At 62.6% G+C, this 56665-nt stretch carries 52 protein-coding genes and 4 tRNA genes (2 of these 56 only partly in view); 20 read left to right on the forward strand and 36 right to left on the reverse strand.

From position 1 onward, the window contains the following. Window positions 1–522 carry the 3' end of an excinuclease ABC subunit UvrA gene (uvrA, locus tag Q8L25_RS00220; RefSeq protein WP_308923013.1) on the forward strand. 2328 nt of this gene lie to the left of the window's left edge, so 522 of the gene's 2850 nt are visible here — the last part of the coding sequence; its start codon lies beyond the left edge, outside the window; it ends in the stop codon at window positions 520–522. A gap of 139 nt (window positions 523–661) precedes the next feature. Here uvrA and Q8L25_RS00225 read toward each other — a convergent pair whose 3' ends face one another. Continuing rightward, window positions 662–2533, reverse strand: a complete 1872-nt coding sequence (locus Q8L25_RS00225) for a phosphoenolpyruvate carboxykinase (GTP) (protein ID WP_308923014.1) — start codon at window positions 2531–2533, stop codon at window positions 662–664. 305 nt (window positions 2534–2838) lie between these two features. On the opposite strand from Q8L25_RS00225, the gene Q8L25_RS00230 reads away from it, so the two are divergent. Further along, on the forward strand, window positions 2839–3864 hold the full coding sequence (locus Q8L25_RS00230; protein WP_308923015.1) for a D-2-hydroxyacid dehydrogenase family protein: 1026 nt from the start codon (window positions 2839–2841) through the stop codon (window positions 3862–3864). Here the strand turns inward: Q8L25_RS00230 and Q8L25_RS00235 are convergent. Next, the gene (locus tag Q8L25_RS00235) at window positions 3842–4615 is read right to left on the reverse strand and encodes an L-asparaginase (RefSeq protein ID WP_308923016.1); all 774 of its coding nucleotides are present in this window, start codon (window positions 4613–4615) and stop codon (window positions 3842–3844) included. The two genes, Q8L25_RS00230 and Q8L25_RS00235, sit on opposite strands and share 23 nt — an antisense overlap. Window positions 4616–4765: 150 nt before the next feature. On the opposite strand from Q8L25_RS00235, the gene Q8L25_RS00240 reads away from it, so the two are divergent. Next, a complete protein-coding gene (locus Q8L25_RS00240) occupies window positions 4766–5251 on the forward strand; it encodes an asparaginase domain-containing protein (protein WP_308923017.1) in 486 nt (161 codons plus the stop codon). A gap of 69 nt (window positions 5252–5320) precedes the next feature. Here Q8L25_RS00240 and Q8L25_RS00245 read toward each other — a convergent pair whose 3' ends face one another. Together Q8L25_RS00245 and dinB are read right to left on the reverse strand one after the other, a co-directional pair. Next, entirely contained in the window at window positions 5321–6217 is an 897-nt protein-coding gene (locus Q8L25_RS00245; RefSeq protein WP_308923018.1) for a recombination-associated protein RdgC, read from the reverse strand. A 117-nt stretch (window positions 6218–6334) separates the two neighbouring features. Continuing rightward, window positions 6335–7453 (reverse strand): DNA polymerase IV, encoded by a 1119-nt coding sequence (gene dinB, locus Q8L25_RS00250; RefSeq protein ID WP_374694220.1) that lies wholly within the window; start codon window positions 7451–7453, stop codon window positions 6335–6337. A gap of 241 nt (window positions 7454–7694) precedes the next feature. On the opposite strand from dinB, the gene Q8L25_RS00255 reads away from it, so the two are divergent. From Q8L25_RS00255 to Q8L25_RS00290, 8 genes are all read left to right on the forward strand, one after another. Then, window positions 7695–9851, forward strand: coding sequence for a S9 family peptidase (locus Q8L25_RS00255; RefSeq protein ID WP_308923019.1), 2157 nt, complete (start codon window positions 7695–7697; stop codon window positions 9849–9851). 103 nt (window positions 9852–9954) lie between these two features. Continuing rightward, a tRNA-Val gene (locus Q8L25_RS00260) sits at window positions 9955–10030 on the forward strand. Between the two features lie 54 nt (window positions 10031–10084). Next, window positions 10085–10161: transfer RNA gene (locus tag Q8L25_RS00265), tRNA-Asp, on the forward strand. A gap of 184 nt (window positions 10162–10345) precedes the next feature. Beyond that, window positions 10346–10421: transfer RNA gene (locus Q8L25_RS00270), tRNA-Val, on the forward strand. 55 nt (window positions 10422–10476) lie between these two features. Then, window positions 10477–10553: transfer RNA gene (locus Q8L25_RS00275), tRNA-Asp, on the forward strand. 165 nt (window positions 10554–10718) lie between these two features. Further along, the gene (locus tag Q8L25_RS00280) at window positions 10719–11759 is read left to right on the forward strand and encodes a hypothetical protein (protein WP_308923020.1); all 1041 of its coding nucleotides are present in this window, start codon (window positions 10719–10721) and stop codon (window positions 11757–11759) included. After that, entirely contained in the window at window positions 11750–12376 is a 627-nt protein-coding gene (locus Q8L25_RS00285; protein ID WP_308923021.1) for an ATP-binding cassette domain-containing protein, read from the forward strand. Before Q8L25_RS00280 ends, Q8L25_RS00285 begins: the two co-directional genes overlap by 10 nt. A gap of 120 nt (window positions 12377–12496) precedes the next feature. Continuing rightward, on the forward strand, window positions 12497–12814 hold the full coding sequence (locus tag Q8L25_RS00290; RefSeq protein ID WP_308923022.1) for a CzcE family metal-binding protein: 318 nt from the start codon (window positions 12497–12499) through the stop codon (window positions 12812–12814). A gap of 73 nt (window positions 12815–12887) precedes the next feature. Here the strand turns inward: Q8L25_RS00290 and ahpF are convergent, their stop codons facing one another. From ahpF to Q8L25_RS00375, 17 genes are all read right to left on the reverse strand, one after another. Further along, window positions 12888–14483: an alkyl hydroperoxide reductase subunit F gene (gene ahpF / locus Q8L25_RS00295; protein WP_308923023.1), complete on the reverse strand. Its 1596-nt coding sequence runs from the start codon at window positions 14481–14483 to the stop codon at window positions 12888–12890. Between the two features lie 98 nt (window positions 14484–14581). After that, on the reverse strand, window positions 14582–15145 hold the full coding sequence (gene ahpC, locus Q8L25_RS00300) for an alkyl hydroperoxide reductase subunit C (RefSeq protein ID WP_308923024.1): 564 nt from the start codon (window positions 15143–15145) through the stop codon (window positions 14582–14584). A 156-nt stretch (window positions 15146–15301) separates the two neighbouring features. Beyond that, window positions 15302–15712, reverse strand: coding sequence for a DUF3597 domain-containing protein (locus Q8L25_RS00305; RefSeq protein ID WP_308923025.1), 411 nt, complete (start codon window positions 15710–15712; stop codon window positions 15302–15304). A gap of 196 nt (window positions 15713–15908) precedes the next feature. Further along, entirely contained in the window at window positions 15909–16301 is a 393-nt protein-coding gene (gene rbsD, locus Q8L25_RS00310) for a D-ribose pyranase (protein ID WP_308923026.1), read from the reverse strand. Window positions 16302–16305: 4 nt separating this feature from the next. Continuing rightward, window positions 16306–17217, reverse strand: a complete 912-nt coding sequence (rbsK, locus tag Q8L25_RS00315) for a ribokinase (protein ID WP_308923027.1) — start codon at window positions 17215–17217, stop codon at window positions 16306–16308. Then, window positions 17214–18254 carry a LacI family DNA-binding transcriptional regulator gene (locus Q8L25_RS00320; protein WP_308923028.1) on the reverse strand — a complete coding sequence of 347 codons (1041 nt, stop codon included), beginning with the start codon at window positions 18252–18254 and terminating at the stop codon, window positions 17214–17216. The genes rbsK and Q8L25_RS00320 overlap by 4 nt, the downstream gene beginning before the upstream one ends. Before the next feature lie 9 nt (window positions 18255–18263). Further along, complete coding sequence (locus tag Q8L25_RS00325; protein WP_308923029.1) at window positions 18264–19235, reverse strand: ABC transporter permease; 972 nt, start codon at window positions 19233–19235, stop codon at window positions 18264–18266. Window positions 19236–19254: 19 nt separating this feature from the next. After that, window positions 19255–20808, reverse strand: coding sequence for a sugar ABC transporter ATP-binding protein (locus Q8L25_RS00330; RefSeq protein WP_308923030.1), 1554 nt, complete (start codon window positions 20806–20808; stop codon window positions 19255–19257). Window positions 20809–20882: 74 nt separating this feature from the next. Further along, window positions 20883–21842 (reverse strand): sugar ABC transporter substrate-binding protein, encoded by a 960-nt coding sequence (locus Q8L25_RS00335; RefSeq protein WP_308923031.1) that lies wholly within the window; start codon window positions 21840–21842, stop codon window positions 20883–20885. A 147-nt stretch (window positions 21843–21989) separates the two neighbouring features. Continuing rightward, a complete protein-coding gene (locus Q8L25_RS00340; protein WP_308923032.1) occupies window positions 21990–22298 on the reverse strand; it encodes a type II toxin-antitoxin system RelE/ParE family toxin in 309 nt (102 codons plus the stop codon). Window positions 22299–22302: 4 nt separating this feature from the next. After that, complete coding sequence (locus Q8L25_RS00345) at window positions 22303–22497, reverse strand: hypothetical protein (RefSeq protein WP_308923033.1); 195 nt, start codon at window positions 22495–22497, stop codon at window positions 22303–22305. Between the two features lie 74 nt (window positions 22498–22571). Continuing rightward, window positions 22572–24827, reverse strand: a complete 2256-nt coding sequence (locus Q8L25_RS00350) for a YgiQ family radical SAM protein (RefSeq protein ID WP_308923034.1) — start codon at window positions 24825–24827, stop codon at window positions 22572–22574. Between the two features lie 224 nt (window positions 24828–25051). Then, complete coding sequence (locus Q8L25_RS00355; protein WP_308923035.1) at window positions 25052–25336, reverse strand: DUF4404 family protein; 285 nt, start codon at window positions 25334–25336, stop codon at window positions 25052–25054. 11 nt (window positions 25337–25347) lie between these two features. Beyond that, window positions 25348–25560 carry a VF530 family protein gene (locus tag Q8L25_RS00360; protein WP_308923036.1) on the reverse strand — a complete coding sequence of 71 codons (213 nt, stop codon included), beginning with the start codon at window positions 25558–25560 and terminating at the stop codon, window positions 25348–25350. A gap of 113 nt (window positions 25561–25673) precedes the next feature. Beyond that, a complete protein-coding gene (locus Q8L25_RS00365; RefSeq protein WP_308923037.1) occupies window positions 25674–27827 on the reverse strand; it encodes a M3 family metallopeptidase in 2154 nt (717 codons plus the stop codon). 181 nt (window positions 27828–28008) lie between these two features. Further along, window positions 28009–30159 carry a M3 family metallopeptidase gene (locus Q8L25_RS00370; RefSeq protein WP_308923038.1) on the reverse strand — a complete coding sequence of 717 codons (2151 nt, stop codon included), beginning with the start codon at window positions 30157–30159 and terminating at the stop codon, window positions 28009–28011. A 130-nt stretch (window positions 30160–30289) separates the two neighbouring features. After that, window positions 30290–30505 carry a SlyX family protein gene (locus tag Q8L25_RS00375; protein ID WP_308925831.1) on the reverse strand — a complete coding sequence of 72 codons (216 nt, stop codon included), beginning with the start codon at window positions 30503–30505 and terminating at the stop codon, window positions 30290–30292. Window positions 30506–30661: 156 nt separating this feature from the next. Here Q8L25_RS00375 and Q8L25_RS00380 point away from each other — a divergent pair, with 156 nt between their 5' ends. Both Q8L25_RS00380 and Q8L25_RS00385 read left to right on the forward strand, forming a co-directional pair. After that, window positions 30662–31054 (forward strand): type II toxin-antitoxin system RelE/ParE family toxin, encoded by a 393-nt coding sequence (locus tag Q8L25_RS00380; RefSeq protein ID WP_308923039.1) that lies wholly within the window; start codon window positions 30662–30664, stop codon window positions 31052–31054. Continuing rightward, window positions 31051–31389: an addiction module antidote protein gene (locus Q8L25_RS00385; RefSeq protein WP_308923040.1), complete on the forward strand. Its 339-nt coding sequence runs from the start codon at window positions 31051–31053 to the stop codon at window positions 31387–31389. The genes Q8L25_RS00380 and Q8L25_RS00385 overlap by 4 nt, the downstream gene beginning before the upstream one ends. Before the next feature lie 2 nt (window positions 31390–31391). Here Q8L25_RS00385 and Q8L25_RS00390 read toward each other — a convergent pair whose 3' ends face one another. Continuing rightward, complete coding sequence (locus Q8L25_RS00390) at window positions 31392–33452, reverse strand: UvrD-helicase domain-containing protein (protein WP_308923041.1); 2061 nt, start codon at window positions 33450–33452, stop codon at window positions 31392–31394. A gap of 203 nt (window positions 33453–33655) precedes the next feature. On the opposite strand from Q8L25_RS00390, the gene Q8L25_RS00395 reads away from it, so the two are divergent. Then, window positions 33656–34141: an SRPBCC family protein gene (locus Q8L25_RS00395; protein ID WP_308923042.1), complete on the forward strand. Its 486-nt coding sequence runs from the start codon at window positions 33656–33658 to the stop codon at window positions 34139–34141. 3 nt (window positions 34142–34144) lie between these two features. On the opposite strand, the gene Q8L25_RS00400 is transcribed toward Q8L25_RS00395, so the two are convergent. After that, window positions 34145–35605 carry a dihydrolipoyl dehydrogenase gene (locus Q8L25_RS00400; RefSeq protein WP_308923043.1) on the reverse strand — a complete coding sequence of 487 codons (1461 nt, stop codon included), beginning with the start codon at window positions 35603–35605 and terminating at the stop codon, window positions 34145–34147. Window positions 35606–35730: 125 nt separating this feature from the next. Between Q8L25_RS00400 and Q8L25_RS00405 the strand changes: the two genes are divergently transcribed. After that, complete coding sequence (locus Q8L25_RS00405; RefSeq protein ID WP_308923044.1) at window positions 35731–36612, forward strand: ArgP/LysG family DNA-binding transcriptional regulator; 882 nt, start codon at window positions 35731–35733, stop codon at window positions 36610–36612. On the opposite strand, the gene Q8L25_RS00410 is transcribed toward Q8L25_RS00405, so the two are convergent. Further along, window positions 36613–38634, reverse strand: a complete 2022-nt coding sequence (locus tag Q8L25_RS00410) for a primosomal protein N' (RefSeq protein ID WP_308923045.1) — start codon at window positions 38632–38634, stop codon at window positions 36613–36615. An 830-nt stretch (window positions 38635–39464) separates the two neighbouring features. Then, a complete protein-coding gene (gene hemE, locus Q8L25_RS00415; RefSeq protein WP_308923046.1) occupies window positions 39465–40550 on the reverse strand; it encodes a uroporphyrinogen decarboxylase in 1086 nt (361 codons plus the stop codon). Window positions 40551–40710: 160 nt separating this feature from the next. Between hemE and Q8L25_RS00420 the strand changes: the two genes are divergently transcribed. The 5 genes from Q8L25_RS00420 to Q8L25_RS00440 all read left to right on the forward strand — a co-directional run bounded on the left by Q8L25_RS00420 (window position 40711) and on the right by Q8L25_RS00440 (window position 49955). Further along, window positions 40711–42660, forward strand: a complete 1950-nt coding sequence (locus tag Q8L25_RS00420; protein ID WP_308923047.1) for a S9 family peptidase — start codon at window positions 40711–40713, stop codon at window positions 42658–42660. Between the two features lie 30 nt (window positions 42661–42690). Continuing rightward, window positions 42691–46869, forward strand: a complete 4179-nt coding sequence (locus tag Q8L25_RS00425; RefSeq protein ID WP_308923048.1) for a DEAD/DEAH box helicase — start codon at window positions 42691–42693, stop codon at window positions 46867–46869. Between the two features lie 67 nt (window positions 46870–46936). Continuing rightward, window positions 46937–47431 carry a hypothetical protein gene (locus tag Q8L25_RS00430; protein ID WP_308923049.1) on the forward strand — a complete coding sequence of 165 codons (495 nt, stop codon included), beginning with the start codon at window positions 46937–46939 and terminating at the stop codon, window positions 47429–47431. 158 nt (window positions 47432–47589) lie between these two features. Continuing rightward, window positions 47590–49449: a DUF885 domain-containing protein gene (locus Q8L25_RS00435; RefSeq protein WP_308925832.1), complete on the forward strand. Its 1860-nt coding sequence runs from the start codon at window positions 47590–47592 to the stop codon at window positions 49447–49449. Window positions 49450–49610: 161 nt separating this feature from the next. Further along, window positions 49611–49955 carry a hypothetical protein gene (locus Q8L25_RS00440; protein WP_308923050.1) on the forward strand — a complete coding sequence of 115 codons (345 nt, stop codon included), beginning with the start codon at window positions 49611–49613 and terminating at the stop codon, window positions 49953–49955. Window positions 49956–50033: 78 nt separating this feature from the next. On the opposite strand, the gene tatC is transcribed toward Q8L25_RS00440, so the two are convergent. The 11 genes from tatC to hisC form a co-directional block, all read right to left on the reverse strand. Then, window positions 50034–50789 carry a twin-arginine translocase subunit TatC gene (tatC, locus tag Q8L25_RS00445; RefSeq protein ID WP_308923051.1) on the reverse strand — a complete coding sequence of 252 codons (756 nt, stop codon included), beginning with the start codon at window positions 50787–50789 and terminating at the stop codon, window positions 50034–50036. Then, a complete protein-coding gene (tatB, locus tag Q8L25_RS00450; protein WP_308923052.1) occupies window positions 50786–51337 on the reverse strand; it encodes a Sec-independent protein translocase protein TatB in 552 nt (183 codons plus the stop codon). Before tatB ends, tatC begins: the two co-directional genes overlap by 4 nt. Before the next feature lie 48 nt (window positions 51338–51385). Next, a complete protein-coding gene (tatA, locus tag Q8L25_RS00455) occupies window positions 51386–51622 on the reverse strand; it encodes a Sec-independent protein translocase subunit TatA (protein WP_308923053.1) in 237 nt (78 codons plus the stop codon). A 93-nt stretch (window positions 51623–51715) separates the two neighbouring features. Next, window positions 51716–52087 (reverse strand): histidine triad nucleotide-binding protein, encoded by a 372-nt coding sequence (locus Q8L25_RS00460; RefSeq protein WP_308923054.1) that lies wholly within the window; start codon window positions 52085–52087, stop codon window positions 51716–51718. A gap of 17 nt (window positions 52088–52104) precedes the next feature. After that, on the reverse strand, window positions 52105–52476 hold the full coding sequence (locus Q8L25_RS00465; protein WP_308923055.1) for a phosphoribosyl-ATP diphosphatase: 372 nt from the start codon (window positions 52474–52476) through the stop codon (window positions 52105–52107). Further along, entirely contained in the window at window positions 52473–52895 is a 423-nt protein-coding gene (gene hisI / locus Q8L25_RS00470; protein ID WP_308925833.1) for a phosphoribosyl-AMP cyclohydrolase, read from the reverse strand. Before hisI ends, Q8L25_RS00465 begins: the two co-directional genes overlap by 4 nt. Before the next feature lie 30 nt (window positions 52896–52925). Continuing rightward, window positions 52926–53687: an imidazole glycerol phosphate synthase subunit HisF gene (gene hisF / locus Q8L25_RS00475; protein WP_308923056.1), complete on the reverse strand. Its 762-nt coding sequence runs from the start codon at window positions 53685–53687 to the stop codon at window positions 52926–52928. A gap of 59 nt (window positions 53688–53746) precedes the next feature. Next, window positions 53747–54541, reverse strand: a complete 795-nt coding sequence (gene hisA, locus Q8L25_RS00480) for a 1-(5-phosphoribosyl)-5-[(5-phosphoribosylamino)methylideneamino]imidazole-4-carboxamide isomerase (protein WP_308923057.1) — start codon at window positions 54539–54541, stop codon at window positions 53747–53749. A 60-nt stretch (window positions 54542–54601) separates the two neighbouring features. Continuing rightward, entirely contained in the window at window positions 54602–55240 is a 639-nt protein-coding gene (hisH, locus tag Q8L25_RS00485; protein ID WP_308923058.1) for an imidazole glycerol phosphate synthase subunit HisH, read from the reverse strand. Window positions 55241–55282: 42 nt separating this feature from the next. Further along, window positions 55283–55873 carry an imidazoleglycerol-phosphate dehydratase HisB gene (hisB, locus tag Q8L25_RS00490; protein WP_308923059.1) on the reverse strand — a complete coding sequence of 197 codons (591 nt, stop codon included), beginning with the start codon at window positions 55871–55873 and terminating at the stop codon, window positions 55283–55285. Between the two features lie 20 nt (window positions 55874–55893). Beyond that, window positions 55894–56665: the 3' portion of a histidinol-phosphate transaminase gene (gene hisC, locus Q8L25_RS00495; protein WP_308923060.1), read on the reverse strand. It continues 323 nt past the right edge of the window; 772 of the gene's 1095 nt are visible here — the last part of the coding sequence; its start codon lies off the right edge, out of view; it ends in the stop codon at window positions 55894–55896.

Here is a 56665-nt window from a genome sequence, read left to right on the forward strand (position 1 = left end):
CGCTACAACCGCGAAACGCTGGAAGTGCAATACAAGGGCAAGAACATCACCGAGGTGCTGGGCATGACGGTGGAGGAAGCGCATGAATTCTTCAAGCCGGTGCCGCTGATCGCGCGCAAGCTGCAGACCTTGCTCGACGTGGGCCTCGGCTACATCAAGCTGGGGCAGAGCGCTACCACCCTCTCGGGCGGCGAGGCGCAGCGCGTGAAACTGTCGCTGGAACTGTCGAAGCGCGACACCGGTCGCACCCTGTATATCCTGGACGAGCCGACCACCGGCCTGCACTTCCACGATATCGACCTGCTGATGAAAGTGATCCACCGCCTGCGCGACCAGGGCAACACCCTGGTGATCATCGAGCACAACCTGGACGTGATCAAGACGGCCGACTGGATCGTCGACTTGGGTCCCGAAGGCGGCGCCGGCGGCGGGCAGATCATCGCCACCGGCACGCCGGAAGAAGTGGCCCTCAATCCGGCCAGCGTGACGGGCAAATACCTGGGACCGCTGCTGAAGCAATAAACAGTCGGCTCCATAAAAAACGGCGCGTATTGCTCATGCAATCCGCGCCGTTTCCCTTTTCAGCACGCCAGTCATTGCCGGCGTGTCTTTGTATCACACACCGGTCTTTGCCAGCGTGCGTCTCCCCCTGCTAAAACTCTTACCCTGCCAGGCGCTGCTCGAGCGCCGCCTTGTTGTCGGCCAAGGCCTGCGGCAGATGATACGCCAGCTTTTCAAACAATTCCGTATGCAATTTCAATTCTTCCACCCACGCCGCCTTGTCGATCGAGGTGATGGTGTCGAATTGTTCTTGCGTGAACGGCAGGCCGTCCCAGTTCAGGTCGCCGTATTCGGGCGTGGTGCCGAACAGGTTTTCCACGCCGCCCGTCTTGCCGTCGATGCGTTCCAGCATCCATTTCAGCACGCGCATATTGTCGCCAAAACCGGGCCAGACGAATTTGCCTGCTTCGTCGGTACGGAACCAGTTGACGCAATAGATCTTCGGCAGCGCGGCCGGGTTGACCTTGCCCACTTTCACGCCCATGTCCAGCCAGTGCTGGAAATAGTCGCTCATGTTATAGCCGATAAATGGCAACATGGCAAATGGATCGCGTCGCACCACGCCCATCTGGCCCACGGCGGCGGCCGTGGTTTCGGAACCCATGGTGGCGGCCATGTAGACGCCTTCGACCCAGTTGCGCGCTTCGGTCACTAAAGGCACGGTGGTCGAGCGGCGCCCGCCAAAGATGAAGGCCGAGATCGGCACGCCGGCCGGGTCGTCCCAGGCGGCGTCGATCACCGGGTTTTGCGTCGCGGCAACGGTGAAGCGGGCGTTCGGATGGGCGGCCTTGGTACCGGATTGCGGCGTCCAGTCCTTGCCCTGCCAGTCGATCAGATGGCTCGGCGCTTCTTTCGTCAAGCCTTCCCACCAGACGTCGCCGTCGTCGGTCAGCGCGACGTTGGTGAAGATGGTGTTTTCACGCATCGAGGCCATGCAGTTGAAATTGGTTTTTTCATTGGTGCCGGGCGCCACGCCAAAATAGCCCGCTTCCGGGTTGATGGCGTACAGGCGGCCATCGGCGCCGGGCTTGATCCAGGCGATATCGTCGCCGATGGTGGTCACTTTCCAGCCCTGGAAGCTGGCCGGTGGAATCAGCATGGCGAAGTTGGTCTTGCCGCAGGCCGATGGGAAGGCCGCCGCCACATAGTGCTTCTTGCCTTCCGGTGACTCGACACCGAGGATCAGCATGTGTTCGGCCAGCCAGCCTGGTGCGTCTGCGGATGCTTGCGCTTCCTGGTAGCCCATGTTCGAGGCGATGCGCAGGGCGAAGCACTTCTTGCCCAGCAAGGCATTGCCGCCGTAGCCGGAACCGTAGGACCAGATTTCGCGCGTTTCCGGGAAATGCACGATGTATTTGGTGCTGTTGCATGGCCATTTCACATCGGCCTGGCCGGCGGCCAGGGGCGCGCCCACGCTGTGCACGCATGGCACGAACTCGCCATCGGTGCCCAGCACGTCGTAGACGGCACGACCCATGCGGGTCATGATTTTCATGTTGACGGCAACATACGGTGAATCGGACAGTTCCACGCCGATATGGGCGATCGGCGAACCGAGCGGGCCCATCGAAAACGGCACCACATACATGGTGCGGCCCTGCATGCAACCGTCGAACAGGCCGCTCAGGGTGTGGCGCATCTCGCCCGGTTCGGTCCAGTTATTGGTCGGACCGGCCGCTTCTTTCGTTGCCGAGCAGATATAGGTACGGTCTTCGACACGGGCCACGTCGCTCGGGTCGGAACAGGCCAGGTAGGAATTCGGGCGCTTGTCGGCGTTCAGTTTTTTCATGGTGCCGCTGGCCACCATCTCGGCACACAGGCGCTCGTACTCTTCCTGCGAGCCGTCGCACCAGTAGATACGATCGGGTTTGGTCAGCGCGGCAATCTCCGCCACCCAGTTGATCAGTTTCTGTTGTTTAATATAAGCTGGAACGTTGAGTGTGGCAACGCCACCCATGACGGGCTGATTCATATTACCTCCAATACCAATTAAGAAATTCTGGTGGTTCCGGCAGACAGCCCTGCCGCGGCGCGCTCACGCTGGCAGTCTGGCTGGTCGTGCCGGCCGCGGCGCATGGCGCCGGCGGCGGTGTTTGCGCCTGGTGGACGCGCGGTGCATGCACCAGGATGTAGCAAAGTGTCGGCGATTGTACACCCGTCAAACCGCTATTCTCGCAAAAATGTAGGAGAATAGTCCGACTAATGTAGTAGGCTATTCGGCATTACCCGTATCCTGTTATTTCCCTACCAAATTCACATTAAAATCGGTCAACCTCCATGAAAATTGCCATACTCGATGATTATCAGGATGCCGTGCGCGGCCTCGATTGTTTCAAATTAACGGCAGGACACGACGTCAAAGTGTTCAGCAACACGGCGCGCGGCCTGGGCCAGCTGGCGATCCGCCTGGCGCCGTTCGACGCCCTGGTATTGATACGCGAGCGCAGCAGTTTCAACCGCGCCCTGCTGGCCAAGCTGCCCAATTTGAAACTGTTGTCGCAAACGGGCAAGGTCAGCGGCCATGTGGATGTGGCCGCCGCTACCGAGCTGGGCATCGCGATTGCCGAAGGCGTCGGCTCACCCACGGCGCCGGCCGAACTGACCTGGGCCTTGATCATGGCGGCCCAGCGCAAGATCGTGCCGTACGCGCAGAACCTGAAAGAGGGCTTGTGGCAGATGGCCTCGCTGGAACCGGCGCAGAACACCCTGGGCACGGCGCTCAAGGGCCGCACCCTCGGTATCTGGGGCTACGGCAAGATCGGCCAGCTGGTGGCCGGCTATGGCCGCGCGTTCGGCATGCGGGTGCTGATATGGGGCAGCGAAGCGAGCCGCACGGCGGCGGTGGCAGCCGGCGACACGGCGGCCGAGTCGCGCGAGGACTTTTTTGCGCAGGCCGATGTGCTCAGCCTGCACCTGCGCCTGTCCGACAAGACGCGTGGCATCGTCACGGCGCAGGACCTGGCGCGCATGAAGCCGACGGCCCTGTTCGTCAATACCAGCCGCGCCGAACTGGTGGCCGATGGTGCCCTGGAAGCGGCCCTGCCGCAAGGGCGCCCGGGCGCGGCCGCGCTCGACGTGTTTACGGACGAACCGTTGCCGCCCACATCACCGCTGTTGCAGCTGCCCAATGTGCTGGCCACGCCGCACCTGGGCTACGTGGAGCGTGACGGCTATGAGCTGTATTTCAGCTATGCCCTGCAAAACATCGTCGACTTCGAACGCGGGCAATGCACGCGCCTGCTCAATCCCGAGGTGCTGGCGCATGCGCGCCAGCTGGCGTTCAGGAGCGCTGGAAACCCTTGAGCAGGTCCGGCTCGCCCGTGATGCTGACGGGCGGCAACGGCAGCACATGCGGGCGCGACCACAGGCCGGTCCAGCCCGGTGGCCAGGCCAGCACGGGACCGGCGTAAGCCGGCAAGCCGGCGCGCACGGCAATCACCGGCACCGGCGGCATCTCGGGCAGGGGGGCGCCCGGTTCGCGCGGCATGTCCAGGCTGTACATATAGTTGGGCAGCAAGGCGTCGCAGACCTGCGCGAACCAGGCCGCATGGTCTTCATCGCGGCCCAGCGCCTGGGCCAGGCCTTGCGGATCGAAGCGCGCCAGCGCGTCGACCAGCTCGGCGGTGGTGGCGCCCGGGGTATCGCCCCAGCCCATCACGGGATTGACGTTGTAGTCGGCACCCGAGCCATACCAGCCTTCGCGCCAGGGCCGCTGCATCCAGTCGCGCGGCCCGGTAAACAAATGCCAGCGCCAGTGCAGGCCCGACGGTTTCGGCCAGGAATACAGATACAGCTTTTGATATCCGGCGCGGTGCAATTCGCGCACCATGGCCATCAGGCGCGCATGCGGCATGCGGTCCGGCGGCGCGCGGCGAAAGCGGATCGCTTCGCCATCGGCAAATTCGACGTCATCGGTGGACAGGTTCAGGTCCAGGGTGCGCGCTTCGCTGCCGAAACGCGCGGCGATCCAGCCGGTCAGCAAGTTGACGGACGTGATCACGCCATAACCGCGATGGCGGTGAAAAATGACGGTGCCGGGAGCAAGCGCTTTCATGGGGAATCATCAAGCCGGAGCGGGAGCAAAGAAGCAAGTGTACCCACAGATGGCCGAATTTTCCAGATGCGGGTCAACAAGCTTACTCGCCCAGGCATCGCCATTCACGCTATCATGCGCGTCATTCTCCACTGACATCGTGACCACATCATGACCTTGCGCATCCTCGCCACCGGCGGCACTTTCGACAAGCATTACAATGAATTGAACGGCACCCTGGGTTTTTCCGACAGTCATTTGCCGGCCGCCATCGCGCGCGCGCGCATGACGGCGCCGGTGGCGCTGGAGCAACTGCCGCTGCTCGACTCGCTCGACATGCAGGATGCCGACCGCCAGCGCGTGCTGGCCTCGTGCCGCGCGGCGCATGAAAAAGCCATCGTCATCATCCACGGCACCGACACCATGCGCGAAACGGCACAGGTGCTGGGCGCGGCGCAGTTGCAGCAGACCATTATCCTGACGGGCGCCATGATTCCGTATGAAATCGCCAACTCCGACGCCCTGTTCAACCTGGGCTTTGCCTGCGGCGTGGCGCAGGCTCTGCCGGCCGGCGTCTACGTGGCGATGAACGGACAGATCTTTGCCTGGGACAATGTGCAGAAGAACCGCGCCGCCGGCGTGTTCCAGCCCTTGTAAGCGCTGTCTCATCCAGCACAAAAAAAGGAGCCGCGGCTCCTTTTTTTACGCTAACGGTAACGGCAACGCTTACGCCGTCGCTTCGCCGCCCAGTGCTTCGACCACGTCGGCCATCAGTTTGCTCAGCTCGCCCGTCATCAGCATCATGTCGCCGTCGAAACGTTCTTCGTCGTTCTTGGTGCTCGATTCGGTTTCCTTGATCACGTCGAGCGGCTTGATGCTTTTGATCGCCAGCGATTCCGTCAGCACGAACGAGATCTTGTCGTTCCACGTCATGGCCAGGCGCGTGCACTGCTTGCCGGCCGCGATATGGCGGCGCACGTCGTCCGCTTCCAGGGTGTGGCGCACATAGCGCACGGTGGCCTTGCTCTCGCCGGTGGCGCGCAATTCCGTATCCATGTCGACCGTAAAGCCGGCCGGCGCATCGTCGGCCTGCAGCCATTCCGTCATCACCGCCACCGGCGAACGCTGCACGCGCAGGCTTTCCAGCGGCAATTTGTCGACGGCCTTGAGCAGCAATTTGATCACTTCGTCGGCTTTCGCCGGGCTGGCCGCATCGACCACCAGCCAGCCATTGACCGGGTCGATCCAGGTCCACACATTGCTGCGGATGCTGAAGGCGCGCGGCAGCAGTTCGTCGGCCACGCGCTCTTTCAGTTCCTTCATGGCTTTCTTGCCCGGGGCAAAGCCTTGCGCTTCTTCCATTTCAGCGGCGCGGGCCTTGGCGACCTGGTTGATGACGGTGGCCGGCAGCAGTTTCTTTTCCGTGCCCAGCAGGATCAGCATCTGTTTGTTGACCACGTGGACCAGGCCGCCGTTCGGGCGTGGCGTATCCCAGCCCTGGCGCATCAGGTCCATGCTGGTGGCCGGCGTAAATTTGTTCGAGGACAGTGCCTCTTCCAGCTGTTCTGGCGTGTAAGCCCACGGTGCGGGCAGGCGGTAAATCTGAAGATTCTTGAACCACATAGTTTTTGTCTTCCGGTTGTTTCGTTGGAGCTAATAGGATGCCATTCTACACTTTCGACCCGGCGCTGCGGTCAAACGAGAGTCCGGTGTTTTGCTGGTAATACAGGGGTGCCGGCGCTACAGGGCGGGGAACAGCTCGGCCTGGGCCGGCGTCTGCCGGGCTGCCTGGGACGGGTCGCACAGGGTGGAAATGCGCACCCCCAGCAGGCGGATTTTCTTTTCGAACGGCACCCGCCGCAGGCAGTCGCGGGTGGCGCGCAGGATCGCCGCCGCGTCCGCCGTGGCGCTGGGCAAGGTGATATCGCGCGTGACCGTACTGAAATCTTCGAAGCGCAATTTGATGCCCACCGTGCGCCCGACCAGCGCCTGCTTGTCGAGGTCGCCCGCCACCCGCGTGCACAGGCTTTCCAGTTTCTCCGACAGCACGGCGCGGTCGCGCACCACCTGCAGGTCGCGCTCGAACGTGGTTTCGCGGCTGACCGACTTGGTTTCGCGGCTGGTCTGCACCGGGCGGTCATCGATGCCCAGCGCCGCCTGGTGCAGCCAGCCCGTATACACATCGCCAAACTGGGTGCGCAGCGTGGCCAGATCAGCCTGCGCCAGTTCGCCGATGGTGACTATCCCCATCGCCTCGAGCTTGGCGGTGGCTTTCGGGCCGATGCCGTTGATCTTTTTGGCCGGCAAGGGCCACACGCGGCTTTCCAGATCCTGCGGATGCAAGATCGTCAGCCCGTCCGGCTTTTCCAGGTCGGAACAGATTTTTGCCAGCAATTTGTTCGGCGCGAGACCAATCGAGCACGACAGGCCGGTGGCCTCGGACACGGCCGCTTTCAGCCTGGCCGCAAACGCCGGCGCGTCTTCGCCATGTTCGGTCAGGTCGATATAGATTTCATCGATGCCGACGTTCTGGATCACCGGCGCCAGGTTCGCCACCGCCTGCTTGAAGCGGGCCGAATACTCGCGGTAGGCCTCGAAGTCGGCCGGCAGCAAGATGCTGTCGGGCGCCAGCTTGGCCGCCTTCATGATGCCCATCGCCGAAAACACGCCAAACGCGCGCGCCGCATAGGTCGAGGTGGTGACCACGCCGCGCCCCACGTAATCGCGCATGCGGGCGTACTGGCGCGTGCCGTCCGCCTGCAAGACCGGCTGCTGCAGGCGCCCGCCGCCGATGACGACGGCTTCGCCGCGCAGTTCCGGATATTTCAGCAGTTCCACGGAGGCGAAAAAGGCGTCCATATCCAGGTGCGCGATCCAGCGGCGCGCGGAGGATGTTTCAGAGAGTGGCGGAGCAGATGCGGTCAAGGACACCTCGCGGCGGTTGGGCCTGCCGCGGCACGATGGCGGCAAGATACTGTTCATGCATACAGTATTACCCGAAACGGCAATTCTGGCAAGTTGAAACGGGCCGGCAAGATCAGCGGTTGCATTTCTGAGTAGCAAGAATAGAATCTTGCCACAACACTACAAAGGAGTTGCCTTGTCTCGCCTATCACGCTATTCACACACCGTCCGCCTGGCCATGAGCCTGCCGGCCCTGCTGCTGTCCACCCTGGCGCCACTGGCGACGGCGGCCGACGCTGCTGCACCCGTTGCCCCCATCGCCGCCAAGTCTGCCTGGCAGGAAACCCGCCACGGCACTGTCGTGACCGACGACTACCGCTGGCTGCAAAAAAAGACCGATCCCGCCGTGATCGATTACCTGAATGCGGAAAACGCCTACACGGCCGCCGTGACGGCCCCGATACAGCCGTTGGCCGACAAGCTGTTCGGCGAGATCAAGGGCCGCATGCAGGAAGTGGATCTGTCCGTGCCTGTACGCATGGGCAATTTTTACTATTACACGCGCACCGAAGCGGGCAAGCAATATCCGATCAACTGCCGCCGCCCGCTTGGCACCAACGGCGCGTATGACGCGCAAGCGGCAGAGGAAATCCTGCTGGACCAGAACCAGCTGGCCGAAGGCCACACCTTCTTTTCGGTGCGCGCATTCGCCGTCAGCCCGAATGAACAGTTGCTGGCCTACACCACCGATACCACCGGCTTTCGCCAGTACGAGCTGCACATCAAGGATCTGAACACCGGCAAGCTGCTCAGTGACACCATGCCGCGCGTCACCTCGCTGGCCTGGGCGGCCAACAACGCCACGCTGATGCTGGTACAGGAAGACGCCACCACCAAGCGTTCGGACCGGCTGTTCCGCCTGGACCTGGGCGGCGCGCCGCAGCAGGTGTACCACGAGGCGATCGAGCAATTTTCCATCAGCATCAACCGCACGCAGGACAAGCAGTTTTTTGTTTTGCGCGCCGGCAGCACCGATACCAGCGACGTGCGCCTGCTGTCCACGGCCACGCCCGACGGCCAATTCCAGCTGGTATTGCCACGCGAAAAAGGCCACCGCTACAGCGTCGAGCACCGCGACGGCCAGTTGTATATTCTGACCAACAAGGACGCGAAAAACTTCCGCATCGTCAGCGCGCCGCTGAGCACCCCGCAGCCGAAGCACTGGCGTCCGCTGGTGCCGCACGACAAGGACGCCGTCATCAAGTCGCTCGATGTGTTCCAGGATTACCTAGTGGTGATGGAAAAGGCGCGCGCCCTGAACCGCGCCCGTATTTATGACTTCAAGAGCAAGCAGTGGAAGACCGTCAAATTCGACGACCCGGTCTACCTGGCCAACGCGGCCGGCACGCCGGAATTCAATGCGACCCACTATCGCATGTCGTACCAGTCGCCGATCACGCCGCCGACCGTCATCGACGTCAACATGAAGGACGGCCAGCGCACGGTGCTGAAACAGCAGGAAATCGTCGGCGGCTATGACGCCAGCCACTATGCCACCGAGCGTTTGTGGGTCAAGGCGCGCGACGGCGTGCAGGTGCCGCTGTGGATCGTCTACAAGAAGGGCGTCAAACGCGACGGCTCGGCGCCGCTGCTGCTGTATTCGTATGGTTCCTACGGCATCTCGACGGAAGCGAGCTTTGCCATCAGCCGCATCAGCCTGCTGGAGCGGGGCGTGATCTATGCCCAGGCGCATATCCGTGGCGGCACCGACATGGGCGAAGCCTGGCATGAAGACGGCATGCTGATGAAGAAGAAAAACACCTTCAATGACTTCATCGACAGCGCCGACTACCTGGTGCGCGAAAAATGGACCAGCCCGAACCGGCTGATCATCCAGGGCGGCAGCGCCGGCGGCCTGCTGATGGGCGCGGTCGTCAACCTGCGCCCCGAACTGTTCCACGCGGTGTACGCGGCGGTGCCGTTTGTCGACGTGATGAACACCATGATGGACGCCAGCCTGCCGCTCACCACCGGCGAATACCTGGAATGGGGCGACCCGAACCAGAAGGCGGCCTACGACTACATGCTCAGCTATTCGCCGTATGACAATATCGCCCGCAAGGCTTATCCGGCGATGCTGGTGACCACCGGCCTCAACGACAGCCAGGTGATGTACTGGGAGCCGGCCAAGTATGTGGCCAAGCTGCGCGCCTATAAAACGGACAGCAACCCGCTGCTGCTGAAAACCAATATGGGCGCCGGCCATGGCGGCGCCTCGGGCCGCTATGACGCCATCAAGGAAAACGCCTTCAACATGGCCTGGATGCTGTCGCAATGGGAGATCAAGGAATAATTTGAAAAAAGCGCTTGCAACAGGATTTTTGCCATCCTATAATAGCGCCTCTTCCAGACGTGGTGACAAACGTCGGGATGGTTTTCTGAGACAAGCAAGCTTTGGGTGCTTAGCTCAGTTGGTAGAGCGGCGCCCTTACAAGGCGTAGGTCGGGAGTTCGAGCCTCTCAGCACCCACCAAATCAGAAAACTGTCCAGTGCTTCATGGATCAGCAACACAGATCATACGAGCTTGGAGTGGTAGTTCAGTTGGTTAGAATACCGGCCTGTCACGTCGGGGGTCGCGGGTTCGAGTCCCGTCCGCTCCGCCAATAAAAGAAAAGCCCTTTGGTTCTCTGAACCGAAGGGCTTTTCCCATTTCCGCGCCAGAAAATCATCCCCATTTATTGCCTGAAAAAATTTTGCATTTTTAGTTGCACAAGCGGGAATCTGCCCTCTATAATAGTGCCTCTTCCAGACGTGGTGACAAACGTCGGGATAGTTTTCTGGGTATGCGGGTGCTTAGCTCAGTTGGTAGAGCGGCGCCCTTACAAGGCGTAGGTCGGGAGTTCGAGCCTCTCAGCACCCACCAAAATCAGAAAACTGTCCAGTGCTTCATGGATCAGCAACACAGATCATACGAGCTTGGAGTGGTAGTTCAGTTGGTTAGAATACCGGCCTGTCACGTCGGGGGTCGCGGGTTCGAGTCCCGTCCGCTCCGCCAATAAAAGAAAAGCCCTTTGGTTCTCTGAACCGAAGGGCTTTTCCCATTTCAGCTCAGCAAATGCACTAGAATCAGCGCTGTCCCTCACTCCCCTCTGCCCGCATGCGCTTGCCCAGCAGCACACATCCCTATATTGCCCTGCGGCTGCGGCTGGCTCATCATGCTTTGCTGCAATTTGCCGCCAGCCTGGCCAGCTCCATGGAAATCGTCGTGTTCCTGGCCGGGCCCGTCTTGCTGGCGCTGCTGAGCGTCATCGCCCTGCCCGGCTTTCTTGCCTTGACCCTGCCCTGGCCCGCCGCGCTGGGCCTGCTGTGCGCGCAAAGCCTGCTCACTTGCCTGCCCGCCTGGCTGCTGCGCAAGCGGCTGCTACCCTCGCCTGTCGCCGCATGGCTGCGCCAGCTGCCCTTGCCGCGCCGCTTGCGCCGGCAAGCCGATATCGCCGTGGCCGGCCTGCTGATGCTGCCACTGGGCATCGCCTACGCCGTTTCGGCCGGCATCTGGCTGCTGCAGTCGCCGCCCTGGCTGCGCCCGATTGCCGCGTCCGGTATCGCCGCCACCATTTGCGCGTGGCTGCTGGCCTGGCTATTGTCGAGCTGCATCATGGCGCTGCGCCTGCGCGCGCCACGCCCGGCGCAAAAGGCGCACACGCCAACCATGACAGCCTATGTATATCGCCGCCCCCGCTGGCCGACCCTGTTCCTGTGGCGCCAGCTGTTCTGGCTGCCGTTCTGGCGCAACGAGAATGTGATTGGCGTCCAGCAAAGCGTGCTGCTGGCCGGCGCGCTCGCCAGCATGCTGGCCTGGCTGCTGCGCGTGCCGCTGGTGCCGGCGCCGCTACTCGGTTTGCTGGCCAGCGCCAGCCTGATCATTGTGACGGACCGTGGCGACAAGGCCGTGCGCGAGCAGATCGCCGTGCTGCGTCCATCACTGGACGCCTGGCCCGTGGCCAGCGGCGCCGTGCTCCGCCTGGCCTGCGCCGCCAGCCTGCTGCCCGCCCTTGCCGTGCTGCTGGGCGCCGCCATGTTGCTGTACTGCCTGGACCCCGCCACCCTGCTGCGCCGCGTCACCAGCGTGTATGCCATCACCGCCAGCCTGGCCCTGCTGGCCATCGTCGGCCTGACCCGCCTGACGGCGCGCGGGCGCGTCGTGCTGGTCGCCCTGTCCATCCTTGCCTTGAGCGCCATCGGAAGCGAATTATGGAATTGAAGCTGTCTTCTCCCGTGCTGCAGGTCGAGCAGCTCGATTTTCATTTCGCCACGCGCAGCGTGTTCCAGCACCGCGATCTGCAGTTCGGCCCCGGCATCACCTGGCTGCGCGGCGCCAACGGGGCCGGCAAAACCACTTTGTTAAAACTGGCGGGCGGCGCCCTGCTGCCCGCGCGGGGCCTCATTCGCCTGGACGAACTCGACAGCGCCAGCATGCCGCTGGCCTACCGCGCCCAGGCGTTCTATTGCGGTGGCGACGCGCCCGCCCTGCCCTGGCTGCAAGTACACGAATGGCTCGACCTGCACCTGGCCCTGTATCCGGGCAGCGACCAGGCCCTGCTGAACGCCGAACTGGAGGCCTTTGCCATGAGCCCGACCTTGCGGCAAAGCGTCACCGCGCTGTCGCTGGGCCAGCATAAAAAGCTGCAACTGGCGCTGGCACTGGCCTTGCCGGTGAAGCTGCTGCTGGTCGATGAACCGTTCAATGGCCTCGATGCCGATGCCATGGCGCATCTGCGCCAGCGCCTGGCCGAACCGGGCCGCCTGGCGCGCCAGTGCATCGTGCTGACCAGCCATCTGGCACCGCAATTGCCGCTGGCGGCGACCGTGCAATTGTGAAATACCGCTTTGCAGTTCAAGCCCAGCCGGCTTAGCATGCCGGCTGCGCCAGCCGGCGATCCCGGCGCGCTCCATCACAACACACGGCCCTTACCCGGGCCGGCACTTTCGGAGACCTGCATGTTTCACACCTCACGCGCCGCCCTTGCGCTCGCCTGCGCCCTCGCTTTTACCGCCGCCCAGGCGTCCAGCCCCAACGGCAGTCCGGCAGCCGAGTCCGACGCCGGCCGCACCATCGTCCTGCAGCCCGATACCCGCCACATCAATGTCACGCGCGGCGAAACCGTCACCATCGTCCGTGCCGGCCAGCGCTTCAGCTGGCATCTCGACACCGACAGCCACCTCACCGTGTTCGCGCTGGCCACCATCGCGCCGAAGGACATGCCGGTCGACGGCATCAAGGTGTATGTGGCTAGCAATCCCTTGCATGCAGGTTGACGCCTGAGTCAAATAGCCATGAAAAAACCGGAACGGCCTGGCGGCGGTTCCGGTTTTTTTTAAGCAAGACAGCTTACGCCGTCATGGCTTCCTGCGAGGCCGACTCTTCCACCACCTCGTCGTCACCCGAGCGGATCAGGTGGTCAAAGGCGGACAGGGCTGCCTTCGCGCCTTCGCCGGTGGCGATGATGATCTGCTTGTACGGCACCGTGGTGACGTCGCCGGCCGCAAACACGCCGGGGATCGAGGTCTGGCCACGGGCGTCCACTTCGATCTCGCCGTGGCGCGACAAGGCCAGCGTACCCTTCAGCCATTCGGTGTTCGGCACCAGGCCGATCTGCACGAACACGCCTTCCAGCTCGACCTTGTTCGACGCGCCGCTGCTGCGGTCCGTATAGCTGAGGCCATTGACGATCTTGCCGTCGCCGTGGATCTCGGTGGTTTGCGCCGAGGTGATCACGGTGACATTGGCCATGCTGTGCAGCTTGCGTTGCAGTACCGCATCGGCGCGCAGTTCCGCGCCGAACTCGATCAGGGTCACGTGTTTCACCAGGCCGGCCAGGTCGATCGCCGCTTCCACGCCCGAGTTGCCGCCGCCGATCACGGCCACGCGCTTGCCCTTGAACAGCGGGCCATCGCAGTGCGGGCAGTAGGCGACACCCTTGTTGCGGTATTCCTTCTCGCCCGGCACGTTGATTTCGCGCCAGCGGGCACCGGTCGCCAGGATCACGGTCTTGGCTTTCAGCACCGCGCCACCGGCCGTTTCGATCTCGATCAATTTGCCCGGCGTCAGCTTGGCGGCGCGCTGGGTATTCATGATGTCGACGTCATAGGTCTTGACGTGCTGTTCCAGCGCCACGGCAAATTTCGGACCGTCGGTTTCCTTGATCGAAATAAAGTTCTCGATCGCCATGGTGTCGAGCACCTGGCCGCCGAAACGCTCGGCCAGTACGCCGGTATTGATGCCTTTGCGGGCGGCGTAGATGGCTGCCGCCGCGCCGGCAGGACCACCGCCGACGATCAGCACGTCGAACACGTCTTTCTTGCTCAGCGCTTCCGCCTGGCGTGCGCCGGCATTGGTGTCGAGCTTGGCGAGGATTTCCTCGACATTGGTGCGACCCTGGCCGAAATGCTGGCCGTTCAGGAACATCATCGGCACGGCCATGATCTGGCGCTCTTCGACTTCTTTCGGGAACACGCCACCATCGATGGTGGTGACCTTGATGCGTGGGTTGATCACCGACATGGCATTCAAGGCCTGCACCACTTCCGGGCAGTTATGGCAGGACAGCGAAATAAAGGTTTCAAACTCGAAATCGCCGTCGAGGTTGCGGATCTGTTCGATCACCGCCTCGTCGAACTTGATGGTGTGGCCGCCCACTTGCAGCAGCGCCAGCACCAGCGAGGTAAATTCATGGCCCATCGGCACACCGGCGAAACGCACGCCGATATCGGTGCCGGCACGGTTGATGCTGAACGACGGGGCGCGTACACCGGCGTCAAGGCGCTCGACCAGCGTGATCTTGTCGCTCAACAGGACTATTTCCTGGAGCAATTCTTTCATCTCGCGGGCTTTTGCGCTGTCATCGAGAGAAGCGACCAGCTCAAGCGGATACACCACTTTTTCCAGGTAGGATTTCAGTTGGGTTTTGAGGGTTGCGTCTAACATGATTTTTTCTTCCTTTACAAATATTTAGGCGATTGCCGGACCGGACGCCCGGTCCGGCATCGCGGTAACTACTTGTGTGCTGCGTGCTGCATCAAGACTTAGATCTTGCCGACCAGGTCCAGCGATGGGGTCAGGGTTGCTGCGCCTTCGGTCCATTTGGCTGGGCACACTTCGCCTGGGTGGGAAGCCACGTATTGGGCGGCTTTGACTTTGCGCAGCAGTTCCGATGCGTCACGGCCGATGCCGTTGTCATGCACTTCCAGCACTTTGATGAAGCCGTCAGGATTGATGACGAAGGTACCGCGCAGTGCCAGGCCTTCTTCTTCGATCAGCACTTCAAAGTTGCGCGACAGGGTGGTGGTCGGGTCGCCGATCAGTGCGTATTGCACTTTCTTGATCGCGTCCGAGGTGTCATGCCATGCTTTGTGGGCGAAGTGGGTATCGGTCGAGATACCGTAGATGTCCACGCCCAGTTGCTGGAATGCGGCGTGATGGTCGGCCAGGTCTTCCAGTTCGGTTGGGCAAACGAAGGTGAAGTCGGCTGGGTAGAACACGAATACCGACCACTTGCCTTTCAGGGACTCTTCCGTCAGATCGACGAATTTGCCGTTGTGGTATGCGGTTGCCTTGAATGGTTTAACTTGGGTGTTGATGAGCGACATGGTCATTTCCTCTCGTGTGGTGAATCAGTAAGACCCTAGTGTAAAGGGTTTTAGTCCATATTCAAAATTGATTGTCACAATAGATTCAATTGGTTTTGGCTATCATGACGGTATGGGAACCCCATCATAGGCAGTTCCCATCGGATTGAACAGACCTCAGTTTTTCAGCGCGTCCGGCACCTTGCCGCCGTTTTCGGCCAGCTTGGTCATCACCTGGCGGTGCAGCCAGATGTTCATGCTGGCCGAGTCATTGGTGTCGCCCGTGAAATGCAATTCCTGCGCCAGTTCCTTGCGCGAGGCCAGGCTGCTGTCGAGTTGCAGGAGTTTCAGCAGGTCGACGATGGAGGTGCGCCAGTTGAGTTTTTCCGGATTCTTTTCAGCCAGGCTGGTCAGCACAGCTTCCACGTCGACCGGCTGCGCCGGCGCGGCCGGGGCGGCTGCGGGAGCCGGTGCTGCGGCTGGGGCCGGTGCGGCCGGCGCCGGAGCAGCTGGCGCTGCCGGGGCAGCAGGCTTGGCGGCGTCGCCATGATGAAAAATCTTGTTGTAGATATTGGTAAAAATGCCCATGTATGCACCTCTTTAGGTCAGTGGATGGAAGAATCGATGGAGAGCCAGCCGGACGAGTATAAGGGGGAACGGCAACGGGCCGCGTCCCGCTGGCCAGGTGTCAACTGGCGGCGGGAGGCGCGTGTTTCAAGGGGGGAGACGCCGCGGCAGGAATGGCGGCCGTGGTGCAGTCAGGAAGGCAGGACGGGGATGGCGTTCAGAAGACCACGCCAGCGACCAGGATCACATTCGCATACGGGCTGCATTCACCGGTGCGCACGATGGCGCGCGCCCGTTTGCTCAGTTGCTTGAATTCTTCGTGCGACAGCTGGCGCGCGTCGGGCAGGCCCAGCGCGGTCACCTGTTCGGCGATGGCCGGATTGTGATGCGGCAGTTCGGTGGCCAGGAAATGGTGCTCGACCTGCATTTCGCTGAGCACGGTTTTCACCGTGTCGATAAAGCCGGGTATGCCACGCGTCAGGGCCAGGTCGATCAGGGGCACGCCGGGCTGCGACGGCAGGCCGGCGTCGCCGATGACGACCATGTCGCCATGGCCCAGCGAGGCAACCAGTTGCGACAGTGCAATATTAAGCAGCGGTGATTTTTTCATGGGCTTAGAACAACTCGTGCAGGTAAGGAATCGAGGTTTGCGCACCGGGCTTGGTGACGCTCCAGGCGGCCGCGCGCTGGCCTTGCGCGATCGCTTCGGCTTCGTCCAGGCCGGACGCCAGGCCGGCCACGAAGCCGCCGATAAAGGTGTCGCCGGCGGCGGTGGTGTCGACCGCCTGCACCGCTTGCGCAGGGAAATCATGGTCGCCGCCATACAGCGCCGCATGCACGCCCTTGGCACCCAGGGTGATGATGATGTTGTCGCTGCCCTGTTTCTGCAGCGCGGCGGCCAGCGCCTTGACGTCATTCGCATCGACCTCGGCGCCGGCCAGCATGGCCGCTTCGATTTCGTTCGGGATCAGATAGTCGACCAGCGCCAGCACGTCGGCCGGCACCTTGGCCGCCGGGGCCGGGTTCAGCACCACGGTCTTGCCCAGCGAGCGCGCCAGTTTAATCGCGTGCACCACGGTTTCCATCGGCACTTCCAGTTGCAGCACGACGATGTCGGACTGCTCGATCAGTTCCCTGGCCGCATCGATATGCGCCGGGCTCAGGCAGTCGTTGGCGCCGCCGGCCAGCACGATGCTGTTCTGGCCGTTGTCGTCGACCAGGATCGAGGCGATGCCGGACGCCACGCCCGGCACGGTCGTCACATGGCGGTCGATGATGCCGTCCGCCACCAGCGCGGCGCGCAGGGTAGCGCCGAATTCGTCGTCGCCGACGCAGGCCACCATCGCCACCTGCTGGCCGCCGGCCTCAAGCTTGCCGCTCATGCGCGCGCAGGCGACGGCCTGGTTGGCGCCCTTGCCGCCAGGAATGGTACGGAAGGCGCCGCCCGTCAGGGTTTCGCCGGGAAGCGGCATGCGCGGCACGCGCAAGACCAGGTCCATATTAATGCTGCCGATAACCACGATCATGGTGTCATTCCCATCAGTTCAGTAAAAGGTGAAGTCAAAGTAAGGCCGCCGGACGAGCCGCGCACATGCAGCACCGGCGCCACGCTGCGCTGCTGGCGCGGCAGGTCGGGCTCGGCAATGCGCGCCAGCAGGCAGGCGGCCGTGATCTGGCCCAGTTCGCGCGTATTTTGCGCCACGCTGGTCAAGGGTGGATGCACGAAGCTGGCGAGATCAATATCGTCAAAGCCCACCACGGCCAGCTGGCCCGGCACGGCGATGCCCAGTTCGGCGGCGGCGCGCAGGGCGCCAAACGCCATCAGATCATTGCAGCAAAACAGGGCGTCGGGGCGCTGGCCGGCGGGCAAGGCCAGCAGGGCCAAAGCGGCAGCATAGCCGCCGGCGCTGGTAAAGTCGCTGTGGCGGCACAGCAGATCATCGAAGGCCACGCCGGCGTCCTGCAGGGCGCCGCGCACGCCGTCGATGCGTTCATTCGAAATGCCGACCTCGCGCGGGCCAGCGATGCAGGCGATGCGGCGCCGTCCCAGGCCCAGCAGATGGCGCGCGGCCAGCAGGCCGCCGGCGCGGTTGTCGACCGCCACCGAATCGAGCGACAGGTCGCACGGTGCGCGGTCGAGCAGCACGGCCGGCACCTTCATTTTATGCAGCAATTCGCCGTCGCGGTCGGCCAGCGCGGACAGGATCAGGCCATCGCAGCGCTTGGTCAACAGCACGTTCAGGTACTCGCGCTGCTTGACCGGGTCGTCATCGGAATTGCACAGGATCACGCTGTAGCCGGCCGCATAGCAGCTGTCTTCGATGCCGCGCGCCACTTCCGAAAAATACGGATTGGTATTGTTAGGAATGATCAGGCCGATGGTGCCGGTGCTGCGGCACTTCAACGAGCGCGCCAGCGCGCTCGGCACGTAGTGCAGCTGCTCCACCGCCGCCAGCACCGCCGCGCGCGCCTCGTCGCTGACGGGGCGCGTGTTGTTGAGCACATGCGAGACGGTGGTAAACGACACCCCCGCCACCTGTGCCACCTGTTTGATGGTTGCCATGATGGACGCTTAGGCGCGTTCGCCGCGGCGGCGATAGGTGTCGAGCACCACGGCGGCGACGATCACCAGGCCCGTGACAATGCGTTTCACGGGTTCCGACACGCCCACCTGCGCCAGGCCCGCTTCCAGCACGGAAATGATCAGCACGCCGATAAAGGTGCTGATGACGGAGCCGCGGCCCCCCATCAGGCTGGTGCCGCCGATTACGACCGCCGCGATCACCTGCAGCTCCATGCCGACGCCGCCGTTCGGGTCGGCCGCTTCCAGGCGCGACACCTGGAACAGGGCGCCCACGCCGGCCAGCAAGCCCATCAGCGCAAACACCAGCACTTTCGATGGTTTCGGATTGATGCCCGACAGGCGCACCGCTTCTTCATTGGTACCGATGCCGATCCAGTGACGGCCCAGCACGGTGCGCGTCAGCACCAGGTGGCCGATGACCACGATGGCGATCGAGGCGATAAAGGCCGGCGACAGACCGAACACGATCGGCGAGCTGATGCCTTCCACGGCGCCGCCGATATATTCGGTGCGCGAATTGGTCACCTGGTACGCCAGGCCGCGCGCCATTTCCAGCACGCCCAGCGAGACGATAAACGAGGGAATGCGCCAGCCGACGGAAATCAGTCCGGTGATCGCGCCGCAAGTGGCGGCCACCAGCATGCCCAGCATGGCCGCGCTCCATACCGGCCAGCCCCAGTGCACCACGGCCAGCGACAAGACGGAAGCGGCCAGCGCCATGACGGAGCCGACCGACAGGTCGATGCCGCCGATAATCAGGATAAACGTCATGCCGACCGCCATCACCACCAGGGTCGGAATATTGTTCGACAGGGTGCTGAGCGTGGCCAGGGTAAAGAAGTTTTCGCTGGCAAACGAGAACAGCACGCACATGGCCACCAGCGCGCCGATCAGGCCGGCATAATTTTTCAGGTCGGCCAGGCTGCGCTGCAGATACGAAGGAGAAGAAGGTGTCGTCATGGATAGCTTTCCGGCGGGGTCAAGCCGCGGCGGGGGTGGAAGGAGTGTTCATATAGCCGGAGAAGGCGGCCGACAGCAGCGCGTCCTGGCTCCAGGCGCCGCGCTCGAAGGTGTCGACAATCTTGCCGGCGCTCATCACGGCGATGCGGTCGCAGATCAGCATCAGTTCGCGCAGGTCGCTCGAGACGATGACCAGGCCCTTGCCCTGGCGTGCCTGTTCGGCCAGCACTTGATAGATGTCGAACTTGGCGCCGATATCGATGCCGCGCGTCGGCTCGTCGAACAGCATCACGGGGCAGTCGCGGTACAGCCAGCGCGCGATCACCACCTTTTGCTGGTTGCCGCCCGACAGCTCGCCGACGGCCTGCTCGCAGTTGCGCGAACGCACGCCGAGCTGGCCGATATAGTCATTGGCGACAGCGGCTTCCGCCGCATGGTCCATCCAGCCGGCGCGGTTGACGGTATCGAGCGAAGCGAGCGTGGTGTTGATGGCGATCGACTGGCGCAGCAGCAGGCCCTGGCCCTTGCGGTCTTCCGTGATCATGGCGATGCCGGCTTTGACGGCCGCCTGCGGAGAACCGAGCACGGCCGGTGTTTCGCTGTCGCCGAGGAAGACCTGGCCGGCATCGGCGCGGTCGGCGCCAAAGATCAGGCGCAGCAACTCCGTGCGGCCCGAACCGATCAGGCCGGCGATACCGAGGATCTCGCCGGCGCGCAGGTCGAACGAGGTCGGGTGCACGGCGTCGCCACGCGCCAGGCCGCGCACGCGCAGCAAGGGTGCGCCGATGGTACGGCCACTGAGGTCGATTTCGTCGTCGGCCGAGCGGCCCACCATCAGGCCCACCAGGTCGGCGGCCGTATGGCCGGCGATATCGTCGTCGCACACCAGCTGGCCGTCGCGCAGCACGGCGATGCGGTCGGCCACGCGCTTGAGTTCTTCCAGGCGGTGCGAAATATAGATGATGGCCACGCCTTCGGCTTTCAGGCGTTCAATTTGCAGGAACAGCAGTTCGACTTCGCGGTGCGTCAGCATGGCGGTCGGTTCATCGAGCACCAGCAAACGGCAGGAGCCGATCAGGTTGCGCGCGATCTCGATCATCTGCTGGTGGCCGATGCCCAGCTCGCCCACCAGGGTCCACGGGTCGAGCGCGCCCAGGCCGACTTTTTCCATCTGCTCGCGCGCGTCGCGCTCGAGGCGGCCACGGTCGATCCAGCCGAAACGCTGCGGCAAGTTCTTCAGGTACAGGTTTTCGGCGATCGACAGGGTCGGAATCAGATTGAGTTCCTGCATCACCATGCGGATGCCCAGCGCTTCGGCGGCGCCGCGCGAAGCAGGCTGATACGGTTTGCCGTCGAGCAGCATGGTGCCCGTGGTGGCTTGCTCCAGGCCGCAGACGATCTTCGACAGCGTGCTCTTGCCCGCGCCGTTTTCGCCCGTCAGCGCCAGCACCTGGCCGGGAATGAAACGCAGGGCCACGCCGCCCAGCACGGGGCCGACATAGGACTTGCCGATATTATCGAGCGTGAGCAAAGGAGTGGCGGCAGCGTGCGCCGCAAGAGTGTCGGTAGGCATGGAGGCTCCGCGTAAAAGGACAAACGGGGCCGCCGCTGTCATGCGACAGCTGCGGCCCCGGCAGGATCAAACGATCAGGACTTGGCGCCCTTGGCGACCAGTTCCACCTTGGTTTCGATGGTGCCGCCCAGCTGGGCTTGCTTTTTCTTCTCGGCCAGCGCTTTCAGCACGGCTTCGATACCGAACACGGCTTGCTGCGAACCGAACTGGTCGGCGGTAGCCAGCACGCGGCCATCGGCCAGCATCGGCTTGATCGCGTTGATATTGTCGTAGCCCACCACCAGCACTTTACCGGTCTTGCCGGCGGCCTTGATGGCGGAGATGGCGCCGATAGCCATGTTGTCGTTACCGGCCAGCAAAGCCTTGATGTTCGGATTGGCGTTCAGCATGGCGGCGGCGACCGTATTGGCCGGCGCGATTTCCCACTGGCCCGACTGTACGCTGACGACCTTGGCGCCGGCGGTAGCCATGGCGTCCTGGAAGCCCAGGGTGCGCTGCTGCGCGTTGTAGGTGGTCGATACGCCTTCGATGATGCCGACCTGGTCACCCTTCTTGATCTGCTTGGCCAGGAAGTCGCCGACGATCTTGGCGCCTTTGCGGTTGTCCGGACCGACGAACGGGATCGAAATGCCTTTTTCCTTCAGTGCGGCGTCATCGAGCTTGTTGTCGATATTGACCACGATAATGCCCGCGTCGACGGCTTTCTTCAGCACCGGCACCAGCGCTTTCGAGTCGGCCGGGGCGATCACCAGCGCGTTCACGCGCGAGACGATCATCTGCTCGACCAGCTTGATCTGGCTCGAGGTATCGGTTTCATCCTTGATGCCGTTCGACAGCAGGTCGTACTTGGCGGCATTGGCCTTCTGGTGCGCCTTGGCGCCGTTTTCCATGGTCAGGAAAAATTCGTTGGCGAGCGACTTCATCACCAGCGCGACCTTCGGTTTGGCCGCCGTCTGCGCCATCGCTGGCAGGGCAGGCAGGGCGCACACGAGGGCGGCGGCGGCAATCATTTTGAGGCGAATACGGGATGTCATGGCAGTCTCCAGGGTATGGTTGGGCAAGCACGTCTGAGCAATGCTTTTTTGTAAAACGCTTTGCGCAAACGTTTGCGCGAAGCGAAGTGTGCCTCAATGCCCTATCTCAGTGCAAGCGATTCTGTGTGTGCGGTGCAGCAAATTGTTTTAATGACTAATCATATTCGCGGAAAGGTCGCGTCGTTCGTGCAGGACGCGCAACACCTCGATCCAAGTGCCATTGATGCGATAGAACAGCAAAAAGGGGAAGCGGTCGAGCTGCCAGACACGCAGCGACTGGTCAGCAAGGAAATGGGCATAGCGCCGCGATCCGACACCGGGCTGAAGGCACAGGCCATGCAGCGTGGTTTCCAGTTCGGAGACGAAGCGCTCCGCTAACTCGGTGGAAATCTCGGCGTAGTAATCGGTAATTTCCAGCACGTCACTTTTGGCGACGGGCGCGAGCTTGAATTCCACGGCCTTATCGCTTGGCGCGGATCCGTGCGCGCAGTTCGCTGGTCAACTCGGCGATACCCGTTGTTGGCGAAGGGCCGCTGTCGATGCCTTCCATGACGAGGTCGTACAGCCGGCGTTCCGCCTCGTTTTGCGGGCCAACTGCATCGGCGTCACGTGGCATCAGGAATTTTGGCGCCACAGGTGTGGTTACGGTAGTCATGGCTGAATTATATGCCTGTTCGCTTTTGCCGTTGACAGCAACCCCGCATCAAGCCGGGTTGCTGCAACAAGCGCTTATCTGCGACCGCCCCGTGCCGGCGCGCCGCCCTTGGCCGGCGCCTTGCCGCGGCTGACCGGTGCGGCAACGGCAGGTTTGGCCTTGGTCTTGATGGTCGACAGAATCGATGGACGCACTTTTGATTCGGCCGCCGACGCTTTCGGCGCCGCTGCCGTGCCACCCAAGGCGATGCGGTTCTTGCCCGGCGTGACCTTGAACTTGTCGGGCGTGCCGGCGCCGTGCGTCTGGCGGCTGCGTTCGCCTGCGGCCAGGCCACCCGACTCGGACGAGGTCCAGGCCGGGATCAGGTGCTTGTCGCCATTGCCGATCAGGTCGCCACGGCCCATGTTGACCAGCGCTTCGCGCAGGATCGGCCAGTTGGCCGGGTCCTGGTAGCGCAGGAACGCTTTATGGGTGCGGCGGATCTTGCCGCTGCGCGCCGTTTCAACCGTTTCCGAGTCGGCGGTCACCTTGCGCAAAGGATTCTTGCGCGTGTGGTACATGGTAGTGGCCATCGCCATCGGCGTCGGCATGAAGGTCTGCACCTGGTCGAGCTTGAAATTGTTTTTCTTCAGCCACAGCGCCAGGTTCAGCATGTCGAGGTCGGTGGTACCCGGGTGGGCGGCAATGAAATACGGAATCAGGTACTGCTTCTTGCCCGCTTCCAGCGAGAAACGGTCAAACATTTCCTTGAATTCATCGTAGGCACCGATGCCGGGCTTCATCATTTTCGACAAAGTCCCCTCTTCCGTGTGCTCGGGCGCGATCTTCAGCAGGCCGCCGACGTGGTGCGTGACCAGTTCCTTCACGTATTCGGGCGAGCGCACGGCCAGGTCGTAGCGCAGGCCCGAGCTGATCAGGACCTTTTTGATGCCGGGAATCGCGCGTGCCTTGCGGTACAGGGAAATCAACTTGCTGTGGTCGGTGCCCAGGTTGACGCAGATCGACGGGTACACGCACGACAGGCGGCGGCACGACACTTCGATCTCTTTTTCCTTGCAGGCCAGGCGGTACATATTCGCGGTCGGGCCGCCCATATCGGAAATGGTGCCCGTAAAGCCTTTGGTTTTATCGCGGATATGCTCGATTTCGCGCAAAATCGACGGTTCCGAACGGCTCTGGATAATCCGGCCTTCATGCTCGGTGATCGAGCAGAAGGTGCAGCCGCCAAAACAGCCGCGCATGATGTTGACGGAAAAACGTATCATTTCCCAGGCCGGGATATGCGCCTTGCCATAGCTCGGATGCGGCGCGCGCGCGTAGTTCATGTCGTACACGCCGTCCATCTCGTCCATGGCCAGCGGCAGCGGCGGCGGATTGAGCCACACGTCGCGTTCGCCATGCGCCTGCACCATGGCGCGCGCATTGCCCGGGTTCGATTCCAGGTGGAACACGCGCGAAGCGTGCGCATACATCACCGGGTCGTCCTTGACCACGTCATACGCGGGCAGGCGCACCACGGTCTTGTCGTGCTTTTCCTTGGCCATCGCCAGCCGCTCTTCGCGGCTCATGATGCGGATCGGCTTGATCACTTCGGCCGACTTCGAGGCATTTTCGGTGGCGCAGGCGGTCTTGTCTTCCTGCACCATTTCATACGGACTGTAGTGCGGATCGATCTTGCCCGGCACATCGACGCGGGTGGAATTGTGCACGCCCCAGTCGTCCCCCGGCAGCCAGCCGGCCGGTACCATGAAGGCGGTGCCGCGCAGGTCGCGGATATCCTTGATCGCTTCGCCGGCGGCCAGGCGGTGCGTCAGGTCGACCAGCGCGCGTTCGGCATTGCCGAAAATCAAGAGATCGGCCTTGGAATCGGGCAGCACGGAACGGCGGACCTTGTCCGACCAGTAATCGTAATGGGCGATGCGGCGCAGGGACGCTTCGATGCTGCCGATCACCACCGGCACGTCCGGGTACGCTTCGCGCGCGCGCTGGGCGTAGACGGTGACGGCGCGGTCCGGGCGTTTGTTCGGTTCGGCGTTGGCGGTATACGCGTCGTCGGAGCGGATCTTGCGGTCGGCCGTGTACTGGTTGACCATGGAATCCATATTGCCGGCGGTAACGCCGTAGTACAGGCGCGGCTTGCCGAGAATGCGGAAGGCGTCGGCCGACAGCCAGTCGGGCTGGCTGATGATGCCGACACGATAGCCTTGCGCTTCGAGCAGGCGGCCGACCAGGGCCATGCCGAAACTCGGATGGTCGATATAGGCGTCGCCGGTAACGAGAATGACGTCGCACTGGTCCCAGCCCAGCGCGTCCATCTCGGCGCGCGACATCGGCAGGAAAGGCGCTACGGCAGCGCGGGCAGACCGCTTGGGAACGGTCGCAAATAAATTGGTAGGGGAGCTCATTGGCCGGATTGTACCGGAATTGGCCATTTCAAACCTGACAGCTTGATTTCCACTGTTGGATTTTGGTGCAAAAAACGTTTATATTTCAATCACTTGTAAGCATGGCGCCGAGCTTTGCGGCAAGCACGCCATGCATTCAAGGAACTTGCTTAAATCCCCATATTGGCCAGAATCTCGCCCAGCTCGCGCAGCGCCGGCTCCAGCTTCGGATGCTTGACGGCAAACTTGGCCGACAGTTCCTGGCTGCGCTCGGCCAGGCCGTAGGTGGTCGATTCCGGCTCTTCCTGCGCTTCCAGCGCGGCGCGCTTTTCCAGCAGCAGGTGAATGTCGCCATCGAGCTTTTGCAGCAAACCTTGCAACTCTTCATCGACGGGGCCGCTGGACTCCAGGTTGGACCGCAGCTGGTGTAACGATTCCTTGAGTTTGGTTTCCATATTTTTTCCTGTCAGTCGGTAAATTGCGTGTCCAGGTACAGCTGTTCCACCTTGCTCCTGGCCCACGGGGTCTTGCGTAAAAACTTCAGGCTCGACTTGATGCTCGGCTCGCTGATAAAGCAATTGATATCGATACGCTTGCCCAAACCATCCCAGCCGTAATGGGCTTGCAATCGCGTCACGATCGCTTCCAGGGTGACGCCATTCAAATCTTGCTGACTCATTGTTCTCTCTCGACTACACGTTTTGTATCTATCACTATCTTACTCAATTCTACGCCGCCCGCACGTTACGCTTGCGTCGTCCGCTCAAGAACGATGCAAGCGCAGGCAGATTCTTACTGCGTTTTCAAACCACGGCGTTCCAGCAGCGGCTCGACAGTGGCGTCGCGGCCGCGGAAGTCGCGGAACAGCTGCAACGCGTCGACGCTGCCGCCGCGCGACAGCAGCTTGGTACGGAACCAGTCGCCGTTCTTGCGCGTGAGGCCGCCGTTTTCCTTGAACCAGTTGACCGACTCGGCATCGAGTTTTTCCGACCACAGGTAGGCGTAGTAGGCCGCCGAATAGCCGCCCGAGAAACTGTGCGAGAAATAGCTGGTGCGGTAGCGTGGCGGCACCGGCGCGTAGTCAACGCCGGCGTCCTTCAGCGACGCCGCTTCGAATGCCAGCACATCGGTCGGGATCTGGTTCGGCGCCAGCTGGTGCCAGCGCTGGTCGAGCAGGGCCGCCGACAGGTATTCGGTGGTCATGAAACCCTGGTTGAATTTCTTGGCCGCCATGACTTTGTCGAGCAATTCCTGCGGCATGGCCGCGCCGCTCTGGTAGTGCTTCGCATAGTTCTGCAGCACTTCCGGCCAGACGGCCCACATCTCGTTGACCTGCGACGGGTATTCGACAAAGTCGCTCGGCACGCTGGTGCCCGAGAAACGCGGATACTTCACGTTCGAGAACATGCCGTGCAGCGCATGGCCGAATTCGTGGAACATGGTGGTCACTTCGTCGAACGTCAGCAGGGTCGGCTGGCCGGCCGGCGGCTTCGGAATATTGAGCTGGTTCGCCACCACCGGATGGGTGCCCATCAGGCTTGATTGCGACACATATTCATTCATCCAGGCGCCGCCATGCTTGTTGCCGCGCGCATAGAAGTCGGCGATAAACAGCGCCAGCTGCTTGCCGTTGGCGTCGATCACGTCATACACGCGCACGTCCGGGTTATACACCGGCAAGTCTTTACGTTCCTTGAAGCTGATGCCGTACAACTTGTTGGCGGCAAAAAACACGCCGTTGTTCAGCACGCTATTGAGTTCCAGGTAGGGCTTCAGCTGGTTCTCGTCGAAATTGAAACGTTGATTACGCAGCTTGTCGGTATAGATGGCCCAGTCGGCGGCCGCCACGGTAAAACCGCCTTTCTCCGCGTCGACCAAACCCTGCAGGTCGGCCGCTTCGCGGCGCGCATTGGCCACGGCCGGTTTGGCCAGTTCCGACAGCAGGGTGTTGACGGCGGTGGTGGTTTTCGCCGTCTGGTCTTCCAGCGAATACGCCGCGTAGTTCGGGTAGCCCAGCAGGGTGGCGCGTTCGGCGCGCAGCTTGGCCAGCTTCAGCACGATGGCGCGGTTGTCGAATTCGCCGCCCTGGCTGCCGCGGTTCAGCGACGCATCCATCAGGCGCTGGCGCGTGGCGCGGTTGGTGAGTACGGCCAGCGCCGGCTGGCCGCTGGTGTTGACCAGGGCGATGACGAACTTGCCGTCCAGACCGCGCTCCTTGGCGGCGGCGGCGGCCGTGTCGATATCGCTGTCGGTCATGCCGGCCAGTTCCTCGCGCGTGTTCACCACCAGGCCCTTGGCGTTGGTTTCCTTCAGCACGTTCTGCGCGAAGGCCGTTTCCAGGCCTGCCTGCTCGGCATTGAAGGCTTTCAGCTTGTCCTTGTCGGCGTCGGACAGCTTGGCGCCGGCGCGCACGAAATCGGTGTGGTAGCGGTCCAGCAGGCGCAGCGATTCGGCGTCCAGGCCCAGCTGGTCGCGCTTGGCGTACAGGGTGTCGATGCGGGTAAACAGTTTCGGATTGAGGCTGATGGCGTCCGCGTGGGCGGCCAGCTTCGGCGACACATCCACCTCCACCGCTTCGAGCACCGCGTTGGTATTGGTCGAGGTCATGTTGCTGAAAATGCTCTGCACGCGGTGCAGCAGCTGGCCCGTACGCTCGAGCGCCACGATGGTGTTTTCAAACGTCGGCGCCTGGCGGTTATTGGCGATCGCATTGACTTCGGCCAGCTGGCGCTTCATGCCTTCGGCAAACGCCGGCGCGTAATGCGCGTCCTTGATCAGGCCGAACTGCGGCATCTGGAACGGCAGCGGGCTGGCCTTGAGCAGCGGATTTTGCGCGCTAACGGCGGCAGCGGGCGCGGCTTTCGTGGCAGCGGCGGCCATGGCTTGCGGAGCGGCGTGGGCCAGCATGACGCTGGCGGCGATGACGAGCAGTTGTGGACGGATCATGACATCTTTCAAAGTGCAGGGAAGAACCGCGACCATGTCGCGGACCAGTGGCAAATGATAGCAGGGCGATCCGCCAGCGTGGCGGCGCGGGCCGAATGCGCGGTTTACCACGGCGCCGGTTTTGATACCCCAAATAAAAAATGGCCGCCAGTCCATGGCGGCCATTTTTAGCTTAGCGAGCTTATTTGCCCGTCAGGCCGCGGCGTTCCAGCAGCGGCTCGATTTTCGCATCGCGGCCGCGGAAGTCGCGGAACAGTTGCAGCGCATCGGCGCTGCCGCCGCGCGACAGCAGCTTGGCGCGGAACCAGTCGCCGTTCTTGCGCGTCAGGCCGCCGTTTTCCTTGAACCATTCGACCGTGTCGGCGTCGAGCTTTTCCGACCACAGGTAGGCGTAGTAGCCGGCCGAATAGCCGCCCGCAAACGCGTGCGAGAAATACGTGGTGCGGTAGCGTGGCGGCGCCGGCGCAAAATCGATGCCGGCGTCCGTCAGGGCGGCTTTTTCAAACGCCAGCACGTCGGTCGGGATCTGGGCCGGGGTCAGCTGGTGCCAGCGCTGGTCGAGCAGGGCCGAGGCCAGGTACTCGGTGGTTTTATAGCCCTGGTTGAAATTGTCGGCCGCCGTCACTTTCGCCAGCAGTTCGGCGGGAATCGCCACGCCCGTCTGGTAGTGCTTTGCGTAGTTCTGCAGCACTTCCGGCCACAGCGCCCACATTTCATTGACCTGCGACGGGTATTCGACGAAGTCGCGCGGCACGCTGGTGCCCGAGAAACGCGGGTATTTCACGTTCGAGAACATGCCGTGCAGCGCATGGCCGAATTCGTGGAACATGGTGGTCACTTCGTCGAACGTCATCAGGGTCGGCTGGCCCGCTTCCGGCTTCGGAATGTTCAGGTTGTTGGCGATCACCGGCTGGTTGCCCAGCAGGGCCGACTGGCTGACATAGGCATTGGCCCAGGCGCCGCCGCGCTTGTTGCTGCGCGCATAAGGGTCGAGCGTGAAGATGGCCAGTTGCTTGCCGTCTTCATTGAACACGTCGAACACCAGCATGTCGGCGTTGTACACCGGCAGGTCGGTACGCTGCTTGAAGGAGAGGCCGTACAGCTTGCCGGCGGCAAAGAACACGCCCTTGGTCAGCACGCTGTTCATCTCGAAATACGGCTTCAATTGGTTCTGGTCGAAGTTGTAGCGTTCGGCGCGCACCTTGTCGCTGTAATAGGCCCAGTCGCTGGCGGCGACCTTGAAACCGCCTTTGCCGGCATCGATCACCTTCTGGATATCGTCCGCTTCGCGGCGCGCGTTGACGACGGCCGGTTTCGCCAGTTCGCCCAGCAGCGCGTTGACGGCGGTGGTGGTCTTGGCGGTCTGGTCTTCCAGCGAATAGGCCGCGTAGTTCGGGTAGCCCATCAGCGCGGCACGCTCGGCGCGCAGCTTGGCCAGGTCCAGCACCACTTGCCGGTTGTCGAACTCGCCGCCATGGCTGCCGCGCGCCTGCGAGGCGGCCATGATGCGTTCGCGCAGCGCGCGGTTGGTCAGCTGCGACAGCGGCGCCTGGCCAGTGGTGTTGACCAGCGCGATCACATACTTGCCGTCCAGGCCACGTTTCTTGGCAAGGCCGGCGGCCACTTCGATCGCGGCCGGCGGCAGGCCATCGAGTTCTTCACGCGTATCGACGACGACCGCCGAAGCGTTCAATTCCTTCAGCACGTTCTGTGCAAAGGTGGTCGACAGGGCTGCCAGCTGGCCGTTGTAGGTCTTCAGCTTGTCCTTGTCGGCAGCCGACAGCTTGGCGCCGGCGCGCACGAAGTCCGTATTGTAGCGCTCCAGCAAGCGTGTCGATTCGGCATCGAGACCCAGCTTGTCGCGCTTGGCGTACAAGGCGCTGATGCGCTGATACAGCTTGCCATTGAGCATGATCGCGTCGCTATGAGCCGCCATTTTTGGCGCCAGCTCGCGTTCCAGTCCCTGGATCGTCTCGTTGGTGTTCGAGCCCGACATCACCGAAAACACGGTGCGCACACGGCCCAGCAGCTGGCCCGCGCGTTCCATGGCCACGATGGTGTTGTCGAAGGTGGCCGCTTTCGGATTGTTGGCGATTGCATTGATCTCCGCCAGGTGCGCTGCCATGCCGGCCGTAAAGGCGGGCGCGTAATCGGCGTCCTGCACCTTGTCGAAAGCGGGGTAATGGAAAGGCAGGGTGCTGGCTTGCGCAAACGGATTGCTGGCAGGCAGGGCGACCGCGATGGTAGCGGCGGCTGGCGCCTTGGTCGCGGCAAAAGCGGCTGGCGCCAGCATCAGGCTGGCGGCGATGACGAGCAGTGTTGGACGGGTCATGACATCTTTCAAAGAACGCAAGAGAACCGCGATTGTGTCGCGGACCAGCCTGAAATAATAACAGCCGGACATACTTGCGTCACCCGCAACAACCGCAGGTATCACACACCGCAGTAATGATCAGTAGCGATCAGTAGTGTGGCGGGCGCTCGTTGACCTGCCCGCCATTGGCCTGCTGCGCGCCGTCGCGCACATGCTCGCCCAGCTTGTGCAGCATCGCTTCGAGCTGGTCGATGCGGCGCCCCTGCTGGTACACCATCTGGTTCAGCGACTCGACCAGGTCTTCCTGCTGCGCCAGCTTGATTTCGATATCGACGAAACGATTTTCCATCTGTTCATTGTCCATAGTGCTCACGGTGATTCCTGGCATCAAACGCGCATTTTACTCTCCCGGCAAGGCGATCCACCGCAAGCCGGCTGCCATCTCGGCCATCAAGGACGATATTGTTGACTATGCTGGTCATGCGACAAACCCCTTGACGAGTGAGAACAAGCGATTACAATGGATACGTCAGCTGATATTGAACCGTGTTTGATCGAGACCTTCAAGACGGCCGAGTATCGCCGCTGGGAAGGCAAGCTGCATGATGTTGCGGCCGCCGCCATCGACGCGCGCATCAAGAACCTGCAACACGGCAAAAAGGGCGACTGGCGCTCGGTGGGAGACGGCGTGTGCGAACTGCGCTTCTTGCAAACGGGCCCCGGATGGCGCGTGTATTTTCACGAAACCAATCTGGGCTGCCTGATCCTGCTGCTGCTCGGTGGCGACAAGTCCAGCCAACAACACGATATCGGCAAGGCAAAAAAGATCCTCGCCGAATTGAAAGCCACGCAGGCGGCGATCAGGAAACAGAAGCAGGCCGCCTTTAACGCCAGCCAAGGAAGAAAAAAATGAACCATGATTACGACTTTGATCTCAACGATCTCGACGCGCTGGGCCTGACCCGCTTCGATCCCGCGCAGCACCTGACCAGCCCCGAAGCGGTGGCCGCCTACATGAGCGAAATCGTCGCCACCGGCAACGCCGAGCTGTTCCAGTCAGCCATGAACGACGTGGTGCGCGCGCATGGCATGGGCAAGGTGGCCGCCAAAGCCGACATCACGCGCGAAGGCGCGTATAAAGCGTTACGGGAAGGCAGCAAGCCGCGCTTCGAGACCATCCTGAAAATGCTCGATGCGCTCGGCATGCAGTTTGCCATCGTGCCCAAGGCAGCACAGGACGCCGGCTGAATTCAGCCCTTGGGCGTGGCCAGCAGCGCCTTCATGCGGGCCAGGCGTTCCTTCGGTGAAATCACTTCCGACTCGGTCGGCACGGCGTCGCCCACGTCGAGTTCCATTTCCTTGATAAAGCGCGACACGTCGCAATGGACCTGCTCGCCGGCCCGCTTGCGCTTCTTGCACCAGGTAATCTGCAAGGTACGCTGGGCGCGCGTGATGCCCACATACATCAGGCGCCGCTCTTCCTGGATGCGCGCGGCCATGGTTTCGGCCGGCGCATCGGCGTCGCCCTTGTGCGGCAAGATGCCCTCTTCCACGCCGACCAGGAAGACGTGCGGAAACTCCAGCCCTTTCGAGGCGTGCAGGGTCGACATGCGCACGGCGTCCTGCTCTTCGTCCTTGCCTTCCAGCATGGTCATCAGGGCCACCATCTGCGTCAGTTCCAGCACGTTTTTTTCTTCGCCGTCGCGGTCCTTGCCGCCCCTGCCCCGCTCCTTGAGCCAGTTGACGAATTCCAGCACGTTCTGCCACTTGCTTTGCGCCTGGCGCTCTTCGAAGGCGTCGTACAGATACGATTCGTAATGGATTTCCTTCATCATGTCGTCCAGTACTTCGGCCGCCGCGTCGCCGCTGCCGGCCGCGCCGGGACGGCTGGCGCGCGACTCGAGGTCGTTGATGAAGTTGCAAAAGTCGCGCAGCGGCCCTAGCTGGCGGTCGGTCAGCTTGGCTTCGATGCCGCCCTTGAACACGGCCTGGAACAGCGAACACTGCCACTGGCCCGAGAACGCGCCCAGCACTTCCAGCGTCGACTGGCCCACGCCCCGGCGTGGCGTGGTGACGGCGCGGATAAACGCCGGATCGTCGTCTTCATTGGCCAGCAGGCGCAAGTAACTGATGATGTCCTTGATCTCGGCCTTGTCAAAGAAACTCTGGCCGCCCGAGATCGTGTACGGAATCCGCTCCTTGCGCAGGCACTGCTCGATAATGCGCGCCTGATGGTTGCCCCGGTACAAAATCGCGTAATCGGAAAATTTGTTCTTGCGTTCGAAATGGTCGGCCGAGATCATGATGGCGACCTGTTCCGCCTCCTGCTCGTCGGACTGCATGCCCAGCACCTTGATCGGCTCGCCCAGGCCGTGTTCGGACCACAGCGATTTTTCAAACAATTTCGGATTGTTGCCGATCACGGCATTGGCCGCGTTCAGGATGCGCATGGTGGAGCGGTAGTTCTGTTCCAGCTTGATCACGCGCAGGTCGGGGAAATCCGTTTCCAGGGTTTTCAGGTTTTCCACGGTGGCGCCGCGCCAGGCGTAGATGGCCTGGTCGTCGTCGCCCACGGCGGTAAACATCGGCTTCTTGCCGATGCCCGTCACCATCAGTTTCACCAGTTCGTACTGGCAGGTATTGGTATCCTGGTATTCGTCGACCAGCAGGTAGCGCAGGCGGCGCTGCCACTTGTCGCGCACGGCGCCGTTGTTGCGGAACAACTCGACGGGAAGACGGATCAGATCGTCGAAATCGACCGCCTGGTAGGCCGACAAGGTGGCCACATAGCTGCGGTAGATGCGCGCCGCGTTCGCTTCGTCTTCATCCTTGGCTTGCGCCAGCGCCGTGTCCGGGTCGATCAGGCCGTTTTTCCACAGCGACATGGCGGTCTGGATCTGGCGAATGATCTGTTTATCGGTGGTAATCGCCAGGTCTTGCACCAGCGAAAAGCAGTCGTCGCTGTCCATGATGGAAAAGCGGTCCTTCAGCCCCACGCCATTGGCTTCCTGGCGCAAGATCTTGACGCCCAGCGAGTGGAAGGTCGATACCGTCAGCTGCTTGGCCTGCCTCGGCTGCTTCAGCAGCTTGGCGATGCGCTCCTGCATTTCCAGCGCCGCCTTGTTGGTAAACGTCAGCGCGGCGATGGTGCGCGGGTCGTAGCCCCGGTCTTCGATCAGGTGGGCGATCTTTTGCGTGATCACGCGCGTCTTGCCCGAGCCGGCGCCGGCCAGCACCAGGCAAGGGCCGTCGAGATAGGTGACGGCTTCGCTCTGGGGAGCGTTCAGGCCGAATTGTGGTGCTTTGGACATCAGGGTATTTCCGCAGGGAACAGCGGCCCATTGTAACAGCGTCGTGCACGCTGATTGCGCAAGCCAGGCTCTTGATAAATGCCGCATGGACGCCATCTTGGCCGATTGAATCTATGCGGCGCAGCCCGGCCTGGAGTACCATTCCGGCTATTATTCCAGCTATCACTCCGGCCTTGCGCCCCAACCTCTCGAATGGCCGCCCCATGAAATTTGAACATCTGATTGAAATCAACGATCCCCTCAACCCGCTGATCGATACCCTGACGGTCGAGCAAGTCTGGCGCGGCCTGGTGCTGCGCGCCGAGTCGCCCAAGCTGTTCGTGCCGCACCTGGACGAGTGCGAGATCAGCGACCGCACGGACAGCGGCTTTTCACGCCGCCTGCGCTATGGCGAACTGGTGATCAACGACAAGGTCGTGCTGCTGCCGCAATTGCAGGTGCGTTATGCAGTGGCGGCGCAAAAGGATATCAGCGCCTCCTCGCTGGTGATGACGATCGAAATGCCGGACGAGCACAGCCTGTGGGTGCGCTTCCAGTACGACGACGGCCATGACGCGGCCACCGATGCGGCCAACGCCATGTACGACGACTTCCGCCGCTCGGCCTACCAGGAAGCCGACATCGACACCATCCGCGTGCTGCGCGAGCTGGCGGCCGAAGGCCGACTCGACGCCGGACTGCTCAACTAAATCTCAAGCGCCCGGCGTGCAGTCGGCGCAGGCCGGCACATTGCCGGGATCGTTTTGCAGGTGCAGCGCCAGTTCGCGCAAGGCCGTGCGCACGCCCTCTTCGATCACGGGGTGATAAAACGGCATGTCGAGCATGGCGTGCACCGTCAGCTGCGCCTGGCAAGCCCAGGCCAGCAAATGGCCCAGGTGTTCGGCGCGCGGGGCTATCATCTCGGCGCCCAGGAAACGCTGGCTGCCAAATTCGGCATACACGCGCAATAGCCCCTTGTTTTGCAGCATCACGCGGCTGCGGCCCTGGTTGCCGAACGACACGGCGCCCACCGCAAAGCGGCCCGCATGCGTGACGCACAGTTGCTGGTAGGTGGCGCCGACGGTGGCGATCTGCGGCTCCGTGAACGCCACGCCCAGCGGCGTGCGGCGCAAGCCCGGCTGCACCTCGGGAAAGCGCGCCGCATTGTCGCCGGCGATGCGGCCCTGGTCGGCCGCCTCGGGCAGTAGCGGCAGCTCGTCGCTGGCGTCGCCGGCGATAAAGATGGCGCTCTTGCCACATTGCATGGTGTGCTTGTCGTACAGGGGCACGCCGTGACGGTCGAGTTCAATCTGCGCCGTCTCCAGGCCGATCCCGTGCACGTTCGGACTGCGGCCGATGGCGGCCAGCACATACTCGAACTGCTCGGTTTTTTCTGTCCCTTCGCCATCGCGGCTGGTCAGCAATAGGCCCAGTCCATCGTCGGTTTTGGCGATATGCGCGACGCTGGTCTGGAAGCGGATATCGAATTCCCCGGCCAGCACTGTGCCCGCTTCCGCCAGCACCAGCGGATCGGTCAGCTGCGCCACCTTGGCGCCGCGCGCAAACAGGGTCACGCGCACGCCCAGGCGGGCCAGCGCCTGCCCCAGTTCCAGGCCGATCACGCCGGCGCCCACCACCGCCAGCGAGCGCGGCAGATCGGTCCAGCCGAACACGGCGTCGCTGGTGATCACGCGCTCGCCGGCCGCCTTCCATTCGGGCGGCACGATGGGCGAGGAGCCGGTGGCGATCACCACGCTGGCCGCTTCGACGATGGTGTGGTCATCGACCTGCAGCTTGCCGGGCGCGATAAAGCGGGCGTGGCCGCGCAGTTTTTCCTCGTCCGGAATCGCATCGACGCCTTCGAGCACGAAACCGACAAAACGGTCGCGCTCGCTGCGCACGCGCGCCATCACCTGCTGGCCGTCGATCCGCAGCGCGCCCGGATGCACGCCAAAAGCGGGCGCGGCCGTCACGGCATGGGCCGCTTCGGCGGCGGAGATCAGCAGTTTGCTGGGCATGCAGCCCACGCGCGCGCAGGTGGTACCGTAGGGGCCGCTTTCCATCATCAGCACGCGCTTGCCGTGCAGGCGCGCCGCCTTGTGCGCCGTCAGGCCGGCCGTGCCGCTGCCGATCACGGCCACGTCCACCTGTATCGTCTTGATATCGTTGTTCATTCTTGCCACCACAGAGGTCATTCGATGAGCATGCATACTACTCCGTTGGCATGGAAAAAGGTTTTACCAAGCGGCACGCGTATATTAGTATGGCTAATTGTTTTGTAAATTTATAAGTAGAGCTAATGGGATCACTCGATTATCGCGCGCTGGCCGTGCTTGACGCCGTGGCCAGCCATGGCAGCTTCGAGAAAGCCGCCGTGGCGCTGGGCATCAGCCAGTCGGCCGTCTCGCAGCGCATCAAGGCGCTCGAAGACGCCAGCGGGCGTTTGCTGATCATCCGTGGCCAGCCGGCCGTACCGACCGGCCTGGGCCAGCGCCTGATCACGCACCACCGCCATGTGACGTTGATGGAAGCGTCGCTCGATATCGACCTGGGCAATACCGTCAGCATGCCCGAGCTGGCGATTGCCATCGATGACGACAGCCTGGCGACCTGGTTTCCCGCTACCCTGGCGCCGCTGCTGGCGCCGCCGCGCTGCCAGCTCGACGTGCGCCTGGCCGACAGCGATGCCGCCCTGCAGATGGTGCGCGACGGCACGGTATTTGGCTGCGTGGCCAGTGACACGGGAACCGATGTCCACGCCACCAGCGTGACGCCACTGGGCACCTTGCGCCATGTCTGCGTGGCCACGCCCATGTTTGCCGGCCACTGGTTCGGCGACGGCTTCAGCGCCGACGCGGTGCAGCTGGCGCCGGCCGTGGTGGGCCAGCACAGCCTGCTGGCGCGCTTCCTGGCCGAGCAGCTGGACCTGCACGCGCCGTTTCCCCATCACCGCCTGCCGGTGGCGGCGGCGCGCCGCGCCTGCATCGAGGACGGGCTGGCCTACGGCCTGATGCCGCAGCGCCTGGCGGCGCAGTATCTGGCCACCGACCGCCTGCTGGACCTGGCCCCCGGCCGCACCGTGGACGTGCCCCTGCACTGGCATGCCTGGAGCCTCGACACGCCATTTACCAAGTTGCTGTCGGAACAGATCGTGCGCTCGGCGCGTGCCTGGCTTAATTGATCAGATATCGAGCGGATCGACTTCCAGCGACCATTTCACGCGCGTCTTCATGGCGCGCAGCACCGCCAGCCACTCTTTCAGGAAACCTTGCAGCGCCGGCCGCGAGCTTGACTCCAGCAGCAGCTGGGCGCGGTCGACGTTGTAGACGCGCGTCATGCTCATCGGAATCGGATCGTTGATGGTAATCGCCGGATGCGCCATGCAATCCTTGGCCGCCTGCAGGAATTCGATGGCGGTCGCCAGTTCCGGCGCTTCCGCGCGCAGCAGCGCCTGGAACAGATAGGGCGGCAGCGCCGCCTGGGCCCGCTCTTCGAGCAAGGTGGTGGCGAAATGGTCGTAATCGTGGTTGACCACCGCGTCATACAGCGGATGGCGCGCATAGCGGGTCTGGATCAGCACCTCGGAGACACTGCCGCCCTCGGTCTGCGCGGCCCGCCCTGCCCGGCCCGCCACCTGCATCAGCTGCGCGAACAGGCGCTCGCTGGCGCGGTAGTCCTGTGAAAACAGGGCCGTGTCGGGATTCAGGATGCCGACCAGGGTCAGCTTTTTGAAATCATGGCCCTTGGCCACCATCTGCGTGCCGATCAAAATATCGACTTCGCCGCGGTGCACGGTATCGAACGCCTCCTGCGCGCTGCCCTTCTTGCGCGTGGAATCGGCGTCGATCCGTAAAATGCGCGCCTCGGGAAACAGTTGCTGCAATCCCTCTTCCACGCGCTGCGTGCCGCGTCCCAGCGGTTGCAGGTCGACATTGCCGCAGGTGGGGCAATGACGCGGGATGCGCAGTTCCAGGCTGCAATGGTGGCAGCGCAGCCGGTGCTCGGGCTTGTGCAGCACCATGAACGAGGTGCAACGGGTGCAGTTGCTGATCCAGCCGCACGATTCGCAGCAGATCACGGGCGAATAGCCGCGCCGGTTCAGGAACAGCAGCGACTGCTCGCCGCGTTCCATGCGCAATTTTAACGCCGCCACCAGGTGCGAGGTCAGGCCATCCTTCGGCTTGTCGCGCTCCATGTCGAGCAACTTTACACGCGGCAAGACGGCGTTCTTGACGGCCCGCTCGCGCAATTCCAGCTTGCGGTAGCGCCCCGTCTGCGCGTGGTGCCAGCTTTCCAGCGACGGCGTGGCCGAACCGAGCACGATCGGAATCTGCAACTGCCAGGCGCGCCACACGGCCAGGTCGCGCGCCGAATAGCGCAAGCCCTCCTGCTGCTTGTAGGAAGGATCGTGCTCCTCGTCGATAACGATCAGTTTTAAATTCGGCAACGATGCCAGGATGGCCAGCCGCGTGCCCAGCACGATGCGCGCCTGGCCCTGGTGGGCGGCCAGCCAGTGCAGCATGCGCTCGCCTTCGGACAGGCTGCTGTGCAAGGTGGCCAGCATCACGCCGGGAAAGCGCGCGCGGATATTGCCTTCCAGCTGGGGCGTGAGGTTGATTTCCGGCACCAGGATCAGGATCTGCGCCGCCGCCTCGCGCGCCAGCACCTGGGCGCAGGCCTGCAGATAGACTTCCGTCTTGCCGCTGCCCGTCACACCGTAGAGCAGGGTCGGCTTGAAGCCCTGCGCGCCGCCGATGGCATCGGCCGCTTCCTGCTGGGCAGGGTTGAGCGGCGGCATGTTCAGCGGCGTGCCATCATGCGCATCGTGCAGCTTGGCCAGTTTCTTGATGGCGCGGTCGAGCGCCACGGTGGTCAGCACGCGCAGGTTTTTCGGCAGGCCCGGCAGCGCCACTTCACCAAGCGGGCGCTGGTAGTAATCGGCGGCGAACGCGGCCAGCGCCAGCCATTGCGCCGACAACGGCGTGAGCTGGCTGCGCACGGCCAGCACATCTTTCATTTTCGCATCGGGCACGTCGGTGCTACCGGCGATGCCGACGATCAGGCCCATCACTTCGCGCCGGCCGAACGGCACCAGCGCCAGCTGGCCGATCTGCGGCAAGGGCGCGTCGTCGCCGCTCCAGCGATAGTCGAACAGGGCGTTGAGAGGGGTATCGAGCGCGATTTTCAGGATGCACTGCGCCATGGGTGTTGCCTATTCCAGTTGATTAACAGCGCGGCAGGCGCACAGCCGGCCATGATACTTGGTCTCGCCCGCAAAGCAGGATCTGCCTGAAGATAATTCTGTGGATAACTTTGTGGACAAAGCAAAATTAACTTTCAAAATCTGCACTGCATACAATGCCAATCGCCGTCAAGAGCGCACGAAAAATAAATTAAACCTTTAAAATCAATGCCTTGAAAAACACAGCCCGGCAGTGCTGAAATGGCAGGCTTAACTCGGCAGCTGTGCATAACTGAGCTATTTCAGCTCTTGTTTCTTGGCATTAAGTATCGTCAGCATGATGCGCATCAAGGCATTTTTCCTGATATCGGTGCAAATTGATCGCCTGCCGGGCGCGGGCCGGTGCCGGTCGCGCTGGCAAGGCCAGACTTGCCGAATCATCATGCACCGCACCATGCATCTCAGGTAAAACCTGCACAGCGCCGCTAAGTCCCGGATAACAAAATACTTTTCCTTTTTATCCACAAAATCTGTTGATAACTTTGTGGACAATGACGGAACAACGGCGCCTGCTGGAGGAACAACCTGGCCAGAGAGCGCCAGACCGTTTGCAGAAAGCGATTTTTATCATTTAAAAATCAATGACTTGCAATACCCTGCGGGGCATGGCTTTTCAACTGCCTGTTATTTCCGCAGTAAAAAAAATTGTGCATAAGTCGGTTTTGATGCTGCAGGTGCGCCAACAAAAAAGGCAGGCTTCCTGTGGAAAACCTGCCTTGCGGCTGCCGGCGCCCGGTCCCGGCACCCGGTTCCGGCACCCGGTCCCGGCGGCCAGCGCCGGCGGCGGATGCTTACTTGCCGGCGCGCAGGGCGCGGCTCTGGCTGTGCACGGCTTCCACCATGGCTTCCACCGATTCCGGCGGCGTGAACTGGGAAATACCATGGCCGAGGTTGAACACATGACCGCTGCCTTCGGAAGGGGCGCCAAAGGCACCCAGGACCTTGGCCACTTCGGCGCGGATCTGGTCCGGGCTGGCGAACAGGATGGCCGGGTCCAGGTTGCCCTGCAGGCCGACTTTATGGCCGACCAGCTGGCGCGCGCGCGTCAGGTTGACGGTCCAGTCCAGGCCGACGGCGTCGGCGCCGATATCGGCGATCTGCTCGATCCACTGGCCGCCGCCCTTGGTAAACACGATGGCGGGAATCTTGACGCCATCCTTGTCGCGTTTCAGTTGCGCCACCACCTGCCGCATGTAGGACAGCGAGAATTCCTGGTAGGCGCCATCGGCCAGCGCACCGCCCCAGGAGTCGAAAATCATCACCGCTTGCGCGCCGGCATCGATCTGCGCGTTCAGGTACTGCGCCACGGAGGTGGCGTTGATGGCCAGGATGTGGTGCATCAGCTCGGGGCGGTTGTACAGCATCTTCTTGATGGTGTGAAATTCCTTCGAGCCGCCGCCTTCGACCATATAGCAGGCCAGCGTCCACGGGCTGCCGGAAAAACCGATCAGCGGCACGCGGCCATTGAGTTCCGTGCGGATCTGCGTGACGGCCTTGAAGACGTAATCGAGCGATTCCAGGTCCGGCACTTGCAAGGCCATCACGTCCTGTTCGGTGCGCAGCGGACGTTCGAATTTCGGGCCTTCGCCATCGGCGAAATACAGGCCCAGGCCCATCGCGTCGGGCACCGTCAGGATGTCGGAAAACAGGATCGCCGCGTCGAGCGGAAAGCGGTCCAGCGGTTGCAAGGTCACTTCGGTGGCGTAATCGGGATTTTTCGCCAGGCCCAGGAAGGAACCGGCACGCTCGCGCGTGGCGCGGTATTCAGGCAGGTAGCGGCCAGCCTGGCGCATCAGCCAGACAGGGGTATGCTCGGTCGGCTGGCGCAGCAGGGCGCGCAAAAAGGTGTCGTTCTGGAGCGGAGCAAATTGTGGCATGGCAGGCAATCTAGCTTTGGGGAAGCGGTATTATCGCATCCAATCGGCGCCAACTCATTGATTCCGGTAACGGTTTGCAGCATTTGGCGCAGCTTGGCGCCTTCCTTTATGATGATGCACGCCTGGCGCTTGCCACCCTATCCACCGAACGGAGTTCCACATGACATCCACCACCACCGCCCCTGTGATCCCCTACGGCGCCTGGCCTTCGCCGATCAGCGCCGCCATCGTCGCGGCCGGCGCTTCGCCGCTGACCCAGCTGGCGCTGGGCGGTGCGGACGGCGGCGATGTGTACTGGCTGGCGGGTAGGGCCAGCGAAGCGGGCCGCAACACCCTGCTGCGCCAGCGCGGCGCGCGCGTCGACGATGTCACGCCGGCGCCGTTCAATGTGCGCACCCGCGTGCATGAATACGGCGGCGGCGCGTATGCCATCGACGGCGAGAGCGTGTATTTTTCGCATTTCCTGGATAACCGCCTGTACCGCATCCAGGGTGACGCCGTGCCGCAAGCGTTCAGCGCCGGCGGCACTGCCCGTTATGCCGACTTCGTGGTCGACAGCACCCGCGCGCGCCTGATCGCGGTGCGAGAACAGCATCCGGCAGAAGGCCATGCCCATCCCGAGAACACCCTGGCGGCGGTCGGCTTCGACGGCACCGAAACGGTATTGGCGCAGGGCCACGATTTTTATGCTGCGCCGCGCCTGTCACCGGACGGCCGGCAGCTGGCCTGGATCACCTGGGATCATCCGCGCCTGCCATGGCAGGGTACCGAATTGTGGCTGGCCGACGTGCAAGCCGATGGCAGCCTGGGCACAGCGCGCCTGGTGGCCGGCAGTGCGCAGGAGTCGATTTGCCAGCCGGAATGGTCGCCGGCCGGCGTGCTGCATTTTGTGTCGGACCGCAGCGGCTGGTGGAATCTGTACCGCCTGCACGGCGACGCGGTGGAAGCGCTGTGTCCGATGGCAGCCGAATTTGCCACGCCGCACTGGACCTTTGGCGGCAGCCTGTACGGTTTTGTGTCCGACGATGAACTGATTTGCTCCTATATCGTGCAGGGCGTGAGCCACCTGGGCCGCCTGACGGTGGGCGCGGCAAAACTGGAAGCCTTGCCGCACCCGTACCAGGAAATCCGCGAACTGCGCGTCGGCCCCGGCTATGTGGCCTTGCTGGGCGGCAGCCCCACCATCGCGCTGGAACTGGCGCGCATCGACCTGTCGAACAATGAACTGGAAGTGCTGGCGCAATCGATCACGGAACTGCCCGCGCTCGATTACTTGTCGGTGCCGCGCAGCATCAGCTACCCGACTACCGGCGGCCGCACGGCGCACGCGTTTTTCTATCCACCCGTGAACGCCGACGCGCAGGCCCCAGAAGGCACGCTGCCGCCGGTGATCGTCATCAGCCATGGCGGACCCACCAGCATGGCCAGCAATACATTAAAGCTGGCGACGCAGTACTGGACCAGCCGCGGCATCGGCGTGCTGGATGTGAACTATGGCGGCAGCAGCGGCTTCGGCCGCGCCTACCGCGACGCACTGCGCGGCCAATGGGGCATCGTCGACGTGGACGACTGCATCGCCGGCGCGCGCTATCTGGTGGCACAGGGCCTGGCCGACGGCGAGCGCCTGATCATCCGCGGCGGCAGCGCCGGCGGCCTGACCACCCTCTGCGCGCTGACCTTCCACGATGTGTTCAAGGCCGGTGCCAGCTACTATGGCGTGTCGGACCTGAAAGGGCTGGACCTCGATTCGCACAAATTCGAATCGCACTACAATGACTACCTGATCGCTTCGCAGCCCGAGGCCGAAGCGCTGTACCAGGCGCGCTCGCCGATCCACCACACCGACAAACTGTCGCGGCCGATGATTTTCTTCCAGGGCCTGGACGACAAGGTGGTGCCGCCGCAGCAGTCGCAGCTGATGGTCGACGCATTGCGCGCCAGCGGCGTGCCGGTGGCCTATGTGCCTTTGGCGGGCGAAGGCCATGGTTTCCGCAAGGCGGAAAACATCATTCGCACCCTGGACGCGGAGCTGTACTTTTATCAGCGCGTGTTCCAGCTGGCTACGCCGCAAGGCGAGGCGCCGGTGCAGATCGCCAATCTGCCCGCCTGATTTTTATGCATACCCAACACAAAAACCCGCATGACCGACCCGCATTTGCCTGAATTGCTTGAAGAATTCGACGCCCTCGACCTGCACGAGAAGATGATCCTGGCCTTGCTGGCCATCGTCGGCGAGCCGGTCGGCAAGCATGCCGTGTATGAACACCTGCAACGCGCCAATATCGTCGAGCCCGATGGCACGCCATTTACGCTGGCGGTCGTCACCGCCATGCTGCAGCGGCTGGCGCGCTTGGCGCTGGCGACCGAGGTGGTGGGACGCGGCTTTGCCTGCGAAGCGAAACTGCGCTGGCCGGCCATGCGCGAGGCGATCGAACACCTGCATTTTCGCGACCTGTGCCAGGCCATCGAAACCATCAACCCGGTGCGCCGCAACTGGGACGGCTATGTGGAACTGCGCAGCTACCGGCAAGGCGTGGCGCGCTTGCGCATCGCGCTGTTGCGCAATGACGAGCGCAGCCAGGTGGCCAGCCTGCTGGTGGCCTGCATGGCCTGCTACGAAGCGCAGCAGCTGCATCCGCTGATCGAGATCTGCGGCCGGCCGTTCGAGCCGGCCATGCTGCCCTATATCGTGCCGCAACTGCAGGACGAGATCCTGGCCGTGCTGCTGGCCAATGCGCCGCGCGAGCCCGCCACGGCGCCGGCCATCCGCGGCTATGCGCGCGCGCATTTCGCGGCGCAAACGGCGGCCGGCGACTGGATTGCACCCGCGCTGCCGCTGGCCCTGGCCGAAGACGCCATCCTGTGCGGCGAACTGGCGCAGGCGGCCGATTACCTGGCTGGCCAGGAAGGCGCGCAGATGGTGTATATCGACAGCACCATCGCCGTGCTGCGTGGCGAGCATGCCCAGGCGCTGGCCGGCTTCGAAGCGGCCCTGAAGGCGCTGCGCAAGGAAAGCGGCAAGCGCAAGCTGCTGTTTGCCGGCATCGGCGGCCACCTGTACATGCTGGCGCTATTGAAAAGCGGCGACGCCAGGCATCTGAAAACGGCCGAGACCTATCTCGATATCGCCGTGCATGTGCAACCCAACCATGACAGCGCCGTCTACCAGCAGCTGCACATGCTGCGCCTGGTGCGCGCCGGCGTGATGCAGGCAGAACTGGTACAAACGCGCCACTGGGAAACCGCCCTGCAGGCGCAGCTGTTCCAGGGTTTGCTGTATTACTGGCTGTCGCTGCCGCAACTGGCCGAACGCAAGCCGCAGCTGCAGGCGCTGGTGGCGCAAGCGGACGCGGCAGGCTACCAGCTGGTGGCGGCGCAGGCGGCCGGCGTGCTGGGCCTGCTGGGCGACCTGGCTCAGGAACACTACGCCACCGCCAAACGGGCGCAGCATGGCCTGACCGATATGGCGCCGTGGTTCGAGCGCCAGGAAGCGTGGCAGCGCCAGCTGAGCGCGCTGATCAACCTGCAGCCGGGCGCGGCCAGCGAAGCACCGGGAAGTGCCTCGCGGCTGGTCTGGCTGGTGGCGTTCGACGCCCGTTACGGCCTGACGGCGGTGGAGGTGCGCGAGCAGAAGCGCGACGCGCGCGGCGGCTGGAGCAAGGGCCGCGCCATGGGATTGAAACGCCTGGCCGAAGAGGCGCACGAGCTCGATTTCCTGTCGCCGCACGACGTGCGCGCGGCTGCCAGCATCGTCCCGTTCAAGCAATATTACTCATCGGCGCCGCGCCATGAAATCGTGCCCGACAAGGCGGCCCTGCTGCTGGTGGGCCACCCGCTGGTGTTCTGGCTCGACGCACCCGACACGCGCGTGGAATTGCTGGCCGGCGCGCCGGAACTGCTGATCAAGTCGCACGACGGCCAGCTGTGGCTGGGCCTGCAACCGCCCGTGCCGGAAGAAGCGGTCGACGTGGTGGTGCTGAAGGAAACCCCAACCCGCTTGCGCGTGGTGCATATCCAGGACGAGCACCGGCGCATCGCCGCCATCGTCGGCCTGGGGCTGTCGGTGCCGCTGCATGCGGAAAAACAGGTGCTGCAGGCGATCGGCGCCATCTCGTCCATCGTCACGGTGCAATCCGATATCGGCGGCGGCGTGGCGGACGCCGAAGTGATCACGGCCGACCCGCGCCTGCATATCCACCTGCTGCCCTACAGCCAGGGCCTCAAGATGCAGATCCTGGTGCGCCCGCTGGTTGACAGCGGCGCCTATTACGCCCCCGGCAGCGGCGCCGAAAGCGTGTTTGCCGACGTCGCCGGACGCGCGGTGCAGGCGCGGCGCGACCTGAACGCCGAGCGCGAAGCGCAGCGCCAGCTGGTCAAGCAGTGCCTGGTGCTGGAACAGGCCGAGGAAGAGCATGGCGAATGGCTGCTGGGCCAGCCATCGCTATCCTTGCAATTGCTGGTGGAACTGCAGGAACTCGACCCGGCCGGCATCGTGCTGGCCTGGCCCGAAGGCGAATCGATGCGCGTGACGAAACGCATCGACAGCGGCCAGATGCGGCTCAAGATCAAAAGTGACAAAGACTGGTTTGCCGCCAGCGGCGAAGTGCAGATCGACGAAGACAAGGTGATGGACCTGCGCGCCCTGCTCGACCTGATGCAGAACAACAAGAGCCGCTTCGTGGCGCTGGGCGACAACCAGTTCCTGGCGCTCAGCGACGAGCTGCACCGGCGCCTGTCCGAACTGGCCGCGTATGGCCAGGTGCACGAGGATGGCGTGCATGTGCATCCGCTGGCCGCGTTTGCGCTGGAAGAACTGGCGCATGACGCCGGCGGCGTGAACGCCGACAAACTGTGGCGCGAGCACCTGCTGCGCCTGCGCGCGCTGGACGACTACACGCCGCAACTGCCCTCCACCTTGCAAGCCGACTTGCGCGACTACCAGCTGGCCGGCTTCGAATGGCTGGCGCGCCTGGCCAACTGGGGCGTGGGCGCCTGCCTGGCCGATGACATGGGCCTCGGCAAAACCTTGCAGGCGCTGGCGCTGATCCTGTCGCGCGCACCCAATGGCCCGACCCTGGTGGTGGCGCCCACGTCGGTGTGCATGAACTGGCTATCCGAGGCGCAGCGCTTCGCGCCGACCCTGAACCTGAAACTGTTTGGCAGCGGTGACCGCGTTGACATGCTCGACAAGCTGCAGCCGTTCGACCTGGTGGTGGCCAGTTATGGCCTGCTGCAGCAGGAAGCGGCGCTGTTTGCCGGCGTGCGCTGGCATACCATCGTGCTCGATGAAGCGCAGGCCATCAAGAATGGCGCCACCAAGCGCTCGCAGGCCGTGATGGCGCTGCAGGGGGATTTTCGCATGGTGGCCAGCGGCACGCCGCTGGAAAATCACCTGGGCGAATTGTGGAACCTGTTCCGCTTCATCAATCCGGGTCTGCTCGGCACGTTGGACCAGTTCAACCTGCGCTTTGCCGGTCCGATCGAAAAAGACCAGGACAAGCGGGCGGCGGCCGGCGCCCGTCTGCGGCTCAAGCGCCTGATCGCGCCATTCATCTTGCGCCGCACCAAGACGCAAGTGCTGTCGGAACTGCCGCCGCGCACGGAAATCGTGCTGGAGGTGCAGCTGTCGCCGCAGGAGACCGCCTTGTACGAGTCGCTGCGCCGCGAAGCGCTGGAAAAGCTGGCCATGGTGGAAGGGCCGACCTCGAAAAAAGCCATCCAGATCCTGGCCGAAATCATGAAGCTGCGCCGCGCCTGCTGCAACCCGCAGCTGGTGGCGCCGGAACTGGGGCTGGCCAGCAGCAAGCTGGCGGCGTTTGCCGAGCTGCTGTCGGGCCTCTTGGAAAACCGCCACAAGGTGCTGGTGTTCAGCCAGTTTGTCGACCATTTGACCCTGATCCGCCAGCACCTGGAGCAGCATGGCGTCAGCTACCAGTATCTGGATGGCAGTACCACCATGCAGGAACGCAAGCGGCGGGTCGACGCCTTCCAGGCGGGCGACGGCGAGGTGTTCCTGATCAGCCTGAAAGCGGGCGGCATGGGCATCAACCTGACGGCGGCCGATTACGTGATCCATATGGACCCGTGGTGGAATCCGGCCGTCGAAGACCAGGCCTCGGACCGTGCCCACCGCATGGGGCAATTGCGCCCCGTGACGATCTACCGGCTGGTGGCCAGGCACACGATCGAGGAAGGCATCGTCGAATTGCACCAGCACAAGCGCGACCTGGCCGACAGCCTGCTGGAAGGCAGCGACGCGGCCGCGCGCATGTCGGCCAACGACATGCTGGGCATGCTGCAGGAGGGGCTGAAAAAATAAGGCTGGCGCGAACGGCCAGCCGGATTCCATGCGATGATGTTTTTTCCCTTGCATTACGATTGCGCCCATGACCGACCCACTCGCCCTCCCCGCCAGCGCCGGCCCGCGCGCCGTTTTTTTGTGCGCCAAGTCCTGGACCGCGTATGCCGGCACCTTCGCCATCGCGGTACTGCTGTTCTTTGCCGCCCTGCCGCTGGCCTTCAAGTACAACACGCGCGCCGCCTTGATCGTGCTGATCGGCTCGGCGCTGATCGTCGGCTACCGCCTGCTGACGATCCGCAGCCATCAGCTGTATTACGACGAGGCGGGCGTCTGGCTGGCTTCCGGCATCTTGCCATGGAAGAAAAAACTGACGGGCGTGCAGTGGCGCGACATGGAGCAGGCCAGCCATGAAACCAATTTCTGGAGCTGGCTGTTCCGCTCGTACACGGTGTGCATCACGCTGCGCACGACCCGGCAAACGGTGATCCATGCCAGCGGCATGGCGCGCGGCAAGCAGGCCGTCGACACCATCAATGCACGCCTGCAGGAAATCCTGCGCCAGCACGCCATCGTCGTCTGATCGCATCTAAAAGTGGCGCAACGCCGGCGATTGATGCTAATCTTTGGGCCGCCACGGCAAGCACAGCAAGGCTGTGCAATCGTTGTTTGTTACCGACATTATCAGTTTAATATTTACTGATAGACACAAATAACCAAATAATCAAGAGAATATTTATGATGATAAGAAACAAAGTTGTGCTTGCGGCGTTGATGATGACGTTTACGCTGTCGCCAGCCAGCGCTGCCAAGAAGCCGCAGAAAAATGGCAAGGCCACCACCAGCAGCAGCAAGAAGAAAAGCGTGGGCAAGAAGGCCGCCGTCGTCGGCGCCACCGCCACGGCCGCCGCCGCTGCCGCCATCGCCGGCGAAAACAGCCGCGACCGCACCATGAATTACCTCAGTGGCCAGTTCCTGACCAATCTGTGGCGCCTCGATCCGGAAAGCGCGATTTCCGCCGGTAAATACGACGGCGCCGCCAACCTGACGATCCCCGACGCGGCCAACCGCCAGCGCCAACTGGCCTTTATCAATGAATGGCTGGAAAAATTCGGCAAGCTCGACGGCAGCAAGATGTCGGACAAGCAACGCACCGACCTGGCCCTCTTGACCAACAAGCTGCAATCGGACCGCTGGTACCTGACCACCTTCCGCGAATTCGAATGGAATCCGGCCATGTACAACGTGGCCAGCTCGATCGACTTCATCCTCAACACGGAATACGCTGCGCAGCCGCAGCGCCTGCGCACTTTGCTCAAGCGCATCGCCACCGTGCCGCAATACTATATTGCCGCGCGCGCCAGCATCGTCAATCCGACGCGCGAACACACGCAGCTGGCGATTGCCCAGAGCGCAGGCGTGCTGAGCGTGCTCGACGACCTGAACAAGGCAGCGCAGGCGTCGATCCTGACGCCGACCGAAAAGCAGCTGTACAACGCGCGCGTCACGGCGGCCCGTACGGCCGTGCAGGGCTATGCCGCCTGGCTGACCGAGCAGGACGCCGCGCTGGCGCAAAACGGCGCGCGCTCCTTCCGCATCGGCAAGGAACTGTATGAGCAGAAATTCAATTACGATATCCAGGCCAGCGTCAGCGCCGAACAGATGTACCAGAAGGCGCTGGCGGCGCGCGAAAAGCTGCTCGAGCACATGGACAGCCTGTCCGACGAGCTGTGGACCAAAACCATGGGCAATGTCGCCAAGCCGCAGGACCGCACCGACAAGATCGGCATGGTGATCGACAAGCTGTCCAGCAATCACGTGGCGCCGGCCGACTTCGTGCCGGAAATCCGCCGCCAGATCCCGCAGCTGCAGGAATGGGTCACCAGCCACAACCTGCTGACGATGGACCCGCAAAAGCCGCTGGTGGTGCGTGAAACGCCGCCCTATCAGCGCGGCGTGGCCGGCGCCAGCATCGAAGCGCCAGGCCCCTACCGCCCGCAGGACCGCACCTATTACAACGTGACGCCGCTCGACGGCGAAACGCCGGAGCAGGCGGAAAGCAGCTTGCGCGAATACAACCACTGGATCTTGCAGATCCTGAATATCCACGAAGCCATCCCCGGCCACTACACGCAGCTGGTGTATGCCAACAAGTCGCCGTCGCTGATCAAGGCCATCTTCGGCAACGGCGCCATGGTCGAAGGCTGGGCCGTGTATGGCGAGCGCATGATGCTCGAATCGGGCTACGGCAACAATGAAGCGGAAATGTGGCTGATGTACTCGAAGTGGAACTTGCGCAGCGTCACCAACACCATCCTCGATTACAGCGTGCACGTGCTGGGCATGACGGAAGCACAGGCGCTCGACCTGCTGACGCGCCAGGCCTTCCAGACCAAGCGCGAAGCCACGGAAAAGTGGCGCCGCGTGCAGTTGAGCTCGGTTCAACTGACCAGTTACTTCAGCGGCTACAGCGAAATCATGGACTTGCGCGAACAGCGCAAGCAGGCACTGGGCAGCCGCTTCGTGCTGAAGGATTTCCATGAGCAATTCCTCAGCTATGGCAGCGCGCCGGTCAAGGTGATCAAGGAATTGATGCAGTAAGGCCTTGAACCATGCTGACGCAAAGGGCGCCGCGGCGCCCTTTTTTATGCGTTTGCGGTATCACAAGCCGTCCAGCCGGCATCGGCGTAGCGTAGTTCAATCGACAACGTCCATAGCATTACTGGCATTTGCCGATTTTTCTGCTAGTGTGGAACCAGGGAGTGATGATGCATATGCCGATCCAGTTCGATACCCTCGATTACGCCAAACGCCTCGCGTCCTCCGGCGTTCCCACCATGCAAGCCGAAGCCCACGCGGCGGCGCTTGGTGACGTACTGGGCAGCGCTGTCGTGGTGCATGGCGAACTGGCGGCCGTCGAGCGCAATGTGCTGGGTGAAATCAAACTGGTCGAACAAAGGCTGAAATCGTTCGAGCAGAAAATCGACGCTCGGCTGGAACGCATGGATTTGCGCCATGGTGCGGACATGAAGCATGTCTACTGGATGATGAGCACCTTGATCCTGCTGAACCTGGGCATACTCAGCAAGCTGATGCTGCAGTATTGAGTCACATCCCCACCCGCAAAAAAGCCGCTGCTTCCTCGGGAAGACAGCGGCTTTTTCATGGGCTCGATAAAGTAACGTCTACGACGCTTCTTCCGGCGCCTGGGTGGCCCTGACAAACATCGGCGACACCAGCAGGCCCAGTTCGAACAGCAGGCACATCGGGACGGCCAGCGCGAACTGGCTGACGATGTCGGGCGGCGTGACGATGGCGGCGATCACGAAGGCGCCAACGATCACGTAAGGGCGCACTTCCTTGAGCTTGGCGATGCTGACCAGGCCCATGCGCACCAGGATCACCACCACCACCGGTACTTCGAAGGTGGCGCCAAAGGCCAGGCACATCGACATGACAAAATCGAGGTAGTTTTCAATATCGGGCGTCACCGCGATCGACGATGGTGAAAAATTGCTAATGAAATGAAACACGCGGCCAAATACAAAGAAATAGCAGAAGGCCACGCCGGCCATGAACAGCAGCGAAGACGAGATGACCAGTGGCGCGACCAGCCGCTTTTCATGCAGATACAGGCCTGGGGCGATAAATGCCCACATCTGGTACAGCACCCACGGCAGGGCGACGATGATGGAGATCACCAGGGTGACCTTCATCGGCACCAGGAACGGCGAAATGACGCCGGTGGCGATCATTTTCGAACCGGCCGGCAGCGAGGCGATCATCGGCGCGGCGATAAAGTCGTAGATCTGGGCGGGACCGGGCCAATAGAACAACACCGCGCACACCACCGCGATGCCGATCGAAGCCTTGACCAGGCGGTCGCGCAACTCGACCAGATGCGAAATAAAAGTTTCTTCCACCGGAGATTTGCTACTCATGAGTAAAAAGACGATGGGGAGGAGGCGCTGCGCGGCCGGAAGCGCGCCACGCGGGCCGCGGCCGACTGCACATGCTGCTTGCCGCCATGGCGCTGTTTGTACCAGCCGGGAATGGCGGAATTGCGTACCAGTTTCTTGCGACGGAACTCGCGCGCCTTGCGGGCCAGGTCGTCCTGGGTGGCGCGCAACATGGCTTCATGCGCGTCGTGGCCGTCGTGGTCCTGCGCCGCATACACGGAAGTATCGCCGCGCCAGGCGTTTTCCACCTCGGCCAGGCTGCCGGAAATCGAATTTTCCACGCCATGCATGGATTTCTCCACGCTTTGCTTGACCGAATCGGCCGCCTCCTGCACTTCCTTCTGCAGGTTTTTCAGCTCTTCGAGTTCGATTTCACGCGTGACCTCGGATTTCACCTGGTTCAGGTAACGTTGCGCCCGGCCATACAAGGTGCCGGCCATGCGCGCCACCTTCGGCAGCTTTTCAGGACCGATGACGATCAGCGCCACCACGCCAATGATGGCGATTTTAGAGAGACCGAGATCGATCATAAGCGTCCAAGTGCTTCAAACGGGCAAGGCGCTAGCCCTGCCACGCCATCAGAACTTGCTTTTCTCTTTCGTGTCGACGTCGATCGTGCTCTTGTCGGCCACTTGCGATGGTGGCACGGGAGGGGTGTTCGCCGGCGGTTTTTCATCGTCGCCCTTGACGCCATCCTTGAAGCCTTTGACGGCCTTGCCGATATCACCGCCCATATTGCCCAGTTTCTTGGTGCCAAAGACCAGCATCACGATCACCAGAACGATCAGCCAGTGCCAAATACTCAATGAACCCATCACATTCTCCTTGCGGGACAGCGCCCGAGTAGCGTCAACCAATGCGGATAGTATACACGCGAACTTGCTGCATCGCGCAATCTCAGTATGGGGTCAATGCTGATTACGCCACGGACGCGGGCCGCCATACATGTGCAGGTGCAGGTGGTACACCTCCTGGCCGCCGTCCGGACCGCTGTTGATCAGGGTCTTGAAGCCGCCCGATGGCACGCCATCGGCGTCCATGCTGACGGCGCAGCCGAACTCGGCCGCCAGCCTGGGCGCCAGGCGCAACAGCTTGCCCAGCAGGTCCACATGGCTGTCGTCGCAATCGGACAGGGTCGCCACATGGCGTTTCGGGATCAACAGCAGATGCACGGGGGCGGCCGGGTTGATGTCTTTAAAGGCCAGCAAGTCGTCGTCCTCGTACACGATGGTCGACGGAATCTGTTTTGCGGCGATCTTGCAGAAAATACAGTTATCCACGCAGGCTCCAGGGTTGGTCAGTGTTTGTCCGCTTCGCCGGCGTCGCGCTGCTCATCCTTGCGCGCGGCTTTTTCCTCGAGGCCGGACAGGCCTTCGCGGCGCGCCAGTTCATCGAGCACCTGCTGCGGCGTCAAATCGAACTGGGCCAGCATGACCAGCGAATGAAACCACAGGTCGGCGCATTCGTACAGCACTTTGGACGGATCGTTGTCGCGCCGCGCATCCTTGGCGGCCATCACGGTTTCCGTCGCTTCTTCACCGATTTTTTTCAGGATCGCATCGTCGCCCTTGGCAAACAGGCGCGCCACATAGGAGGTGGCCGGGTCGCCGCCATTGGCCAGCTTGCGCGATTCGATCACGGCGGCCAGACGTTTCAGGGTTTCACTCATTTGTTCTTCGTGTGTGCGTAAATGGTATCGGGATCTTGCAGCACCGGCTCGGTGATCTGCCATTCGCCGGTCTTTTCGTCGCCCTCGAACTTCTGGAAGAAGCAGGAATGGCGGCCGGTATGGCAGGCGATGCCGCCGGTTTGCTCGATTTTCAGCAAGACCACGTCTTCATCGCAATCGAGGCGGATTTCCAGCACCTTTTGCGTGTGGCCCGATTCCTCGCCCTTGTGCCACAGTTTTTTACGCGAACGGCTCCAGTAGACGGCCTCGCCCAGTTCCACCGTGCGCGCCAGCGCGTCGCGGTTCATCCAGGCGAACATCAGCACATCGTTGCTGCCCGCTTCCTGCGCGATCACGGGCACCAGGCCGTGCTCATCCCATTTGACCTTTTTCAGCCACTTTGCATTGCTTGCGACCATAGTTCCGTTCTGCATGTTATCTCTATCCTCTTAAACCAGGCGCATCGGAATGCCCTGCTGCGCCATGAAACGCTTGGCTTCCTGCACCGTGTGCTGGCCATAGTGGAAGATGCTGGCGGCCAGCACTGCGTCGGCGCGGCCCAGCTTGATGCCGTCGGCCAGGTCCTGCAAGCCGCCCACGCCGCCCGAGGCGATCACGGGAATGCTGACGGCATCGGACACGCCGCGCGTCAGGCCCAGGTCAAAGCCGATTTTCGTGCCGTCGCGGTCCATGCTGGTGAGCAGGATTTCGCCGGCGCCCAGGCTTTCCATCTTGCGCGCCCATTCGAACGCGTCGAGGCCGGTGGCGTTGCGCCCGCCATGGGTAAATACTTCCCACTTGCCGGGCGAGACCTGCTTGGCGTCGATCGCCACCACGATGCACTGCGAGCCATGTTTTTGCGACGCTTCGTACACCAGTTGCGGATTGGTCACGGCCGAGGTGTTGATGCTGACCTTGTCGGCACCCGCGTTGAGCAGGCGGCGCACGTCGTCAACCACGCGCACGCCACCGCCGACGGTCAGCGGAATGAAGACCTGCGAGGCGACCGCTTCGATGATGTCGAAGATCAGGCCGCGGTTGTCGCTCGATGCCGTGATGTCGAGGAAGGTGATTTCGTCGGCGCCCTGCTCGTCATAGCGGCGCGCGATTTCCACCGGGTCGCCCGCGTCGCGCAGCTCGGTGAAATTGACGCCCTTGACGACGCGGCCATTGGTCACGTCCAGGCAGGGGATGATTCGTTTTGCAAGCATGATTAATCCAGATTGTCGCCACAAGAAAACCGGGGCATCCGCGCCCCGGCGGTACTGCCTCAGGCCTCGGCGTCGTCTTCCACGTCAAGGTCGCCGCTCAGCTCGTCGGCGCGCAGTTGCGCCGAGGCCAGGTCGATCGTGCCTTCATAGATCGAACGGCCGCAGATCACGCCTTCGATGCCTTCGTCCTGCACCGCGCACAGCGCTTCGACGTCGCCCAGGTTGTGCAGGCCGCCCGAGGCGATCACGGGAATCTTCACCGCTTGCGCCAGCTTGACGGTGGCTTCGATATTGATGCCGCCCATCATGCCGTCGCGGCCGATATCCGTGTAAATGATCGATTCGACGCCATAGGCTTCGAATTTTTTCGCCAGGTCGATCACTTCATGGCCCGACATCTTGCTCCAGCCATCGGTCGCCACCTTGCCGTCCTTGGCGTCCAGGCCGACGATGATATGGCCAGGGAACGCGCCGCAGGCGTCGTGCAGAAAGCCCGGGCTTTTCACGGCCGCCGTGCCGATGATGATGTAGCTGATGCCGGCGTCCAGGTAGCGCTCGATGGTATCGAGGTCGCGGATGCCGCCGCCCAGCTGCACCGGAATTTCATCGATATCGTGTTCCACCGCGAAATCTTGCACGGCTTTCAGGATGGCCTTGACGGCGCCTTCATTTTTCGGCTTGCCGGCAAACGCGCCGTTCAGGTCGACCAGATGCAGCCGCCGCGCGCCTTGCATCAGCCAATGGCGGGCCATTTCGGCCGGGTCTTCGGAAAATACGGTGGCAAGTTCCATATCGCCTTGTTTCAGGCGTACGCAGTGACCGTCTTTCAGGTCGATGGCGGGAATAAGCAGCATGGTCAGTGTGGTTTAAGGTGAGTGAGAAGCAAAAGGTTCTGGGAAAGCAACGGTCAGGGGTCAGGGTTGCCAGTGAACGAAGTTCTTGTACAGCTGCAAACCAGCGGCAGCACTTTTTTCAGGGTGGAACTGTGTCGCGAAAATATTATCACGGGCGACGGCACACGCGAACGGCTTGCCGTAGATAGTCTGGCCGACCGTGTGCGCGGCCTCTTGAGGCTGAGCAAAATAGCTGTGCACAAAGTAGAAATAAGCGTCGTCGTCGATGCCGTCCCACAAGGCATGTGACGCCGTTTGTTTCACTTGGTTCCAGCCCATCTGCGGCACCTTGAAGCGCGAGCCGTCGTCCTGCAGCTGGCCGTCGAGCTGGAAGCGCACGACTTTGCCGGGCAACAAGCCCAGGCCGGCCGCGTCGCCCTCTTCGCTGCCGTCGAACAGCATCTGCTCGCCGATGCACACGCCCAGCACCGGCTTGCTGTCGGCCGCGCGCAGCAGCGCTTCCATCACGCCCGATTCACGCAGGCTGCGCATGCAGTCGGGCATCGCGCCCTGGCCCGGCAGCACGATGCGGTCGGCGCTGTCGATGTCGGCCGCCAGGCCCGAAATGCGCACGTCCGCTTCCGGCGCCACCGCGCGCAGCGCCTGCGCCACCGAGCGCAGGTTGCCCATGCCGTAATCCACCACCACAATTTTATTCATGTGTTTTATTCTCAGAATCTACAGAGTGACACAGGGCGCCGCTTACAGGCTGCCCTTGGTCGACGGAATGATGCCGGCCGCGCGCTCGTCGAGCTCGGCAGCCATGCGCAGTGCGCGGCCAAAGGCCTTGAACACGGTTTCGCACTGGTGGTGGGCATTGGTGCCGCGCAAGTTATCGATATGCAGAGTCACGCCCGCATGGTTGACAAAGCCGCGGAAAAACTCCAGCGTCAGGTCGACGTCGAAGCCGGCGATCATCGCGCGCGTAAACGGAATATGGTATTCGATGCCCGGGCGGCCCGAGAAATCGAGCACCACGCGCGACAGCGCCTCGTCCAGCGGCACATAGGCGTGGCCGTAGCGGCGGATGCCCTTCTTGTCGCCGATGGCCTTGGCCACCGCCATGCCCAGGGTGATGCCGACGTCTTCCACCGTATGGTGGTTGTCGATATGCACGTCGCCCGTCGCCGTGATATCGAGGTCGATCAGGCCGTGGCGGGCGATCTGGTCCAGCATATGGTCGAGGAAGGGCACGCCCGTGTTCAGCTGTTGCTGGCCGGTGCCGTCGAGGTTGATGGCGACGCGAACTTGCGTCTCGTTGGTGTTGCGCGTGATGTCTGCGGTGCGGTTCATGGAGGGACTCTGGCGATTAGCTAAACGAGGGATGCCTGGAAGGCATCGTAAAAAAGGGTGTTTTCTTCGGGGGTGCTGACGCTGACACGCAGGCAATTGGCCAGCACAGCATGCATTTTACTCATATTTTTGATTAAAACCCGGTGGGCAAGCAGTTTTACGCAAACATCGTCGGCATCAGCCACACGAATCAAGAGAAAATTTGCCTTCGAGGGAAATACCGTCACGCCGGGCAACGCCGCCAGCCTGCCTGCCAGCGCATCGCGCGCGCGGTTCAGCAAGGCGGCCTGGGCATTGAGCACGTCGAGGTGGTCCAGCGCGAATTCGGCCGCGGCCTGGGTCAGGATATTGACGTTATACGGCGGACGCACTTTCTCGAACTGCTCCAGCAGGGCTGGCGCGGCCGACATATAGCCCAGGCGGATGCCGGCCAGGCCCAGCTTCGACACGGTGCGCATCACCACCAGGTTGGGAAACTCGGGCAGGCGACCCATGAAGCTGTGCTGCGCGAACGGTTCATACGCTTCGTCGACCACCGCGATGCCGGTGTCGCCGAGGGCGGCAATGATGCGTTCGATATCGGCGGGCGCGTACAGATTGCCGGTCGGATTGTTCGGGTAGGCCAGGAATACCAGCGCCGGGCGGTGCAGCTCGATGGCGGCCAGCATGGCGTCCATGTCGAGCGTGAAATCGTCATTGAGCGGCACGCCGGCAAAGTCCATGCCGGCCAGCTGCGCCGAGCGCCCATACATGACAAAAGCGGGCACGGGCGCCAGCAGCACGGCACGGCGC

Source organism: Janthinobacterium sp. J1-1 (assembly GCF_030944405.1).
GTDB lineage: Bacteria > Pseudomonadota > Gammaproteobacteria > Burkholderiales > Burkholderiaceae_D > Janthinobacterium.

What these genes read in the sequence shown, in the direction of transcription:
- Q8L25_RS00225 (WP_308923014.1), bottom strand. Translation starts at nt 2,533, where the DNA reads ATGAATCAGCCCGTCATGGGTGGCGTTGCCACACTCAACGTTCCAGCT.
- Q8L25_RS00230 (WP_308923015.1), top strand. Translation starts at nt 2,839, where the DNA reads ATGAAAATTGCCATACTCGATGATTATCAGGATGCCGTGCGCGGCCTC.
- Q8L25_RS00235 (WP_308923016.1), bottom strand. Translation starts at nt 4,615, where the DNA reads ATGAAAGCGCTTGCTCCCGGCACCGTCATTTTTCACCGCCATCGCGGT.
- Q8L25_RS00240 (WP_308923017.1), top strand. Translation starts at nt 4,766, where the DNA reads ATGACCTTGCGCATCCTCGCCACCGGCGGCACTTTCGACAAGCATTAC.
- Q8L25_RS00245 (WP_308923018.1), bottom strand. Translation starts at nt 6,217, where the DNA reads ATGTGGTTCAAGAATCTTCAGATTTACCGCCTGCCCGCACCGTGGGCT.
- dinB (WP_374694220.1), bottom strand. Translation starts at nt 7,453, where the DNA reads ATGGACGCCTTTTTCGCCTCCGTGGAACTGCTGAAATATCCGGAACTG.
- Q8L25_RS00285 (WP_308923021.1), top strand. Translation starts at nt 11,750, where the DNA reads ATGGAATTGAAGCTGTCTTCTCCCGTGCTGCAGGTCGAGCAGCTCGAT.
- Q8L25_RS00290 (WP_308923022.1), top strand. Translation starts at nt 12,497, where the DNA reads ATGTTTCACACCTCACGCGCCGCCCTTGCGCTCGCCTGCGCCCTCGCT.
- ahpF (WP_308923023.1), bottom strand. Translation starts at nt 14,483, where the DNA reads ATGTTAGACGCAACCCTCAAAACCCAACTGAAATCCTACCTGGAAAAA.
- ahpC (WP_308923024.1), bottom strand. Translation starts at nt 15,145, where the DNA reads ATGTCGCTCATCAACACCCAAGTTAAACCATTCAAGGCAACCGCATAC.
- Q8L25_RS00305 (WP_308923025.1), bottom strand. Translation starts at nt 15,712, where the DNA reads ATGGGCATTTTTACCAATATCTACAACAAGATTTTTCATCATGGCGAC.
- rbsD (WP_308923026.1), bottom strand. Translation starts at nt 16,301, where the DNA reads ATGAAAAAATCACCGCTGCTTAATATTGCACTGTCGCAACTGGTTGCC.
- rbsK (WP_308923027.1), bottom strand. Translation starts at nt 17,217, where the DNA reads ATGATCGTGGTTATCGGCAGCATTAATATGGACCTGGTCTTGCGCGTG.
- Q8L25_RS00320 (WP_308923028.1), bottom strand. Translation starts at nt 18,254, where the DNA reads ATGGCAACCATCAAACAGGTGGCACAGGTGGCGGGGGTGTCGTTTACC.
- Q8L25_RS00325 (WP_308923029.1), bottom strand. Translation starts at nt 19,235, where the DNA reads ATGACGACACCTTCTTCTCCTTCGTATCTGCAGCGCAGCCTGGCCGAC.
- Q8L25_RS00330 (WP_308923030.1), bottom strand. Translation starts at nt 20,808, where the DNA reads ATGCCTACCGACACTCTTGCGGCGCACGCTGCCGCCACTCCTTTGCTC.
- Q8L25_RS00335 (WP_308923031.1), bottom strand. Translation starts at nt 21,842, where the DNA reads ATGACATCCCGTATTCGCCTCAAAATGATTGCCGCCGCCGCCCTCGTG.
- Q8L25_RS00345 (WP_308923033.1), bottom strand. Translation starts at nt 22,497, where the DNA reads ATGACTACCGTAACCACACCTGTGGCGCCAAAATTCCTGATGCCACGT.
- Q8L25_RS00350 (WP_308923034.1), bottom strand. Translation starts at nt 24,827, where the DNA reads ATGTCGCGCGCCGAGATGGACGCGCTGGGCTGGGACCAGTGCGACGTC.
- Q8L25_RS00355 (WP_308923035.1), bottom strand. Translation starts at nt 25,336, where the DNA reads ATGGAAACCAAACTCAAGGAATCGTTACACCAGCTGCGGTCCAACCTG.
- Q8L25_RS00360 (WP_308923036.1), bottom strand. Translation starts at nt 25,560, where the DNA reads ATGAGTCAGCAAGATTTGAATGGCGTCACCCTGGAAGCGATCGTGACG.
- Q8L25_RS00365 (WP_308923037.1), bottom strand. Translation starts at nt 27,827, where the DNA reads ATGATCCGTCCACAACTGCTCGTCATCGCCGCCAGCGTCATGCTGGCC.
- Q8L25_RS00370 (WP_308923038.1), bottom strand. Translation starts at nt 30,159, where the DNA reads ATGACCCGTCCAACACTGCTCGTCATCGCCGCCAGCCTGATGCTGGCG.
- Q8L25_RS00375 (WP_308925831.1), bottom strand. Translation starts at nt 30,505, where the DNA reads ATGGACAATGAACAGATGGAAAATCGTTTCGTCGATATCGAAATCAAG.
- Q8L25_RS00380 (WP_308923039.1), top strand. Translation starts at nt 30,662, where the DNA reads ATGGATACGTCAGCTGATATTGAACCGTGTTTGATCGAGACCTTCAAG.
- Q8L25_RS00385 (WP_308923040.1), top strand. Translation starts at nt 31,051, where the DNA reads ATGAACCATGATTACGACTTTGATCTCAACGATCTCGACGCGCTGGGC.
- Q8L25_RS00390 (WP_308923041.1), bottom strand. Translation starts at nt 33,452, where the DNA reads ATGTCCAAAGCACCACAATTCGGCCTGAACGCTCCCCAGAGCGAAGCC.
- Q8L25_RS00395 (WP_308923042.1), top strand. Translation starts at nt 33,656, where the DNA reads ATGAAATTTGAACATCTGATTGAAATCAACGATCCCCTCAACCCGCTG.
- Q8L25_RS00400 (WP_308923043.1), bottom strand. Translation starts at nt 35,605, where the DNA reads ATGAACAACGATATCAAGACGATACAGGTGGACGTGGCCGTGATCGGC.
- Q8L25_RS00405 (WP_308923044.1), top strand. Translation starts at nt 35,731, where the DNA reads ATGGGATCACTCGATTATCGCGCGCTGGCCGTGCTTGACGCCGTGGCC.
- Q8L25_RS00410 (WP_308923045.1), bottom strand. Translation starts at nt 38,634, where the DNA reads ATGGCGCAGTGCATCCTGAAAATCGCGCTCGATACCCCTCTCAACGCC.
- hemE (WP_308923046.1), bottom strand. Translation starts at nt 40,550, where the DNA reads ATGCCACAATTTGCTCCGCTCCAGAACGACACCTTTTTGCGCGCCCTG.
- Q8L25_RS00420 (WP_308923047.1), top strand. Translation starts at nt 40,711, where the DNA reads ATGACATCCACCACCACCGCCCCTGTGATCCCCTACGGCGCCTGGCCT.
- Q8L25_RS00425 (WP_308923048.1), top strand. Translation starts at nt 42,691, where the DNA reads ATGACCGACCCGCATTTGCCTGAATTGCTTGAAGAATTCGACGCCCTC.
- Q8L25_RS00430 (WP_308923049.1), top strand. Translation starts at nt 46,937, where the DNA reads ATGACCGACCCACTCGCCCTCCCCGCCAGCGCCGGCCCGCGCGCCGTT.
- Q8L25_RS00435 (WP_308925832.1), top strand. Translation starts at nt 47,590, where the DNA reads ATGATAAGAAACAAAGTTGTGCTTGCGGCGTTGATGATGACGTTTACG.
- tatC (WP_308923051.1), bottom strand. Translation starts at nt 50,789, where the DNA reads ATGAGTAGCAAATCTCCGGTGGAAGAAACTTTTATTTCGCATCTGGTC.
- tatB (WP_308923052.1), bottom strand. Translation starts at nt 51,337, where the DNA reads ATGATCGATCTCGGTCTCTCTAAAATCGCCATCATTGGCGTGGTGGCG.
- tatA (WP_308923053.1), bottom strand. Translation starts at nt 51,622, where the DNA reads ATGGGTTCATTGAGTATTTGGCACTGGCTGATCGTTCTGGTGATCGTG.
- Q8L25_RS00465 (WP_308923055.1), bottom strand. Translation starts at nt 52,476, where the DNA reads ATGAGTGAAACCCTGAAACGTCTGGCCGCCGTGATCGAATCGCGCAAG.
- hisI (WP_308925833.1), bottom strand. Translation starts at nt 52,895, where the DNA reads ATGGTCGCAAGCAATGCAAAGTGGCTGAAAAAGGTCAAATGGGATGAG.
- hisF (WP_308923056.1), bottom strand. Translation starts at nt 53,687, where the DNA reads ATGCTTGCAAAACGAATCATCCCCTGCCTGGACGTGACCAATGGCCGC.
- hisA (WP_308923057.1), bottom strand. Translation starts at nt 54,541, where the DNA reads ATGCTGCTTATTCCCGCCATCGACCTGAAAGACGGTCACTGCGTACGC.
- hisH (WP_308923058.1), bottom strand. Translation starts at nt 55,240, where the DNA reads ATGAATAAAATTGTGGTGGTGGATTACGGCATGGGCAACCTGCGCTCG.
- hisB (WP_308923059.1), bottom strand. Translation starts at nt 55,873, where the DNA reads ATGAACCGCACCGCAGACATCACGCGCAACACCAACGAGACGCAAGTT.